The sequence below is a fragment of the Desulfosporosinus sp. Sb-LF genome (assembly GCF_004766055.1).
Classification (GTDB): Bacteria; Bacillota; Desulfitobacteriia; order Desulfitobacteriales; family Desulfitobacteriaceae; genus Desulfosporosinus.
In genome coordinates this window covers 1-57,671 of record NZ_SPQR01000008.1, presented here as the reverse complement: position 1 = coordinate 57,671, position 57,671 = coordinate 1, and the positions used below count along the sequence as shown (strand labels likewise).

Below are 57,671 nucleotides of genomic sequence, written 5' to 3'. Positions count from 1 at the left end.
CATGATCTCGCACTAAACGCCCGAGTAAGGCTGTGGAGAACTGGCCACTCTGGGTTAAATTACTAACTACCAAAAAGACTTTAATTCCCATGGCATGGGCCTCATTAATCAGTTGCCGGCTTGGTCGTCCAACAAGGGTTCCGTTATTCTGAATGGATACTTGGAAGAGGGCTAATTGGTTTATAAGATTTCCGTATCGTTTAAGATAAGGATAACCCTTTGTTTGTTCATTTAAACCATTATAAAAGGCAAACACATTTAATGGCATTCTTATACCCCCTTTTAAGGCATCCTATGCAGGGATAGCCTAAGAGGTGTATGCTTACCATTTGGAGGTGAAATTCTGAAAATTTCTCTTATTTAGAATGACGTCGGCTAAAAACCATAAGCATTGCAGTTCGGCGCATAAGAATGATAATGAGCAGTGCGAAAACTACAAAAAGTACGACTAAAGCCCAAATCCATTGCCCCTTAGCCCCTAGAACCGCTGCCACTCCGAAGCATGCGCTAATCCCATACATTGAAAGCACTGCTTGTTTTTGGGTCAACCCAGCATCCAGTAGGCGATGGTGAAGATGCCCACGGTCTGCAGTTGCCATAGACTGGCCGCGTAATTTCCGGCGAATAATTGCAAATGTGAGGTCTGTGACCGGCATACCCATAACTAGGAGCGGAAAGACCAATCCCAGAATAGTTGCCGTTTTGAGAAGACCCATGATGGAAATTCCTCCGATGATGTACCCGAGAAACATACTTCCCGAATCTCCCATAAAAACACGCGCTGGCGGGAAATTGAAGAGTAGGAAGCCTAGAATCGCTCCAGCCAACGCTAGGGTAAGATGTGCAGCAGGAACTTGATCAATCCGATTTGCGGACCAAAACAACAAGATTGCCACAAAAAAACAAATTCCAGCAGCTAGGCCATCCAATCCATCGGATATATTAACAGTGTTCACCAAGCCAACCACCCAAAAAAGCGTTAATAACAGGCCAATCGCACTGAGTCCAAGCGTCCCAAAATTGACCTCTCCGATGATCGGCAGGGAGATAACATCCATGGAAAACCCAAAGGTCGGTATTAGCAGTATTGCAGCGGCAGCGATTTGCCAAACCAGCTTAACTAGAGGTCGAATTTCACAAATATCATCCCATATACCTACCAAAAATATAATAGTGCTTCCAATAAATAGGCCCCATATTGAATCATCCCATACTTGTGTGATCAAGGCAGCAAACCAAAACGCGACATACATTGCCAAACCACCGAGTCGGGGAATCGGCCGACTGTGAACATGGCGACCGCCCGGATAGGCAATCGCTCCCCACTTAATCGCTAGTTTCATAGAAATTGGCGTCGCAACCACCGCAATCATTAAGGCCATGATAAAGGTCAACCCATACGTCATGTTTGTCCCTCCACTATCCTTAGCCCCTTTCTATTCAAGCCCTTGGAAACCCCATTGTCGTAAAACTTCGTAAACAACAACTGCTACTGAATTTGATAAATTCAAGGACCGGGCTTCGGCACGCATCGGCAAGCGAAGGGTTGTGTCTGGATACCGCGTTAAAATTTCGGGTGCCAAACCTTTCGTTTCCTTTCCGAAAAGCAGGTATCCTCCAGGTTCGTACACAATATCAGTATGAGTTCGTCCACCTTTTGTGGTCGCTAAGTAACGGGTCCCTACCGGGTTCTTTTCCTCAAACTCGGCGAAGTTTTCATAAATTGTTATATCGAGAAGGTTCCAGTAATCCAAACCAGCACGTTTCAGTTGCTTGTCATCTATACTAAAACCCAATGGTTTTACCAAATGAAGTGATGCTCCAGTAACAGCACAAAGCCGAGCCACATTCCCCGTATTCGGCGGAATTTCCGGCTCAACCAAAACAATATTCAGCCGCTTGTTCAAAACCGATTCCCCTTTCAATGACACCCCGTACAGTTTCCACGACACCCTGGTGAACAACTTCCGCTTCCGGTCCCGCCGGAGATACCCAAACTTGCAAACCCAGAGATTTGTCTCATAAGCCCCGCGTGCCCACATCCAACACACGACAGCAACTTACCATTTTCCCCCATTTTACACAATTCGGTAGTCACGCCCCCACAGCTTGGACACCCAAATTCATACATTGGCATTAAAATACCTCCCAGCCATAAGTTTCTATCCCTAGAGTAGTAAAGACTATATCTTACTTTAAACTATTATAACCTGAAATTATGGCAAACCCAACCTAAAATAATGAAACATGTTTCCAAAACAGATATTCTGTATACTTTTAGGAAAACCCTAGATGTTCCTTCTTCTTTTTGGTAAAGTTAATACCATCTTCAAAGGAGGAATTATCATGGCACAAAACTTAACTCAGAAAATACTTGCTTCACACCTTGTTTCCGGGGACTTGAAACATGGGAACGAAATAGCTCTCCGAATTGATCAGACATTAACCCAGGACGCAACAGGAACCATGGCTTACTTGCAATTTGAAGCTATGAACCTTTCCAGAGTCCAAACCGAGTGCTCGGTTAGTTATATAGATCATAACACGCTCCAGAGCGGATTTGAAAATGCCGATGATCACGCTTTTTTGCAAAGTGCAGCAGCACGGTTTGGGGCGCATTTTTCTCGTCCGGGAAACGGAATTTGTCACCAAGTCCATCTAGAACGTTTCGCCAAACCCGGGAAAACCTTGCTTGGATCTGACAGTCATACTCCAACAGCTGGTGGGATGGGAATGCTTGCTATGGGTGCTGGAGGGCTTGATGTTGCCGTGGCGATGGGTGGAGGACCCTTTTATCTTCCCAGCCCCAAAGTCCTTCGTGTTTGGCTCACCGGGAAACTCTCAGACTGGGTTTCCGCTAAAGATATTATCTTAGAAATTCTTCGTACCCTCACGGTAAAAGGGGGTGTCGGGAAAATAATCGAGTACGCCGGACCGGGAGTAAAAACTCTTACAGTCCCTGAGAGGGCAACTATCACAAATATGGGCGCAGAATTAGGAGCGTCATCTTCGATATTCCCCAGCGATGAACAAACCCTGAAGTTCTTAGAAGCGCAAGGAAGGGCTGAGGACTTTATCCCGCTCCTTGCCGACGACGATGCTACCTATGATGAAGAAATGAAAATCGATCTTTCCTTGCTTGTCCCGCTTGTTGCACAACCACATAGTCCAGACAACGTGGTTTCGGTCAGCGGACAACCGGTCACAGCCGTTCAGCAAGTGGCTATTGGAAGTTGTACGAATTCCTCATATCAAGATCTAATGCGTGTTAGTCAAATTCTTAAAGGAAAGCACGTTCATCCAAATATCAGCTTAGTAATTTCACCCGGGTCGCGTCAAGTCTTGAGTATGCTTTCTAATAATGGTGCCTTGACAGACCTCTTAGATAGTGGGGCACGGCTACTTGAATCAACCTGTGGTCCGTGTATTGGTATGGGGCAATCACCCGTCTCTAAAGGTGCCTCGGTCCGAACGTTTAACCGTAATTTTGTAGGCCGAAGTGGCACTCAAGATGCCTCCGTATTTTTAGCCAGTCCTGAAGTCGCTGCTGCCTGTGCCTTGACCGGATACTTAACTGATCCACGAACGTTAGGGATTCAACCTATCATAGAGTTTCCAGAACAATTTCGTATCGATGACAGCATGATTATACCGCCCGGGGATCCTACTACCCCAATTCGACGCGGTCCCAACATTCAGCCACTTCCTCTTGCACCTGCACTAGAAAACAATCTTGTCTTACCCATCATCCTTAAACTTGGGGACAATGTGACGACCGACGATATCATGCCAGCAGGCTCCAAGATCCTCCCACTCCGTTCGAATATCCCGGCAATTTCCGAATACGCCTTTCACAAGATTGACGCACAATTCGCAGCCCGGGCCAAAGTCTTGAAGCAAAGCATTATAGTGGCGGGCCATAATTACGGTCAAGGCTCAAGTCGTGAACACGCCGCCCTTGCCCCCATGTATTTGGGGCTGCGCGTAGTGTTGACTCAGAGTTTTGCTCGCATCCACCGGGCCAATCTGATCAATTTTGGGATTCTTCCGCTCACCTTTGTCCATGAGGAAGACCTTGAACGCCTGATTTCAGAAATGACTCTTAACTTTTCTGACCTTCATCAGGCCATCCAAACTTCTGAGCCTTTTGCTCTCACCATTGATAATGACTCTAATCCAATTTGGGTCAAGCATGATCTCACGGAACGCCAAGCCAAAATCCTCCTGGCCGGTGGCCTTCTCAATGCCACGAAAGCAGCGCTTGATCCTTCGCAAGTATCTTGATCTGTTATATAGAAGAATGGTATAATTGTTTTTATTATTAATTTGTTTGTTCTGATTTTATAAAAAGAGGTGTGTCAAATGCTCACTGAAGAAGACCATAAACTCCTCAAAATTATTTCCGAAGACTCTCGCTTAACACCCGAGGAATTATCCATTCAAACGGGCTTGAAACCAAAATACATCGCCAAACGTATCAGAGATTGGGAAAAGGAAAAAGTCATTGTCCGCTACCAACCTATGATTAACTGGGACCGAACTGGAGAAGAAAAAGTAACCGCCCTTATTGAAGTTCGGGTCTTGCCACAGCGGGGCTATGGCTTTGACAAAATCGCCAAACGGTTACAGAAATTTTCCGAGATAAAATCGTTATTTCTTATGTCAGGTGGGTATGACCTATCCCTACTCATCGAAGGTAAAACGATGCAAGATGTCGCCCTTTTTGTGGCTGAAAAGCTTGCCCCTCTCGAGCATATTCAGAGCACAGCGACTCACTTTGTGCTCCGCCGCTACAAACAAGACGGGGTCGAGCTTTTAGGAGAGGAAGAGACGATTCAACGTCTCGTGGTTTCCCCATGAATCGTTATCTTGCACCCCATGTCGCCAATCTCCCTCCCTCTGGAATTCGAAAATTTTTCGACCTTGTAGCAACCATGAAAGATGTTATTTCGTTGGGAGTCGGAGAACCTGACTTTGTAACCCCTTGGACTGTGCGTGAAAGTGGCATCTTTTCTTTAGAGCAAGGACAGACTATGTATACCAGTAACGCGGGTCTCCTTGAGTTGCGCGAAGAGCTTTCATACCATTTGGATATGTCCCTGGGACTTTCCTACGATCCGGGACACGAAATTCTCATCACCACTGGAGCGAGCGAAGCAGTGGACCTTGTGATGCGAGCCGTGCTCTCACCGGGGGATGTTGTCTTAGTTCCTGATCCATCCTACGTGTCCTATGCCCCTTGTGCCACAATGGCCGGGGCCAGTGTTAGTTACGTTCCGACCCACGCTAAGGAAGACTTTCGTTTACGGGTAGAAGACTTGGCCAAGGCCTATACGCCTAAAGCCAAGCTCTTAGTTCTATCCTACCCAAATAATCCGACTGGTGCGATCATGAATCGTGAGGATCTTCTCCCTATCGCGGACTTTGTGACTGAACATGATCTTCTCGTCTTAGCTGATGATATTTATTCAGATCTTACCTATGGCGGAACTCATGTCTCGTTTGCTAGTTTGCCCGGCATGCATGACCGCACTCTCTTTGTCAGTGGTTTTTCAAAATCCTACGCCATGACTGGATGGAGAATCGGGTATGTTGCCGGACATAAAGACCTTATCGGTGGGATGACACGTATTCATCAATACACCATGCTCTGCGCTCCCATCACGGGACAAATCGCGGCCTTAGAAGCGTTACGTTCTGCCTCTGAAGCCAAAAACGAAATGGTTACGGCTTATGATCGGCGACGCCGTCTAATGGTTCATGGTTTTCGGCAAATGGGCCTCGACTGTTTCGAACCCTTAGGGGCTTTCTATGTTTTCCCGGACATATCTAAAACAAATTTGTCCTCTGAAGAGTTTGCCGAAGAACTTTTAAAGGCAGAAAATGTAGCCGTCGTTCCAGGAACCGCCTTCGGGCCCTCCGGAGAAGGACATATTCGCTGTTCTTACGCCTATTCATTGGAACAACTTCAGGAAGCACTCAAACGCATCGCGCATTTTGTTCAGTCAAGATTAGGTTAACTTTAAAAAGCCTGATTGATCAGACCTTTAGGGACTGATCAATCAGGCTTTTTTGACAACCACGCAAGTCAAGTACTATTATGAGTGAGGCAAGGAGACTGTTCACTGCCTCACTTTCTTGCAATGAATTCAAATTTTTTCGGCTAAAGCTGATAGTGCGATTGCCGACGATGTCAAAGTTTCAATGGTCGCTCCAATTTCCTCAACAGCAGCAGAGACTTCCTGTGTATTACCACCTACCTGTTCTAACTCCACTGTCATCTTACCGACAAGGCCTTGTATGCTACCGATAATTTTTCGTATATCTTTTGCCGAGGTGGCACTTGATATTGCCATCGCCCGAATTTCCGAGGCTACCACAGCAAATCCTCTCCCAACCTCACCCGCTCTAGAAGCCTCGATCGAAGCGTTAAGTCCAAGAACTTTTGTATCGCTAGCCACGGAATTTATGTATTCTACAACTTCTTCCATTTGTAATGCTTTTTCATTAACTTCTTGGGATTGTATCGTAAGGGCTTGTCCGCCATCTGCAAGAGCTTGAGCTGAAGCAGCAATATTCTCCATAGCAGCTGAAACTTGCTCCAAAGATTCTGAAAGTTCTTTGGCCAAGGAAGGCAATTTTTCTAGGGCATATTCCCTTTCATTTGAACCTGTCGTGGCAATTCCACCGATTATGACACCATTTTCTCTAATCGGATATGCTATTCCAGTGTAAGCGACTCCTAAGACTTCAGCCCCAACCATTTTTTCCACCTTTTCACCGGTTCGAAGGCATTGATACGACGTAGTCGTAGCCGGTAATATGTCGCCAGCTTTGAAAGGCAGATTGATAACGGAACCCATTTTAATATGAATATATTTCTCAAGATCAAATAAGAAAACCGATGTTTTCCCAAAATCAGTTTCAAAAATCACATCAACCATTTGTACATAATCTTCTATCATCGCAATTCCTCCTAACAATTATTTGGCATAGACTATCTTGAATATCGGCTTATCCAATGTCAGCGGAACTCAACCAAGTTAAAACGTCATCGGAAAAAAGTCTTTCAATATTTATTACTGGAATAATATTCTCATTTGTTTTAATGATTTCTTTAATTGTGCCTTGATGTATAATACTAGGGACTTTTTCAATGGAGTTGCATTCGAGAATTTCAACGACATCATCGACCCATAGTCCTATTTTCTCAGTCTCTTTGGTCGACTCAAAAATCATGATTCTGGGCTCCCCTTCATCAGTGGGTGCTATTACAAATTTCTTTCTCAAATCCACAATGGTAACAACTCCATCACGTACTTTTGCAATCCCCTGAACGAATTCCGGTGCACCCAAAAGTTCTATAACTTTCACGGGCTTGATGATCTCTCGAACAGAACTCATTTCCACAGCATAGTCTTGCAACCCCAATTTAAACTGGATGAATTGTTTCATTTCGTCCATTCATATTACTCCTTTCTTTTTTTACTCCCCCACAAATTAAAATGCCATGCTCTTATGAAAAGCATGGCAAATTCGTTGGCAACCTGGCAATCGTTAGGTATACCTCTACGACCCATAGCTTTGCGTCCTTAGCTTTCACTAAGTTTGCCATTTTTCTAAATTTTCAGATTAAATACTTAATTCTTTTTATTTTATTATATCACAATCATTTCTTTATTAGTGCACATTTTTCAAGTTTTTTAAATGGAATTTTATTTACTATTCTCTAATCCTTCTAAATACAAAGCAATGATGGGCGGAACTATTTTATTCTTTTCATGTTCTGCTAACCATACTTTATCACCTCGGTCTAGCCCATTCCGTAAGGCTAAAAAGGCATTTCTCTGAAGAATTCCTTTTCCACGCCAACCTGCTGCAGTTCCTTTAAAACGTTGGTGAAACTCTCCTTTCGTTAAATTAAGAGTTTCCCGCAGGTCAACACCACGTCGTAGTGAAGATGGAGCTGAGGAAGAGGTCGCTTGTTGTTCCTCAGCCAGCCGCTTTTGATTATGTGGGCATACTTCCTGGCAGGTGTCACATCCAAAAACCCGTAACCCAAGGCCCCTGCGTTCCTTCTGAGTAAGCACCTCTTTGCTCTGTGTGAGATAGGAAATGCAGTGTTTTGCCGCAAATGGTTCTTTTCCGATGATCTGCGCCGGACATGCTTCAACACATCTTTGGCAGCTTCCGCATTGGTTGATCATTGGATAGTCCGGTTTGATCTCTCGATCCAGTAAAAGTAAAGCCAGTGTGACAAACGAACCATATCCTGGAATAATGAGCTGTTGGTTTTGCCCAATCCATCCAATCCCTGCCCGAAACGCGAAGGCACGCTCAATTAAAGGTCCTGTATCCACTTGACTGTGGAAGCTTCCCGTCCACCCATTGACAACCATTATATTGATAAGTTGTTTTATCTTATTTTGAAGGACCTGATGATAGTCCTCTCCAACCGCCGAACGAGCAATGATACCCTCTCCTTCCAAAGGAGGAGTTGTAAGAGGAAGTGGATAGGCAACGGCAACGACTGTCTTGCAGTATTCCCAAACCACTCGAGGATCAATTCGTTGCCTGATCTCCTTGATCTCAAAGGGAGTTGCCACCTCTTTTTCGAAACGTGTTTCTAACAAGGGTGCGAGGTCCTCGATCGATTCCGCGGTAGTAAACCCTACAGAGGCAAAGCCCAACTCGCTCCCCCATCGTTTAATGTTTGTCTTCCAACTTATTTGTTCATTAGGTTTCAATGAAGATCCTCCCCGAATACTCTCACAGCGTTCGTGTGACGTTATACCCTCGTAAATCTTGTTTAATTTTTCGAAACTGGCCTTCTAAGACAAGAAAAGCTTCAATAACTTCGGGATCGAAGTGTGTACCCCGTCCCTCAATAATGATATTTCGGCTTTTCTCATGGGAAAAGGCGGGCTTATAACAACGTTCTGAAGTTAATGCATCATACACATCTGCTAAGGCCATAATTCTGGCACTAAGGGGAATAGACTTACCCTTAAGATTTTGTGGATACCCTGAACCATCCCATTTCTCATGATGACTTAGGGTAATCTCCATCGCCATAGTGATAAAAGCATTCTCTGGATAATGTTCTAGCATGGTTTGCAAGGTTTTTGAGCCAACGACAGTATGGGTTTTCATGATTCCGAACTCTTCTGGAGTTAATTTACCAGGTTTAAGCAAAATTTTATCGGAGATGGCTACTTTACCAATGTCATGCAGCGAAGAGGCAAAGTAAATATTATCCACAAAGGAGTTATCAATTTCCGTATCCACTGCACACTGTACGCGAAGCTGCTCAGTGAGGATGCTACAGAACACTCGGGTACGTTCGATATGCTGTCCTGTTTCATCATCCCGTACTTCTGCTAACTTGGAGAATGCCAGAATTGTAGCCAGTTGTGTTTTAAACAGTGCGTCCTTAGTGACGAGTATTTCCTTAATTTGTTCATCCACTAAACTTTGTAGATTATGATTATGGATGGCCAAAGATTTACGAAGTCTACGCAAATTAAGGTGTGTCTTAACCCTAGCATGTATCTCTTCAAATTGGAACGGCTTCGTAACATAATCAACGCCACCGCTCTGAAAGGCCTTAATCTTGTCTGTAACTTCGTTCATAGCGCTAAGAAATATGATCGGAATATCGGCCAATTTTTGATCTGCTTTGAACTGTTCGCAAACCTCGAATCCATTCAAACCAGGCATGTTGATATCCAGGAGAATCAAGTCCGGCGGTTTCTTGGCTGCGGCTTTTAGAGCCATTGCACCATCGAGAAAAGCAGAGATTCGGTAGCCTTCTTCTCCTAACATAGTTTCTAAGAGTTTTAAATTCTGGGGAGTATCGTCAACAATCATGATAAACGACGAATTGTTTATCAAATTATTCATTTTAGACTCCCTCTCCTTAAGATTTCCTTAATGCCCCTATAATCATAATTGTTAGCGAGTTCGCGTAATTTTTGACCAAGAATTGGGCTATGCCGCATTACTTCTAGATTAATTAGTTCCTTAAGAACGATACTTTCGCCAAGTTCGACCGCTTCCACAATACTGGTAACCACCTGAGGAGGAACCTGGGCAACCAAACGATGGGACTCCTCCAAGGCCTTGGCATCTGAGCGTTCTCCCGAGGCATCTTCATAAATATAATCCACGCCTAGGATACGCTGAAGTTCGCCAAGGATTTCATTAACTTTAAATGGTTTACGAATAAATCCATCTGCTCCAGAATAAAGAGCCTCCTGTCGATCATTTTCTAAGGCGCTAGCTGTGATCATGATTACCCTTATATGCTTACCTTCTAGGGTGGATTTCAGTATACGAGTAGCTTTAAATCCATCCATCTCTGGCATACGGGCATCCATCAAAATTACCTCTGGTTTCCAATATTTGATTAATGAGAGTGCCTCTCTGCCATCGCCAGCCTCCAGAACAGTAAACCCTACCTCCTCGAGAAGTCGCCTTAATAAAGTGCGATTTGTAATAATATCGTCTACCACCATGATCTTTGGTGAAGATTTACCCGACTTAAGTCCAATGACCGCTCTCTGCCGACTGGTCTTCTTATCAAGAGTTTCGAAACTTGAATTTTGAACGGTTAATGTAAATCTGAATTTACTTCCTTCGCCCAATCGACTTGTGACTGTTAAATCTCCACCCATTAAACGTGCATAATAGCGACTTATGGGCATACCAAGGCCTGTGCTACTACCCTGGCGTTTCCCGCTTTGCGTCTGTTCAAAAGCCTCAAAGACTTTCCCGATCTCCTCAGGGGCTATACCGCAGCCCGTGTCTTCCACCTCAATAATTAGGAATAGTTGATCCTCTTTCCGGCTATTAGTGCTAAGCACTCGAATATCGATTCCACCCTTTTCCGTGAACTTAATTGCGTTACCAATAATATTGATGAGTACTTGACGAACCTTTTTACCGTCGGTACAAATATATCTGGCAATTGAGCTTTGTATATTTACTTTTAAAAGTAAATCTTTTTGTAGTATCAGTACCATAAACATTCTGGCACAATCATCCAATAGATCGGTCAGGGAGAAATCCTCAAGATTCAGGACCACTCTCCCTGACTCGATTTTTGACATCTCCAAGATATCGTTAATCAAGGTAAGGAGGTGTTCTCCACTCTGATTAATGATTTTAATATAGTCCCTTTGATCAGCGTTTAAAGACAGACTACGTTGCATTAATTGGGTATAACCAAGAATAGCATTCATCGGCGTGCGAATTTCATGGCTCATGTTTGCCAAAAAGGTAGTTTTTGCTTGATTTGCGGCCTCAGCTGCCGATTTGGACATCTCCATTTGCTGGATCATCCGTCTCTGCTGAGTGATATCCTCTTTCACGGCAATGTAATTCGTCACCTTACCTGTTGCATCAAAAACAGGGGAAATGGAGGAAGATTCCCAAAATAACTCACCACTTTTCTTCTTGTTGCAAATTTCACCTGACCATTGTGTGCCATTGTCTAATGTCGCCCACATATTTATATAGTACTCGTCTGCGTGCTGGCCTGACTTAAAGATTCGGGGGTTTTGTCCCAAAAGTTCATCAATAGAATAACCAGTGACATCAGCCACATGTGAATTAACGTACACAATGTTTTTATACCTATTAGTCATGACAACACTGATTGGGCTACTATCTATTGCTTGTGAGAGCATCTCTAGGCGCCGGGTCGACTCCTCCAGCTTCTTAGAATGAAGCAGTAAGTCTCGGTTAGCCTGTTCTAGTTCTGCAGTTCGCATAGTAACGCGTTGTTCCAATTCTTCATTGAGGGCCTTAATCTTAACTTCACTTTCTCGCAAAGCCTCTTCCACATGCTTATTTTCAGTAAGGTCAGTAATTGTGGATAGCATACATGGTTCTTCCAATTGAATTAATTCCGTAGAAATCCGACAGACCAAACGTTTATTCCCTTTGGCGTTGAAACGAAAATCGTAATTATTAAGTTTTCCCTCTACTGCGGTCGTCTTGATAATGTGCTCACGATCCCGTAGATCGGCATAAATTCCCAGATCCAATGCTCTTTGTCCGATTACTTCCTGCTGACTGAAACCGCTTAACTTAACAAATGCCTTGTTTAATTCAATAATGTGTCTATCGCTCAAACGAGTTATGAGCATGGCCGCAGGACTAGACTGGAATACCTTGGAAAACTTTTCTTCCGACTTTTTGAGTGTTTCTTCGACTTTGAAACGTTCTGCAATCTTCCAAACGGAAACCATCATTAAATTGAGCTGCCGTGCGTCAGCATCAGTGTAATCTTGGTCTTTATTAGCAACACCGATCACTGCATCTATTCGTTCATCTGTTATCACAGGTAGAGTCATAAAGCGAAAGAGTGGCGCATGTCCTGGGGGATAACCTTTCTTCAATGGATTGTATGCTTGAAAATCATTGATTAAAATTGCGCTACGCTGTCTCACCACTTCTCCCCAGATCCCTGTCTTGTCTAATTTAAAAATTGTAGCAGGTTCGTTGATCTTGCATTCTTTCATTGCCTCAGAGGACCAGGCATGCAGTGCAAATTCCTTACTTTCCTCATCATAAAAATAAATATAACCCAAGCGACTATTAGATAAGGCAATTGCTTCATTCAGAGATGAGTCCAATAATTCCTTCAACGAAGATGTTTTTTGCTGGCTAAGTTTAATGACACTGTTTAATCTTTTCTCCTCGATTCGAGCGGCCTCTTCGCATCTCCTTAACGCCTCTTCAGTCTGTATATTATTGTTATTCATAGTCTCATCACATCGCAATTCTTCAAAAATGTGATACTTGGGACATCTAACTAAAATACTCTAGACAAAATTATGGGTAAAACCGTACTTTTCGTTGCAAATTATAATATTAATTCTTATCAAATCACTTCTATAAATAATTATTTGATTCCTGCTAAATTGATACCCATTCTTAAACGAATTTTATAACTTTTCATTATCTCGAAAGATGCAGAAAATAAAAAACCCAACATTCGTTGGATTTTTATTTTCTGCACCTTAATAAATAACTCTTTCATTGTTCAGACATTTAAATCGTAACGGGCATTCTTATTTCGATGCTCTGAAAAATGCGTAGGTCATTGGGTCCCCTTCTTGAAGGATCTCTCCAGCAGTTACATCCGCGAGAAATAACGTATGTGTTCCTGAATCAAGTTGCCCGGTGACCGTTGCTTCCATGGTCACAAGTACATCATCCAGTAATAGGACTCCTGATTCGCCACGATGGACTGCTAAACCCTCAAACTTATTGACATCTCGACCTGATCGATATCCAAACCCACGTGCGTAGTCTTGACCCGTTTGGCTCAACACTGAAACTCCAAATTTTCCACTCTTCTGGATTAATTCATGGGTAAAATTCTTCTTGTTGATTCCTATAGCCACTTTCGCTGGATCTGAGGTGATTTGGAAACAAGTATTAGCACATTGACCATTGTCCCGACCTTCGGCCTGCGCGGTGATAATGTAAAGGCCGTACGAAATCCGGTAAAGTGCCTGACGTATGGCTGTTTCTTTATCTGGCTGAGCGATTACAGGTTTCGCGGCCGATTTAGCTTCAGGGGACGCCTTTGCTTCGTCTACCGGAGAAATTAGTTCAAACATACTAGCATCTACGCCACAAATCGGACAAATTTCCGGTGGATTTTCGCCATTATGGATGTATCCACATACAGTACAGCGCCATTGTTTTTCCATTAATAAACAACCCCTCTCATTATAATAATTATAACTTTATAATTTATTTAGGTCAAGTTTTATATTCCTTAAAACCCATAATTTGTGCCAAAATTCCCTTTCCAAAATCACTGAATATTTTACAATGAGAATCAAGTCCCGATAAAACTCTATCTTTTGTTATTCAAAAAAAATGCATATTCCTGTTCAAGAAATTGAGTGTTTGTCAAACTATACTTTACACTCATCATGACTCGCTTACGTACCTGCTCCTTAAACCGACCGTACCGTTCCCCTTCAAGCCCTTTATTACGAACAAATTCTGTAAAGTAACGCCAATCAAGCTGATTAGCTTTTTCAGTTAAAAGAGCACAGGCATTTCTAATTTTCCCTTGAACCCGATCGAATCGTTCTACATTTTTTTCGGCGTCCTGCTTACCACCCAGAAAATCCGCTTTCCACAAAACGAGTAAATTTTCCACTCTTTGCGTGTTAAAATACTGCCCATCCCAGCCAATCTTCCAAGCAAAGAGTCGGGCTTTATCGCTAATCTTTGCTTGTTCCACTTCGCCTCTTAATTCATTCATAAAGGTCAGGGTCCCTAGCATATGATGCCCTACTAAAAAATGAAGTTCACGCTCTCCCCGACTTCCTCCGGGTAGAACCATCGCCCACCGAAAGCGAGGCAATAGTTCTCTGACAAGACGAGCACTTTCTTTCTCGTGTTGTAAAAAATGACGTTTTCCTTCTGGAACCCATTCAAAGTGGTTATTCGGTGTGGGTCTTGCTAATTTAATACGTTTTGCGACAATGGTCTCTGGGTAGTTATCTAATCTTCCTCCATGAACTTCTACGTCTTTGGTTGCCCACCGCTCCAGATTCTGCCCTATCAGCTTGAAGTCATCGATCTTGTACCCCTGAGGAGAAGGATAAATAGTTCCCCAAGCATAACATTCCCGACTCGCTGTTTCCCATTTTCCCATATCATGAAACAAGGCAGCTAATCGCAACAACACATGAGAAGGAGTATTTTTCACGACATGCCGGGTGTGTTCCCAGGCATCTTTTGTGTGGTAACGATTTTGAACCAATCCTTTCAATCTAGCCAGTTCCGGAATATACGTTTCAAAATACCCCAAGTCATCAAGAAGCCCCAAGGCTTTATCAACCTCATCCAAGATAAGAATTCGCCCCAGTTCTTCTGTAATCCGTTCCGCTGAGACCGTGCGAAGAAGCAGGATTTGTTCGATCGCTGCCAGCCAAGTCTCTCGCTCTATTTCAAAGTTGTAGCGGACAGCTAGCCGAATAAGGCGCAAAATCCTAATCGGGTCCTCATAAAATCGTTCCTTCGCATGCCCACACGCCTTCAGTTGCCTGTTATGCAAGTCTTTAAGACCGCCTAAAGGATCTTTGATCTCTCCGGTCCCAACCTCTTGATAAATCGCATTCAGCGTAAAATCCCTCCGCAGAGCATCTTTTTCAACCTCGCCATTGAACGTCACAATGTCGACTCGTTCGGTTCCCAGGAACAAACTAACTGTCTGCTGATGTGCACCGATCACGTGAGGCATGTACCCCCATTCCGACAATTGACGATCTATCTCCTGGATGGGAAGTGCTATGACCGCATCGACATCTTTCGAGGGAATCCCCAATTGCGCATCACGAACAGCCCCGCCGACAATATAGACTGGACTTAGCACACTAAGCCTTTTTAATATTTCCTGATGAAACAATGTACCGATCATAAAATCCCGCCGTTCCTTAGTACTTTTACAATTCTAGCTTTCCACTAAAACACTAAGCACTCCTAGACAGAGATATATTTCCCAGTAGAACCTAGTTTTACTCTAGTGTGTAGCCATCTCGAACAACAAGAAAAAAGGCGGAACCCTTGACGGCTACGCCTAAGTTTAGAAGAGCACTGAAATTTTCGGCCCGATGTTAACGTGCCATACGCTTTCAGGTCCACATTCTCCATCAAGATCTGAGCTGATCGGTCGATCCGTTTTAACCGTTAATTTGTCGGTTTGAAATTCAATAATTTTTTCAGCATTAGCTTTCTCTCCACGCAAAACTTTTAACAGAAGGCGGACGGTCTCAGGCCAACCTGCCGCGGGTACCATTAAAATATCCAGCTTCCCATCGGTTAGAGAAGCTCTTGGTACCAGTTTTCTGAGTCCTCCAACCGAAAGGCCGTTCACAGCCATAAACAAGACGACCTCTTCTAGATATTTCTGACCATCATGCTCGAATTCGACACGAAAAGGTCGAAAGGAAGGAAGAGTCTCAATTCCTTTTAGAAAGTACGCTAATTGCCCGAGCGTATTCTTGACGCGGGTATCTACTTTTTGAGAAACATCCGTCAAAAGCCCCGCACTTGCTACGTTAACAAAAAATCGATCATTGAGTTTACCTGTATCCATTTGAAAAACGTTTCCTTTAGCAATCACTTTACACGCTTCAGGAATACTTTTCGGCAATCGCAACGCGTAGGCTAAATCGTTTGCTGTACCCACGGGCAAAATACCCAGTGTGGGACGTTGCTCAGCCGGAATTTGCAACAATCCGTTCACCGCCTGATGAATACTGCCGTCTCCCCCAGCAATCACCAAACGATCTACATCCGTACTTTGAGACGCTACCTGCTCAATGTCTTCAGGTGAACATGCCCGATGCACGCATACTTCATGACCGCTTTCTTGAAAAATGCGGAGCACCGTATCTAGTTGCGTCGTTAACTTACGCCGACCAGCGTAAGGGTTATAAACCAATCGTAATCGTTTACTTTTCATGACTGTTCGTAATCGACTCCTCATCTAGCTTACGTTCTTTCAAAGAACCATTTCTCTGCAAAGGCAACTATTGCAAAGAGAGCACATTAGCGGTATCTTTATTTCTCATGAACTGCACAGGGTTCCTAGTGTCGAATGCCCAAGGATGGCATATGACTCTCTCAAGACTTCAGATTCTCTGGATTCAAAGCCTCAAGTTCTGGCAAGACAAAGCGTCCATCTTTCCGAATCAGCGTATCATCGAAGTAAATCTCACCACCGCCATAGTCTGATCTTTGAATACACACCAAATCCCAGTGGATCGCTGATTTATTACCATTATAACAATCATCATAACAAGATCCTGGGGTAAAGTGGAAACTTCCATCAATCTTTTCATCAAAAAGGGTATCTTTCATAGGAGTCTGAATAAAAGGATTAACCCCAATCGCAAATTCCCCTACATAGCGTGCTCCCTCATCCGTATTAAAGACTGACTCGATACGTTCTGTATCGTTGGCAGTCGCTTTGACAATCTTTCCATCCTTGAATTCTAATACGATATTATCATAGGTAAATCCTTGGTAAAGTGACGGTGTGTTATAACTAATTTGTCCATTGACCGATTCCTTCAGGGGTGCACTGAATACCTCCCCATCTGGTATATTGAGATGCCCGTCACACTTGATGGCTGGCATTCCTTTGATCGAGAATTGCAAGTCAGTGCCTGGTCCAACAATACGCACACGATCTGTCTTCTCCATCAGCTCTTTCAGCGGATCCATGGCCAGCGACATCTTAGAATAATCCAAGTTGCATACATCAAAGTAAAAGTCTTCAAATCCTTCAATACTTGTATTTGCTAACTGAGCCATAGCCGCATTGGGATATCTCAACACACACCAACGAGTATGCGCAACCCGTTGCTCCGAATGCACTGGTTTTTGATAGTGGGACGCATAAATCTTCATGTTTTCACTTGGAACGTCAGCCCACTCATTAACATTATCTCCTGCTCGAATTCCAATATAGGCCTGCATCTCTTTCATCCGCGCCAGATCCCAACGAGTCATGGCCTCCGCCTGCTCCACTGAGAATTCTTTTAATACTTCGCGTAGTAGGGTATGATTGATAGTAGACAAAAACGGCAAACCACCTGCCTGATAGGTATAACGAACAAGTGCCTGGGCAAGTGGAATTTCTGGTCCTATCACTTCAATGAGAATTTTCTCCCCGGCCTGAATGGCAAGCGAGTAATTGATTAAAGAGTTAGCGAGTTTTTCAATACGATTATCTTTCACTTTAGGGCCCCCTTACGATTTTCTCTCTAAATAAAATGACTTATTATAGATTCTCTTTCTAAAATATAATCTGCCGTTTTTACTATGATTTTATGAGTGCTCTATCATTGCATCACTAGGAGGAATTCATGAACACACAGCCTAATCTCTGGGAATACTGTCTACAATCGGAGGACTCAGGTCAGAAATATCTGTCTATCCTACTTCACAAATTTCATTTCTCGCTCAAATTATTACAACGTTTAAAACAAGGAGAACGCGTTTGGGTTAATGGAAAGTTCACTTATTTAACTACACGAGGTAAGGAAGGAGAAACGTTATCCATTCAGCTCTTTTCAGATGAAGAAGCTAACATTGTTGGAGAAGATCTTCCTCTCGACATTCTCTATGAAGACGAATACCTATTAGCTGTAAGTAAACCGGTGGGTCAAGTCGTTCATCCAACACATCGTTATCTCACGAATACTCTAGGCAATGCCGTCATCGGATATTGGGAACGCAACGGAGAACATCGCCTGTATCGTCCTATTCACCGGATTGACCGGAATACCTCTGGAGTCGTCATCATCGCTAAAAATCAGTTTGCCCATCAACAACTCGCTTGGCAATTGGAGCGCGGACACATCGTCAAACGGTACTTCGGATTCGTTGAAGGAGTTGTAAGCGATCAAGAAGGTATTATCGACGACCCCATTGGATTTGCCCCAGATAGTTTTATCAAACGCCAAGTCCAACCCGACGGAATGCCAGCTCGGACACATTTCCGTGTTCTCCATCGCTATCCCAACGCAACGTTTCTTGAATTTATCCTTGAAACAGGACGTACCCACCAAATCCGCGTACACTGCGAAAACTTTGGATACCCCTTGCTCGGGGATGATCTTTATGGAGGAGATACCACGCTTCTTAGCCGCCAAGCCCTACACTCCTCGGTTTATGCTTTCCTACATCCTGTAACTGGTCTTCCCTTGGTTATACGAGCACCCTTTCCTAAGGATCTTAGGGAATTAATTACCAAGTTAAAACAAGGTGCTACTAGTTTATAATCTCTTGAACTCTTCCGACTTGTCCATCGACAAGCCGGACTTTAATTCCTCTCGAATGATTCTGCGAGTTTGTCAAAATATCTTTGACAACTCCTCTCGTCAATTTCCCAGTTCTTTGATCGGCTTTCAAAACAATATCTACTGTGATTCCTGCATAAATATCTTTCCTAGACTGACCCTTCATTCGTAAAACTCCTTAATATATTCATTCCACATTCACTAACTTTGAATCTTCTATGTACGACCGTATAAAGTGATCCGCAAAATGATAGCATGTTCTTCCTGTTCGCGGAATAGATAAATTAATTATCCTTCTTAAGAAGATCTCTGATCTCCGTAAGCAGCTGAACTTCCACATTAGTGACAGGTGGAGCATCGGGTTCTTTTGGTTTCTTCCTATTTAAACTATTCATGGCCTTCACAATCAAGAAAATCGCACCCGCAATAATTAAAAAGTCAAAAACGCTCTGAATAAAATTACCAATATTTAAGGTAACAGCCTCTTTAACTACCTTTCCTGATCCATCTACTACGGCATCTTTAAGCCAAAGTTTAAGATCCGTGAATCTAATTCCTCCTACAATAAGACCAATTGGAGGCATAATTATATCCGCTACAAGAGAAGAAACAATTTTTCCAAAAGCACCACCGATGATGATACCTACTGCCAGATCCATCACATTTCCTCTTGTTGCAAATTCCTTAAATTCCTTCATAAAACTCATTACACAAGTCTCCTTTTTCCACTATCTTACCATATAAAAGCTATGTCGTTAAGCTTGAACAGTTCGCCGCGTATTCTAGGTCTGTTATACTTAGGAATCGGCATAGTTTTTGTTAACAATTAATGTACTTATGTTTTTTCGTTTTAAAGTTGCTAATTCCTTAAGAATTTGATAAATTCAAAGAGATTCGTGTATTTTAAAAACTCTCAACCTACTAATTTAAAATTAAAAGAAGGGTGGATTAACTGTGACAGACAGAATTTTTAAGCTCGATGAATTAGCACAGTTTGATGTGAACGTTCCACAAAAAGTAATGGTATACCAAACAGATAAGACCTTAGGTGCTATGTGGTGTTTAGAACCTGGTCAAGAAGTATTCCTGCATCAACATCCCAATGCAGACGATGTATGGATTTGCCTAGAAGGGGAGTCAGGTCTCTACTTTGCAGGGAATGACCAAGAAGTGGAAATCAAAAAGGGAATGGCGATTCTTGCCGAAGCTGGACAAACTCACGGCATGCGTAACACTGGAAAAGATCGCTTCATATTTGTAGGAATTGCCGGTCCAGTTCCAGTAGAAACAGTTAAACTATAATAAGTCCACCTCATTATTAGCTATTTTCAGGCAGGGCGCACAAGATTCTATTCTTGTGCGCCCTGCATTGCCCTAAAAACTACAAAAGATTTCGCGGTGCATACCGTCAAGCTCTTTCCAACTTCAGGCGAGTCGCACGTTTCTTCTTCGTGCGGAGCAAAACGATAGCCACAGTTATCCCGGTTAACACCAAACCGAACGCAGCGGCAATTCCTTTAGCCATAGATGTGAAGGGAATATTCAAGGATAGAAGACCAGACGACGTTACGTAACCTATTCCAAGAAAGAGGGAATGAACACCAGGGATAAACGCCACTTGATACATAATATGTCCTGCAAGGACTAACGGAGTTAATGCAAAAATTAACTTGACCCGTAGTGAAGCGGCTTTTGTTTTAAAGGGTTTAGCGATCAACCAAGCGAGCGTTCCCCCAAGTAAGGCAGAGGCCCAATAAAAAAGACTAAACCATAGTTTCCAAACAGTGGAAGGCCAAATTCCTTGGAGCGGTTCGAAGTAGTTAAGAGGAATTAAAATGGCCAACATCACCCCGATAAAGAAGGCATATCCCTGGTTAACTCGGACCAAATGCCATACCTCTCGCCCAGCGAACCTTAAATTAACTTGCACAGAACCATTCGGACAATTCCGCACACAGTTGAAGCATAATTTACAATCTAAATTATTATCTAAGTATGGCAGATGTTGAGACATTGGACAGCCTGGGACATTCCCTTTGCCGACATAGCAGTCAAAGGTCGTGCACTTATTCAGGCAAACGGTAGCATCCGCTCGGACCTCCAGCATCGAACCTATAGAGGCAGTCCCAATAAATCCCCCCAAAGGGCAAAAGTGCCGACACCAAGTATGTCGGGGATAGGTAATGCCAACTAAAATCGCAGTGACCTGAATAGAAATTAATAAAATAACCGTATAGCTGGGACTGGAACGCATGTTAGTAAACACTTCTATCCAAAAAATCAGGAGAAACAGAAAACTAATTATGAGAAAATCGTATTTCATAATAAACTTCGGAATTGGGCGGTTCTTATGAAACCTTTTTTGCACAAAATCCATAATCGAAGAAAACGGACAGACCGTACACCACAGTCTTCCTAAGAAAGGAGAAATAATAGCAAGTGCCGGCCACCACAAACCCCAAACTAAAGTGAAAATCTTGGTTCTAACTGCAATTTCGGGAGATAAAAGCAATAACAAGACAAGTGCGCTAAAACCAACAATCGTTACCCGACGTGTCCACGCGATAAATGCTCCATTCTTTAATACTTTTTCTACCTTAGGCCACGCTAGAAGGTTAATCGTATGGCCGCTTTTTTCTGATGTTGGACCAAAAAAGATCTGTTCTAGCCCAATTACATCCTGATCCGCAATATAGAAGGCCCTTTCGATGACTTGTATTAACTCCGAAACATTTCCTTGCTGGTAATGATGAGAGAGTAATAACTGGGTCGCTTCCTTATTCAGAGTGGGAACATTCCGATGGTTCTTCTGAGCTAGTTTCTCCAAAAATCCTTGCGCAAGGATTGGGATATCCCGTTTACGCTCACGCAAGGGTGTAATTTCGTAAGTATGGGCAAAACATTCCCGGAGTTCGGGAATGATAATTCGCCCTAAATCGTCAGGTTCCGCCGGTAAACTTCCGATGACAAAACATTTGTTTTTCTGAAGGTTTAAGGCTTGGGCTAATTTATGCTGGGTATGGGGAGAGATAAGGTTTATTTCCCGTATGAACAACGTTCCACCCTCAGCTATATCGAAGAGATTAGAGTTATACAAAACTGAGGAGTCCTTGGTATCCACGGACTCCTTGATTAAATCCCGCCACTGTTGATCGAAACGTTGTCCTTCTACAACAACAAAAGGAGCAGATTTGCCTGATTGGCGTTGATGTACGTACCAAGCCATCATTTGGCGACCGGTACCTCTTTCCCCCGTTAAAAGCAGGTGTCCCTCCGGGTGAGCAAGTTCCTCCAGTTTACGTTCGACTTCTTTCGTCGTGCGCAAACCTCCCCACAGCCCATAAAATTTATCCTTATACTGGGTTAGTTGTAGAGTAGACCGCAAAATTTCCTTATATTTAGCTTCTGATAATATCAGATTTGCCTCATTCAGCTCCCCAGTCAACTTTCCAATAAACGTAAGGTATAGTTTCGGCCATCGTAAGAGCATGCGTGCAAAGCTTTCGGCTTCCAGTGCTAATACCCAGCATTCTTCTTGGCAAACAATGGTTTTTTTAGCAGATTTACTGGTGAGTAACGAAAATTCGCCAAAGGTAGCTCCAGGACCCAAAGAATTGAGAAGCCACGAACGCCCTTCTTTTGCAACCGTAACGTCAGCCTTGCCTTTAATTAGGATATAAAAGAAATGTTGTTCTTGACCCTGCCGAATGATTTCTGAGCCCTTATCATACTTTTCCCATTCAAAATCACTGGCGAGTTCTGTTAATTCCGCGGCTGTTAAATCCGCTAGAAATTCTACGTTTGATAAACTGTAAACTTTATCGTCATTCATAAACCCTCCACGAGTCGAGTATCAAAATTTGAACGTTGAGAATACTCTCTTGCCTAAACTATAACGTACAAGGGCTGCTTTGCCAACATGCAAAATATTTCCACTATTTCATAGAGATCAAGTTAAGAAATACCCTCCGGTGCCCAAGAGTTATGCTTCTGTAACGCCTTGTATCATTTTATGCCCGAGTCAAAATTACTTAACATAAAATGCGCTGGTAAGAGAATGTCAAACTTCTCTACCAGCGTTTTAATTTATCGCACTAACTTTGGTACTACTTCTTGGGTTGTTTCGGATTGGTGCACGGTTATTGAGCGTCAGCAGTGATTGCTCGAATACCCCTCGTTACGAGCTTTATCACTTCGCTAAAGACCACGACACTAAACGTGAATCCAATCATCTTAAGCCACAAAGCTACTTCAAGCGGAACAGTTTTGAAGACGCTTCCTCCAAACTGTGTGACTAAGACCTGAATTAGGAATGTCAGAAACACGATCCCAACCATGGCCTTATTTTTTAGAATGTTGGCAAATATACTTGTCACTCCGAACTCTCTACTGTTGAACGCATTCCATAGCTGAAACAGCACAAACGAAGTGAACACGATCGTTGATTGTTGTGTTTCCGTACCTCCAAGAACTTGAGTTTTCATGATCAATAACAAGGCTGTAACAATGAACATACCGTTGGAAACAATCTTAAATAGCATGTCCTTCGTAACAATAGATGCATTTCTTTTAATGGGCTGTTTGTCAAGCAAATGCTCTCTCGGTGGTTCTAACCCCAACGTTAACGCCGGCGGTCCGTCCATGATAATGTTGACCCATAACAATTGTAAGGTGGTAAAGGGCATTTTGTACCCCATGACTTCCGCTAGTATAACAGTTAGAAAAGCTACGACGTTCACCGTTAGCTGAAACTGAATAAATCGTTGGAAGTTCTCATAAATTCCTCTTCCCCACTTAATCGCTTTAACAATCGTAGAAAAGGAGTCGTCTAATAGGACAATATCTGCCGCTTCCTTGGATACTTCAGTTCCCGCAATCCCCATTGCAACCCCGACATCCGCTGCTTTCAAGGCAGGTGCGTCATTAATACCATCACCCGTTACAACCACTGAATCATTTTTTTCCTTCAGGAGTTTTACAACTCTCATTTTAGCAGTAGGATTTGACCGTGCGATAACCACAATTCTATCGAGTTTACTCTTCAACTCTTGGTCACTCATGCTATCGATATCCGTAACTTCGAGCACTAAAGAGTCCTTCTTAACAATTCCGAGTTGATTGGCAATAGCTCTGGCTGTATTAATGTTGTCCCCTGTTAGAATTTTAACCGTAATACCAGCTTGTCGACATTGATCAATAGCTTCTTTCACATCCATTCGCAAAGGATCTTCGATCCCTACAAACCCTGTAAATACAAGACCTTTCTCCACGTTATAGATATCTTCCCATTGAGGCTCAGCACTAAAATCATCGAAGGCAAACGCAAGTACTCGCCTGGCATTGTCCTGTAGCTTCGTTATCGATTCTTCAATGGCATTCTTATGCTCCTGGGTCATCGGAATAATCGATCCTTCGAAAAGTAACCGATCACAAATATTCAACACTTTTTCAGGAGAACCCTTTGTATAGAGTCTATAGCCTTTCTCCATGGAATAAGCAGTTGACATCATTTTTCTTGCCGAAGTAAAATTGTATTCACATACAGGATCTCCAACCTTTTTTCGGTAATGAAGATAGTTGATCTTGTTCTTTTCCGCACAGACTAGCAGAGAGCATTCTGTGGGATTACCAAGAAATTCGAAACCATCGTCATATTTCGAGATATCCGCTGTCGAGTTGACACAGAAATTCTCCAGCATTTCATCACGGTGCAACTTATCGACTGGAACCAGCTTCCCATCACACCAAACGTCAACAACGGTCATCCTGTTTTCCGTCAACGTTCCTGTTTTATCAGAACATATGACATTCACAGAGCCTATGGTTTCACACGCAATAAGCTTGCGAACTAAGGCATTGTTCTTAGCCATTTTTTGCATATTGAAAGCTAAGGTAATGGCAACCATTGTTGGCAATCCTTCTGGAACAGCCGCAACAATCAGCGCCACGGACGTAATAAAGGCATCTTTTATCCCAGGAAGGGCCGCTCCGAGATTATTAAAGACAAGAATGCCAGCCCTATACATGTTGAACAACTCGAAAACAAAGATACCAGCTGCCACAATCGATCCAATAATAGAAATTCGTTTGCCAAGATCAGCTAACTTTTGTTGAAGCGGGGTTTGAGATGTGGTTTCTTCTTTGAGTTCATTCGCTATTTTACCCATTTCAGTCGCATCGCCAATGCCAGTTACAATAGCTATGACCCTTCCTTCAATTACCATGGTTCCAGAGTAAAGCATATTCTTTCGTTCTGCCAAGGGGCAATCATCTCGTTCGATTTTGTTGGATCGTTTGGAAACAGCTTCAGCTTCTCCCGTAAGCATGGATTCGTCAATCTCCAGATTGGAAGAATGCACGATCCTCGCGTCAGCAGGAACCTTATCCCCCGTTTCCAAATGTATAATATCCCCCAGTGTCAGGTCGCTTTGTGCTACATAAACAATTTGGCGATCTCTCACCACTTTAACCTGAACATCATCACTTAACTTTGATAATGCTTCAAAGGCTTTATCCGACTTACCCTCTTGAATAACAGCAATCGATGTGGCAATTAAGACAGCCACAAAAATCCCGATGCCATCTGGAATATGACCCATTGCCAATGATATCAACCCAGAAATCAAAAGAATGACAATCAGAGGTTCTTTTAAGTTGTCGAATATCTTTACTAAAATGCTTTCTTTTTCTTTGGGGGTAAAGCTGTTTTTCCCATAGCGAAGGGTTCTGGCTTCAACTTCAGAGGTAGCTAATCCCATCTCTTCGTTGCTAGTTAATTCCGCAATAACTTCATTGGCCTCTTTCTGAAAAAAATCCACGTATATAATCCTCCTTTAAAATTCCACTTGCTAGAACTCCATTAATTCATAACTTTTTAATCGAAGATAACCACTCCTTACGACATATTGAACCTCAGGACTTGGCAATTACTCTAAGGATAGTAACAAAAAAGACCTTTGACACAGCCCAAACTAGGCCATGTCAAAAGTCTCGTTACCTCATAGGTTTACAAAGTCAGGTAAGTCTCCTTACCGGGTATGTTGCCTTTGTAATTCAACTACTCCCTCTTAACAAGAGTAAGTGTACTTCAATTTCGTGAACTTGTCAAACCTATACACCCTATAATAAATTTCCAGGTCTGAAAAGTTTGCCAAAACGATATGACGTGTGATGACCACAAGCATCTATTAGGACCTTTTGCTAGAGCATTAGGACTTTAGGTCTATTTTTTTCTCATGAAGAGAAGGGTACAATTAAACGGAAATTAAACTACGGAGGGATTCTTTTGCTCTGGCACAAAATTAATACCAAAAAACAAAATCTTATTATTATAGGTGGCACCTTATTATTATCAATTCTAGTCGTGGGAGTTAGCTACGCTATTCTACAAATTGTTTAGTAACCAATATCTGTACATAAAAACGGCCTTGAAAAAACCCGCTGCATTCAGCGGGTTTTTCTTTTTGATTGGTTTAATATAATTAGTGAAAATGTATTCAGCAGTTTTTATTTAAAGTATCTTTCTAAAAGACCTTTAAACGCAGACCCATGCCTTGCTTCATCCTTACACATTTCGTGGACAGTATCATGAATAGCATCATAATTTAATTGCTTAGCTTTGGTTGCAATATCTTTCTTACCCTGACATGCTCCAAATTCTGCCTCAACTCTTAATTGTAAGTTCTTTTTTGTATCAGCATACACGACATCACCGAGTAACTCCGCAAACTTAGCTGCATGGTCTGCTTCTTCAAAAGCTATCTTTTTATAAGCCTCAGCTATCTCCGGATAACCTTCTCGATCCGCTTGACGACTCATAGCCAGGTACATTCCAACTTCAGTACATTCCCCTGTAAAATTAGCTCTTAAGCCTTCAAGTATGTCAGAATCAACTCCCTGGGCAATACCGATTTTGTGCTCATCCGCCCACTGCATTACACCCTCCACTTTTTGTGAGAATTTTGCCTTTGGTGCCTTACATTGTGGGCAGTGTTCCGGCGCTTCATTTCCTTCATGAACATAACCGCATACTGAACATATAAATTTCATCGTAATAAATCCTCCTCAAATTTCATAAATTAATTTATGTCTTATTTTATAATCATTTTAAGTATAAATCAATACCTTTGTGAAAATTTCTTTTAGGCTAATTCTTTGACACTTTGAACTAAGGCACCTAGTAATCGATGAAAACCTATGGGATTTTGAGCCGGTACCCTATATTGCTTGTTGATCTCCACTTGCACCGCTGGAATTCTCAATTCACGTGCTATGTAATTAGCGATAGTATTAGGCCCAGAAGCAGGAAAATGGTCATGGGAGATTCTGCTCAACTCAAAGTCTCTAAAATGATGCTGAATCGTTTCTAGCACTCCAGCCTTACCTAGAAGGGTTTTCCCATTATTCGTGCCAAAATCCACATCGAATCCGCGTTCACGGGCTGCTCCATGAATGTCAAGGACGAACTTTACTTTTTCCCTATCACAAATCTCAGCGATTCTTTCCTTATATATGCAAGGGTTGTCAAAATTAGGATCTCCACCATAAAGCTTAGTCGTTGCGATAGCATGACAACCCGTTAGTTGGTTTAATAGGAATACGATAGAACCGGTGAATTGATCGGACATTTTTATTTTTTTTGTCTATAATGCCTTACAGCATGCGGGGCCGACACCAAAACTGGCAACTTCCCGAGGGAAAACCAAAAAGGATCTTCTTGCTTAGGATTCACTCTCTTGTCCGTCTTGTAAAAATAGACTTTTTCTATATTCACAGCTTCATCATTAATCCGAGCTCGATTAAACTCTGCGAGACTATCTTCTGGTTTGCCCAAAGTGTTGCACCCCGTCATCTATTTATTCACTCTTTTTATAGCCAGTGACGCTTACTTGGGCAATATGGTCTTTGTCTTCATTAAACACATCAACATTATAATGAGCAATTTTCTTAGAAACCGATACTTCTTTGGCTTCAGCGATTAAAGTCTTCCCTTTAGATGCTTTTAAAAAGGCAATATTAGCATTAATTCCCACAGTTACGTGTCCACTTGCATTAGCTGCGGCCGCAAAAGCGAAATCTGCTAACGTAAAGATTACTCCCCCTTGGATCATATCAACACCATTTAAGTGGTTCTTCGAAATATTCATTTTCGCTACAGCGTATCCTGGCTCCATTTTAACAAGCTCTATGCCAATAAAAGTAGCAAATCGATCGTTTTTAAGAAGTTTTATCAGTTTATCATCCATTAAATTCTCTATAGCCTCCTCTTCTTAAGATATACTTCTTAACACTGACAAAAGCAATAACAATCTACTCCATATCTAACAACTATTAATTCAATTATGCAGTCGTGGCCTCTGCTAAGGATCTAAAAATAGGTACCGGTTTTTTTAACCACAAGACATGATCCCTGGCTTCAAACGTATCTTATTTTTCATTTAACTCCCGGGCTTTATCCACCAGAGCCTGCAAAAGCTTAGAAATCACATTTCGAGTATAGTCATCCATCAACGTCCCATCCTGATCAAACTTAGTATTTGCATTCATTATAAATACTTCCGGTTTATTAAGCAGCAAGAGATTAAGTACAACACAAACCTGGCGCAAGTGATACTGAGCACGTACTCCTCCAAACATACTAGGGGAGGCACTCATGATTGCCAATGGCTTACCATACAATGGCAAATCCGTACCCCGAGAGGCCCAATCTAAGGCATTTTTTAATACGGGTGGTATTGAATAGTTGTACTCTGGTGTAGCAATTAGGAGTGCATCGGCCAAGGCTATTTTCCTTTTGAAATCTACCACCACTTGAGGAATCCCTTCAGCCTCCAAATCCTCATTAAAAAATGGGATAAGCGCGAGATCCACTATATCTAAGCTTGCGCCCTCAGGCACTAGGTCCCTCGCAGCTCGTAAAGACGCCTTGTTGTATGAATTGCGACGTAGGCTTCCTGTAAAAGCCAAGATATTAATCTTAGTATCCATTTAAAATCACCCTTCCAGAAATTATACAGATTCTTTTGTAATATTGTAACCTTTCCTTCCGATTTGTCCAAATTAAATATCTATGAAAGCTTACTAGCTCGCTCCAAAGCTCTCAGTTGTTCTCTGTGAGATAAACTGTAGACTATCCCCTCTACCCATATCCGCTTCAAACCCCACCGATTGTATCCTACGTTCTATGCAATATCGGCAATCTTCCGGACGATCCTCTACACAAATTTTGTTTTGGTAAAGTTCGTATTGTTTTCTTACGAAGGTGGGGGTGATAATCGGCATCAGAACGTTGGCACCTGCTTTCAAGGCCATCTCTCTGCCTTGCGGATGCAAAGTACCAAGGGCGGTCGTGGCCGGGATAAGGCTATCTGGAATAAGCAGGCGAGCCAGTGCAACCATCACCAACGTATCTTCAATCGTTCCACCTTTTTCCGCACCCAAAGGTGTCTCACTATGCGGAATAAAAGGTCCAATCCCAATCATGTCTGGACGAAGTTCCTTTAAATATTGTAAGTCTTCTGCCAAATCCGCAAACGTTTGCCCAGGAAGCCCCACCATAAACCCAGCGCCCACTTGATAGCCAAGACCTTTCAGGGCAGTTAAACAGGCCCGGCGGTTATCAAAGAGCATCGTCGGGTGTAACGTTTCATACAGTTCTTTCGAAGCTGTTTCATGGCGCATTAGAAAGCGATCTGCACCTGCGGCAAAGAGACTTTGATAGGTTTCCACTCTCCGCTCGCCAATGGATAGGGTAATGGCTACCTCTGGATAACGACTCTTGATCTCGCCAAGTAAAGCAACGAAAATCTCCTCTGTATACCAAAGATCTTCACCGCTTTGCAAGACAAACGTCCGATAGCCTAATTTATACCCTTCATCGCAGCAGGCTAAAATTTTTTCTGGTGTTAACCGGTAACGTTCCACCTTCGCATTGGAAGCCCGAATTCCGCAATACAAGCAATCCTGCCGGCAAATGTTCGAGAACTCGATGAGCCCTCTCAAGTAAACCTTATTCCCGTACTTATCCTGTTTCGTCTTTAGGGCATAATTATAGAGGACCTCCCTATCGGTGTGAGTTATGTTCTCTAAGAGATCTATGATTTCCTCTCTTGCAAGATTGTTCGTTTGATAGGCTTTCTCCAATAAATTATGCAGATTACTCATCTATCGCTCGCTCCCCTCCGTAGTGATCAACTAACCCCATCCAGTAAAGTTCATCGGTTGTCTATCCGCCAATAAAATTCCCTCATCTTAGGTTGGAGATAAGTGGGTTAAATCCCTTTTACAGTAGGTCTTCTTCCAAAGTCATTTTAGCAAGTGGAAATGGTTCGAGCGCTCTCGGGAGTAATCCCTGAACATAGGCAATGAGAATACCGTAGTTTACAATAGGTACATGATGGCATTTTGCACTTTTTACTTTGTTGAGCATCCCGGTTCTGTTCATCATACAAGCTCCACAGTGAACAATTAATGCGTATTTTTTTACGTCATCCGTAAAGCTGGACCCCGCGGAGAATTCAAACTCTATCTGTTTACCAGTTCTCTGCCGGATCCATCTGGGTATCTTCACACTGCCAATATCATCCGATTGCCTGTGATGGGTACACCCTTCTGCTATTAAAACCTTGTCTCCATCCTTTAGTGTTTCAATCGCTTTGGCACCCTTTACAAATTCTGTTAAATCTCCCTTTTGTCTGGCAAATAAGATTGAAAATGATGTCATTAATATGTCTTTGGGGGTATCTGCAGCGACCTTCAAAAAAACTTGCGAATCCGTTATTACCAGCTTTGGTTTTTTAACGAGATTACTTAAGGTTTCTCTGAGTTCGTATTCCTTGGTTACGATAGCCATAGCATCACTTTCCAGTACGTCTCGGATGGTTTGCTGTTGAGGAAGAATAAGCCTTCCCTTTGGAGCTGCCTTATCAATAGGCGTAACAAGCACAACAAAATCACCAGGATTAATTAAATCACCCAAAATTTTAAACTTATCTTGATCCTCTGGTATAACTGAGATGATGGCGTCTTTTAATTCTTTAATTCCCCGCCCTTTAAGAGCTGATATAGCGACGACTAGGGTATTTAATTCTTCTTGAAGACTAGTCACTATTTTTTCATGGTCTTCATTTTCAAAGGTATCCAGCTTATTTAAAACTACTATAATTGGCTTCTTCTTTTCTTTAAATTTAGTCATGACAAACCTATCGTCATCACTAATTCCTGCTTTAATATCTACTATGAGCAGTGCCACATCTGTTTTATCTAGAACCTCCAGAGTTTTATTGATCCTGAGCTGTCCTAACGCTCCCACATCGTCAATTCCCGCTGTATCTATGATTACACAGGGCCCTATCGGTAATAGTTCCATTGACTTAAAGACTGGGTCAGTCGTTGTGCCTTTCACTTCGGACACGATGGCTGTTTCCTGTCCTGTTATAGCATTAATTACGCTGGATTTCCCCGTATTCCTCTTTCCAAATAGCGCTAAATGCACTCTTACGCTTCTTGGCGCTTCATTTAAGCTCATCTAAATCCCTCCGCAAGTTCAACTTTTCCGACATTCCTGGTATTCCCGGTTTTGTGACTTCAAATGGATTCAATAGTTCATCAATCCTCATATCGGAAAAATCAGTTTCCTCTTTCACTATTTCCCTTATTGTCTTATGTTCGTTTAAAGCTTTTCTTGCAATGTGACCGGCTTGATCATACCCTAAATGATGAACTAAAGCTGCAACCAGTACTGCTGACGTTTCGAGAGTTTCTTGGCATTTTTCTTTATTGGCTATTATTCCTTCAATGCACTTCTCTCTAAAGATCGTGACTCCATTATTCAGAAGTTCTAGGGATTCCAACAAACATTCCGCGATGAGAGGGGTAAAGGCATTGAGCTCAAGCTGCCCTGAGGAAGCAGCCATTGTAATCGCATAATCATTTGCCATAACTCTCATGGCAACTTGGGCAATCATCTCTGGTATTACCGGGTTCACTTTTCCCGGCATAATTGTCGAACCGGCCTGCATCTGAGGGAGCTCTATTTCACCGAACCCTCCCTTAGGCCCTGAAGCTAATAATCTTAGGTCATTTGATATTTTCAACAAATTGGTACTGCAGGCTTTTAAAAGCCCTGAGACTTCTACGAAAACATCGTTATTTTGGGTTATATCCATGGGATAATCAGATCTAGCTAACCCTAGTCCTGTTAACTCCTGAATGGTATCTGTGATCATAAATATGTACTTGTGCGAGGCATTAACCCCAGTACCAAGGGCAGTACCCCCAAGATTAATTAGTCTTAATCGTTCTTCGACTTTGTAAACTCTCCATCGATCTCGTTCCATTGCCTTTGCATAAGCACCAAATCCCTGTCCAAGCATCATTGGCAACGCATCCATAAGCTCAGTCCTGCCAAGCTTGATCACATCACTGAATTCATTTTCCTTTCCCTGTAACGCTTCCTGAAGTTTCGCAAGGGAATCGCTTAATTTTCTGAGCAAATGAATTGCGGCAATTCTAAGTGCTGTTGGATAAACATCATTGGTCGATTGCGACATGTTCACATCATTTAGAGGATGTACAAGATCATAGTCACCTTTTGATCCACCTAATATCTCAATGGCCCTGTTAGCAATGACCTCATTCACATTCATATTAGTGGATGTACCTGCTCCTCCTTGAAAAGCACTTATCATAAATTCCTGATCAAATTTCCCTTGTATAACTTCCTCACTTGCCTGAATTATGGAATTTGCTTTATCCTCTGTCAGTTGTTTTAATCGTTTATTTACACTGGCCGCCGCCTTTTTAATTAAAGCAATTTCATAGATAAGCTTTAGATTGACACTTTTGGAACCTAAATTGAAGTTTTCTTGGGCTCTTCTTGAGTTAATTCCATAATAGTTCGCTTCCGGAATCTTCCTTTCTCCAATATGGTCCTTTTCTATTCTAAAGTTCATGTTATCTCCTCCGAGGAATTTCCTCCACACATTTAGACTGTAATTTTTGCCAAAGTACTAGTCAATTGCTCGTGGCGATTGACTAGTACAAAGAAGGCTGTTAGAAACGGAAATCTCGCTTTCCTTCTTTAATTTCGTTCAAATGCTCTATTGCAATTGCCCGAACCTTCTCATTTGGTATGCAGGGAATCTCATTTTCAATTACTGCCTCACCCTTTTTCTTGGTATCCGGCGAAGCATAATCCTCTAAATATTCTTTAAGTGTCATTAAAGCATTTGGCTGACAGCAGTTTGCAATCTGCCCTGCCTTTACAAGGCTCATAAAACGATCACCGGTACGCCCTTCACGATAGCAGGCGGTGCAGAAGCTCGGAATATAGCCCAATCCCAAGAGCCAGTTTACAATCTCATCCAATGTGCGGGTATCGTTTACTTCGAATTGCGCCGAGTTATCATCCGGTGCTTCCGGCTCAACATATCCACCAACACTGGTACTTGAGCCTCCGCTTATCTGGGATATGCCCAATTTTAACACATGTTCGCGGGTTGTTTGCGATTCTCGGGTGGAAATAATCATCCCCGTATAAGGGGTGGCAATACGAATAACAGCCACAATTTTTGCAAAAATATCATCTGAGATTGCATCCGAAAAACTTTTTGGGTCTATATCATCGGCGGGGCGGATGCGTGGAATGCTGATGGTATGTGGCCCCACACCCATTGCTGCTTCTAAATGCTCAGCATGCATGAGCAAACCGACAAAGTCATAACGGTACATATTTAAGCCGAACAAAACTCCAATTCCCACATCGTCAATACCGCCCTCCATGGCACGATCCATCGCTTCGGTATGATAGGCGTAGTCGTGCTTTGGCCCTGTGGGATGCAGCTCCTCATAGCTTTTTTTGTTATAGGTTTCCTGAAAAAGTATGTAAGTTCCAATATCCGCTTCCTTGAGCTTGCGATAATTTTCTACAGTTGTTGCAGCAATATTAACATTGACGCGGCGGATAGCTCCGTTTTTATGCTTAATACTATAAATGGTCTTCATACTTTCTAGAACATATTCAATTGGATTGTTCACAGGGTCTTCTCCTGTTTCTAAAGCTAAGCGTTTGTGTCCCATATCCTGCAAGGCGATAACCTCTCGCACAATATCCTCCTGCGAAAGCTTTTTACGAGATATGGTTTTATTTTTATTGTGATAGGGACAGTACACGCAGCCGTTTACGCAGTAGTTTGAAAGATATAGTGGAGCAAACATGACAATACGGTTGCCATAAAGCTTTTGCTTAATCTCCTTAGCCAGTTTGAACATTTTTTCTTTTTCATCTTCCAGATCACATTCCAGCAGAACAGCAGCCTCGCGATGCGTTAAGCCCTTACAGTCTTTTGCACGTTCTATCAGGCTATCAATCAGTTCTCGATTTCTTTTGTTTTCCTGTGCATAGGTAAGAGTGGCAAGAATTTCACCATCATCAATAAACTCCGTTGCATTTTTCGACTTACATTCATACATAGCCTAAAACTCCTTTTTAAAGATTAATATTAGTTATTTTTTTAACTTTCTTAGAGTGAAAGTTTGCTTAGAACCATGGTGTTAAAGGGAAAAGTTCTCTACCAATAGGCACATTGACATTAGAGAACACCTCGTTTCTTTCATATACATCAACTACCAGAATAAATTCATTCCTCTTATTTTTTGGTTAATGCTGATTTAACATTGACTCCTCGAATTTTTCCCAATTTTCCCGTCATTGCACTAATTTCATCTGAGCTCCCCTCAACGATCAATGAGATAATCGAGATGCCCCTTTCCTTGCGTGGGATTCCCATTCTTCCAACTATGATGCCTGCCATCTCATGTAAAGTTTCATTAACTTTACAGGCACTTTCGAATTCTTCAACCACAATGCCAATAACGCCTATCCTCTTATTCATGCTTGGTTTCCTCCAAAACAAAAAAGCCTCCTACAACTGTAAGAAGGCTACAATTAGCATTAATTTTGACCCTTCTCCTCTTGCTCAGAACAATCCTTACAATTGGGTAAAAGTTTTGTCGATCCACTATGCCAGAAACCTCCAGCACAACAGATAAATTCACTTTCCACTCTATATGAAGTTCTTCCAAAGGAAATAATATATCTGCAAGAAATCATCTCGTAAACCCGTGATGAACTGTAATCTTCATTCATAATGATATGGTTAATAATTCATGTACGATTAGGAACCACAAGCCAATAACCTTGTGGTTCCTATTAAATTTCAGAAGGAACTTTTACATCCATTGGGACCCATTTATAGGACTAGACTAGATTTTCTTTCGTGCTGTATAGCTTGTATGCAGCAATTGATGTGCCCTTTTTCCGTATGGTTCGCCCAAATAGTCTTTGTACAAGCCTTTAATAGCCAAATTTTCGTGTGACTTACGTAAGGGCTTGGCGCGATCTTCACGGTAAATTGCTTCTGCTCGGGCTTTAAGAATGTCCATGTTACCATGATGATAAGGTTGTCCGCCGCCCCCGATACAGCCACCTGGGCAGGCCATTATCTCAATCACGTCATAATTGATTTCCCCAGCTTGTATTTTCTCCAAAACAGCGCGGGCGTTACCTAGACCGTGAATGACTGCACTCTTGTAGTCCCGTCCAGCGATTGGAATAACCGCTTCCTTGATGCCATCCATTCCCCGAAGAGCCTCAAACTCCACTTTTTCCAGAGTTTCACCAGTTAGCACCTCGTACGCCGTCCGTAGAGCTGCTTCCAGAACTCCGCCAGTCGCTCCGAAAATGACAGCTGCACCGGTCGATTCCCCTAGGGGATGATCAAACTCCTGGTCTTTAAGGTGATCAAAATGAATACTGGCTTCCCGAATCATACGAGCAAGTTCGCGTGTGGTGATGACAATGTCCACATCTGCGGTTTCCGCACCTTGCGAAAGTTCCGGGCGGGCCGCTTCATACTTTTTAGCTACACAGGGCATTACGGAGACAACGGTAATAGTTTTTGGATCAATTCCCAAAGTTTTAGCATAATAGCTCTTGATTAAGACCCCCAACATCTCATGAGGGGATTTGCAGGTTGAAGGGATGTCTAATAGATCTGGGAATTGATGCTCAAAGAATTTGACCCAAGCGGGGCAACAACTTGTAAGTAGAGGTAGACGTCCACCATGTTGAATACGATGAACAAGCTCAGTTGCTTCCTCCATAATCGTCAAGTCAGCAGCAAAGTCCGTGTCAAATACGCGGTCAAAACCCAGTCGTCTGAGAGCGGCAACCATTTTCCCAGTAACAATCGTCCCAGGTTCTAAACCAAATCCTTCCCCCAGAGCAACCCGTACGGCTGGTGCTGTTTGTACGACGACAAATTGGTTCGGATCGTTGAGAGCTTTCCAGACTTTGTCGACTTGATCTAATTCTGTTAAAGCACCAGTAGGACATACTGCAATACATTGTCCGCAGAACGTACAAGCGGTTTTGCTAAGAGGTAAATCGAAGGCCGTTTTAACCACCGTTTCAAAACCACGCCCCACTGCAGAGTATACGCCGACTGTCTGTACTTCATTACACATCGTTTCACAGCGGCGGCAACGGATACATTTGTTAGGATCTCGAACAATGGAAGCACTCGATCTGTCGATTTCGAACTCTGATTCTTCCCCTTCATACGAGATATGGCGTACGCCCAATTCCGAGGCTAAAGACTGAAGATCACAGTCTTGATTTTTAGAACAGGTCAAACAGGATTTAGGGTGATCCGAAAGCAGGAGTTCAACCATAGCTCGTCTGGCCTGGATAGCACGAAGGGAATCAGTTTTAACGACCATGCCACTCGACACAGGAGTTGAACAGGAGGAAGCCAGATTGCGTCGACCCTCGACCTCGACCACACATACTCGGCAAGACGCTATATTATTATTGTAATGCATTTCATTAAGTTTTAGATAGCACAAGGTTGGAATGTCTATGTTTATAGTTCGAGCTGCTTCTAAGATGGACATTCCCTCCGGTACTGTAAGGGCTATGTCATTGATAGTTAGCTGTATATCCATACGGAGTCCTCCTTTAGGGGTATCTTAACGGCGGATAATTGCACCGACGACGCGGCATTGTTCCATGCATGCCCCACATTTCAGGCAGCGTTCTTGGTCGATGGTGTGACGCTTCTTGGATGCGCCCGTAATACAATTCATGGGGCATTTCTTGACACAAAGGGTACACCCTACACATTTATCTGTGATTTCATATTTCAACAAGTTCTTACATACACCGGCCGGACAGGTTTTATCGACAACATGCGCAAGATATTCTTCGCGGAAATATTTCAAGGTGGAAAGAATGGGATTCGGTGCACTTTGGCCAAGCCCACAAAGGGCCGTGTCCTTAATGATATTGCACAGTTTCTCCATATTGTCCAAATCCTCTAACGTTCCTTTGCCTTCTGTGATCTTGGTCAGGATCTCATAAAGACGTTTAGTACCAACTCGACAGGCAGTACAGCGACCACAGGATTCATCCATCGTAAATTCCAAGAAGAATCTAGCAATATTAACCATACAATCGTCTTCATCTAGGACAATGAGTCCCCCAGATCCCATCATGGAGCCAATAGATGCTAAGGACTCATAATCTATTGGGGTATCTAAAAACTTGGTCGGAATACATCCACCAGAGGGGCCTCCAGTTTGTGCTGCCTTAAACGTTTTATGGCCTTTGATCCCTCCGCCCATGTTAAAAATGATTTGCCGGAGAGTGGTCCCCATGGGAACTTCGACAAGCCCTACGCTGTTAACTTTACCAGCCAAAGCGAACACTTTAGTTCCTTTGCTTTTTTCAGTGCCTATTCCAGAAAACCAATCGGCTCCTTTTAGAATAATGGCAGGAATATTCGCCAACGTTTCTACATTGTTGACACAGGTAGGTTTACCCCACAATCCCTTTTGGGCAGGAAACGGAGGTTTAACTGTAGGTTCCCCGCGGGACCCTTCGATAGAATGAATCAGAGCGGTTTCTTCCCCACAGACGAAGGCCCCAGCTCCGTATTTAAGCTCAATGTCAAAGGAAAAATCACTGCCTAAAATGTTCTTCCCTAATAACCCATATTCACGGGCTTGGGCGATGGCGATTTTTAAACGATGAATGGCTGCTGGGTATTCTGCCCTGACATAGATAAATCCCTCGGAAGCCCCAATTGCTGAGCCAGCGATGAGCATTGCCTCTAAAACGCTATGAGGGTCACCTTCCAAAACAGAACGGTCCATGAAAGCACCCGGGTCCCCTTCATCCGCATTACAAATGATGTAGCGTTGGTCGGCCTCACTTTTACGTGTAAATTCCCATTTTGAGCCCGTCGGGAAACCAGCGCCGCCACGTCCTCTGAGTCCACTTACTTTTAGAGCATCAATGACATCTAAAGGAGTCATATCGAAAAGGACTTTCGCTAAGGCTTGATAACCATCTACCGCGAAATATTCAAGAATATTTTCAGGTGCAATATAACCCACATTACGGAGGGCAATGCGAAGTTGGCCATCATAGAAAGGGAGGTTGGTAGCGAAACGCTCCTTGGTATTCGGATCCATATATAGAAGGTGTTCTATTGTGTTTCCTTTTATAAAGTGTTCTTCAACAATCGTTGCTACATCTTCGGCGGAAACTTCACAATAGGTAATGTTGTCTGGGTGGATTTCGATCATTGGGCCCTTCTCGCAAAAACCAAAACAGCCAGGTTGGAAAACCTTAACCTGTTCGGATAATCCTCGCTGGTTCAGCTCTTCTTCCAGAACTTCTGCTATGCGGGGACTGCCTGAGGAGTGGCAACCAGGTCCCCCACAGACCATAACATGCCTTACCAGAGCTTTTTCCGTACTAACAGAATTAGTGGCTTGACGTGATCCCATAAGTTCAAGGCTTTGGGCTCTTAATGCATTCAAGGCATCGGTATTTTTGAGTTTCATAAAGCTTTTCCCTTCCTTCGGTGACGCTTCATACCATAGTCACATGTGCATTTAAGCTGATTTCTCCGAAGATTAACCCCAATCACACTTCTACTTCGTAAGTGGTAGATAAGCGGAGCTAAGTCCCTAGATAAGTTCAGCTAAACTCAATGGGTAGTTATACTAATTAGTTTCCTGTTATCCTGTTAACTTTACGGGCGATATTCAGCAAGGACTTCATTAATATTTTGTGCTTCTTGCATTCGTCCATGGACTTTGCCATCGACGATCATAACCGGGGCGAGCCCACATGCTCCCACACAGCGTAGAGTTTCCAAGGTGAATAGATTGTCTGGTGTAGTCTCTCCAGCTTTGATTTTTAACTGATTTTCTAGTTCATCTTTTAATTTATCCGCACCTCGCACAAAACAGGCTGTGCCCATGCATACGTTTACTACGTGTTCCCCTCTAGGTATCATTGTGAAAAACGAGTAGAAGCTCACAACACCATAGACTGTAGCTGAAGGTATATTAAGTTTCTGTGCAATATGCCACTGTACATTGTCGGGCAGATATCCATAAATTTCTTGAGCGTAATGTAAAACGCCAATAAGGTTTTCTTTTTTGTGAGTTAGATTGTCGATATAGTCATCCAGTTTTTGAGCAAACTCATTAGGCGAAGCGCTGTTACACATTGAAATCCTCCTTTAATTAAGAGCATTTATCTGGCTACTTTTACACCTCCCTTAATTGGCTTGAATTATTAGTTTGCGATTTGGCCTGAGGAAGACTAATGAATCTAGACTTAGTTTAGCCCTCATTACCCATCCTGTCGTGTTTATGAACATTAAATAAGTATTTTGTGAATAAAAAAAACAAATGAAACGTTTTATTAATTTAGAAAATTCTATTTAAGAGTTAAGTAACTTAAGTAAGTGTCTCTGTCTTATATTGTTCAAAACGAGAAAAAGACCCCATAGGGGCCTTTTATCACTTAGAACTGAATAAATAGCTTGACTGGTCGTCCAACCGTGCCGTATTTTTGTTCGGATTTTAACAACCCGCTATTCTCCAGAAATTCGAGGTAGCGTCGTACCGTGACCCTAGTAAGCTTAACTCCTTCTGCGACTTCCTCTGCTGAAAGGGGTCGGCGGGTCGCTTGCAAAAATTGTACTATCTGCCCTAGAGTGGCTTGATTTAAACCCTTAGGCAGCCCCCCCTCTCCAATGCATCCAGCGCTATCTAGCCTAGATAATTGCTTAGACTCAGGAACGACAACACGATCAATGCTTAACTCAGTCATCTCTCGGTCACATTCGATCGGCTCTATGGGCTGATTAATGTCATTTAACGTTGGGTCATACCTAGGATTACCCGAGTTTGCCCTGTTAATCTCCTCTGTAAGCGATTGGATTTGCTCTACCATTTGGTTAAAAGCATCCTCTAATTCCCCAATTTCCTTGGCCCCGGAAACTTTAACCGTTTGGGTGAGATTCCCCGCTGCTACGTCTCTTGTTCCTGCTACGATATTGTGCAAAGGGTAGATGATAACCTTTTGAAGGAAAAACATTGTAAGAAGAGCTACCGCGATCGTTAAAGATAGTCCTATTCCGGCCATGGTGATCAAAGATCTCGTAATAATTTCCAGCTCATAAGCATGGGAAATTCCTACATAAAAGATTCCAATAATCTTACCACTCTCTGCGCGTAATGGAACATAACCCGTTTGGTACCACTCGCCTACTACATTAGCCTGCCCTACATAGGTCTGTCCATCCTGCAATACTTTCTGAGCTACACTAGTCGAAACCTTAGTACCAATCGCCCGTTCGCCGTTTGAACCACGCACTGTTGTAGCTACCCGCGTCTCCCCGAGAAATAGAGTAACAGTGTCCCCCGTCAGATTGGATAAGTGGTCAACTAATTCATTATTGAGACTGATTTTATCGGGTCCTTTATATAGATTCCCGTTTTGCTCTGACCACGAGCCAGGAAATTTCTGATCAATAATTTCGCCACAGGTTGCTAAATCTGTTTGTACTTTAACAATTGCAGCTGCCACAGCGCGATCCTTCATGTAGAAGCCGAGAGTCACTAGGAAGCTAGCCGCTAGTAGGACAAGCGAACCTACTAGCAATACAAAAATCTGATGTTTAAGCGAACGCACAAGTGCACCTCTTTCGTGACTTTTATCCTATTTTGTATCAAAAAAGAACACTAATGAATAAATTCGCGAATTATGTGAAAATACCTTCTTTTTCTTTGAATAAAATATACAAGTTATTAAATGATTCTGATAAAGTTTCAATGAACAAGAAGAAAAAACCACCCCTGTGGAGTGGTTCTCTTCTGGTTCATTGAAATGAAACTTACATGGCAATCAATTTTCCATATATTCAATAAGTACTACTCTATACGAACTGCAGTACCAGAAGCGCTAACCATTAACATACTTCCACTTTGGCCGATGACTTCATAATCTAAGTCAATTCCCACGACAGCATTGGCTCCTAGCCGTGCGGCATGTTCTTCTAATTCACGCAAGGCAATTAGCCGAGCATCCTGTAATTTCTCCTCATAAGCTCCAGAACGACCGCCGATGACATCCGTAATGCTAGCAAAAAGATCACGCATAATATTAGCACCCATGATAGCTTCCCCAGTAATAATCCCCATATAAGCTGTAATTTTACGGCCCTCAATTGAAGGTGTGGTTGTCATAATCATATCCAATACCTCCCAGTTTTCACAATCTAAGATGATTATATCCGATATTCCATGTTTTTGCATTTGCTGCATTACAGCATTTTCTCCAAAAACGTTTTTATCCTCGGATGACGAGGATTTTCAAAGAACTCTTTCGGGCTACTGTCTTCCAAAATCTTACCATCATCCATAAAAATCACCCGGTCGGATATTTCTTTAGCAAACCCCATTTCATGGGTCACAATTAACATAGTCATATGCTCTTGAGCAAGTTTTTTGATGACATTCAATACTTCTCCCACTAACTCTGGGTCTAATGCTGATGTCGGTTCATCGAAAAGCATAATATCTGGGTTCATGGCTAGAGCACGAGCAATGGCCACCCGTTGTTTTTGCCCCCCGGATAATTTGGAGGGGAAGGCATCTTTCTTCTCCAGTAGCCCCACCTTTGCTAATTGCTTCTCGGCAATTTGACTTGCATCCGCTTTCGTCGCCTTATTTACGGAGATGGGCGCTTCCATCACATTGCCCAAAGCTGTCATATGGGGGAAAAGATTGAAGCTTTGGAACACCATACCCATTTTTCGATAGGTTGCCCTTACTTCTTGATGAGTGGCAGTAATCTTAGTTCCTACATCACCAGCTGCCTCTACAACGATCCCTTCTATTTCAACTATGCCCTGGTCAATCATCTCCAATTGATTCATACAGCGAAGCAACGTGCTCTTACCTGACCCGCTGGGACCAATAATGGCGACAATTTCCCCTTTTTTTACTTCTAGAGATACCCCTTTCAAAACATGGAGGCTGCCGAAATATTTATGAATATTGCTCATGCGTATCATCGTCATTGGTTTATCTCCATCTCCTATTCATAAATCGAATACATCTTCTCTAATTTCCCAAATAGTTTGACTAGAACAGAAGAAATAATTAAGTACAAAACAAATGCCACAATAAATGAGGTAATATCAAAATCCCTGGTGAAAATCTGGGTTGCAATACGTAATAAATCAGGCATACCAAGAACGGCCAGAAGGGCAGTATCCTTTACTAAGTTTACTGCTTCGCTGCATGTAGGGGGCAAAACACGTCTCACAGTTTGGGGAATGATTATTCGACGCATCGTCTGGGAATAAGTCATCCCCAATGCTTTGGCCGCTTCATATTGCCCCTTGTCGATAGATTCTATTCCACCTCGAAAAATCTCCGTCAAATATGCCCCATAATTTAGAGCATAGGTTATCGTCGCCGCGGCGAAAGGAGAAAGCCTAATGCCAATTACAGGTAAGCCATAAAACATAAAGAACAACTGGAGTAGCAATGGCGACCCCCGCCAAACCCATGTATATAAGAATAATATCTTTTTGATTATTTTTGAGTTGCTTACTTTGCCAATAGCTGCTATAAGCCCCAAGGGCAGAGCCAAAAACAAGGTAGCCACATAAATCTTCGCAGTTAACTTTAAACCCGATAAGATAAACGGAAGTATATTAAGAACATATTCCATATGATCCATTGTTTTATCTTGTCCCCTCACGTTCGCCTATAATTGTTCTGTTGTTTTCGTTATTCGTAGATCGAATATTTCTTTTCTAATTTGGTAAACGCTTGAACCAATATGGAGGAAACAATTAGATAGATAATAAAGGCTATAAAAAAGGCTGTAATTTTGAAATCGGTCGTAACCACTTCCTTGGCCGAGCGTAACAAATCACCCATACCAATAGCCGCCACCAGTGCCGTATCCTTAAAGGTGAGAAGGGCTTCACTGCAGGTGGCCGGCAACACCCGTCTGATCGTTTGGGGAATGATGATCCGTCGCATTGTTTGAACATAGGTCATTCCTAAAGCCTTGGCGGCTTCGTACTGCCCTTTGTCTATCGATTCAATCCCTGCCCGAATAATTTCTGCTTCATAAGCTCCTACATTCAATACAAATGCAATGACCACTGAAACCATTGGGGATAACTTGATGCCAAAGTGAGGTAAACCAAAATAAATAAAAAATAATTGAAGCAAAAGTGGTGTACCCCGCCAAATCCAGGTGTATAAAGATAAGATCCTTTTGAGAATTTGGGAGCCGGACACTTTGCCGATTGCTACTAAAATTGCCAAAGGAAAAATCAAAATGATTACAATCCCATAAATCGTCAGCGATAGCTGCAGGCCCTTAAGAAGAACGGGCAATATTGTCAGCACATAATCCATCGTTTTCTCTTATCCCCTTATGATAGTCTTGTATACTTTTAACTCAGGCAAGGTATTTTATGGTTTCCAAAAATAAGGAATAGGAAGTATTTTCTCAACTTCCTATACTTCCTATCCTTATTTTTATGGTTTGCTTACTTAATGATATCTGATCCAAACCATTGGTTACTGATTTTGGCGGCAGTTCCATCAGCTTTCATTTCTTTAAGTACTCGATTCAACTCTGTAAGGAAGGTCTTATCATTCTTACGTACTCCTACTCCAAACGGTTCTCTGCCGAAATCGCCTTCTTTTTCTGTTAAAATATAGTATTTATCCGTCGTTTTATCTGTGTTAATCAGATAACGGGCGTTCATTTCATTAGTTACCACTGCGTCGATACGACCAGCCTCCAAATCCATTAAGGCGACCGTTGGACTTTCAAACTTTCTGATCTCTTTAATTTGAGAAGACATCGAATCTTGTTTAACAGCCGGTTCCGCTGTACTCCCTAATTGAAGTCCAATGACTTTTCCTGCTAAATCTGCCTTAGTCTTTATCGTGGAGCCTGGCTTTACAACGATAATATTTCTATCTGCCATGTAACTATCTGTAAAACCAATTTCCTTCTGTCTTTCAGTAGTGATACCTAAGGCATTCCAAATGAGGTCGATATCCCCATTCTTCAAATTCATTAATACTCCATCCCATTGTACAGGCTTGAATACGACTTTTACTCCCAACCGCTTGGCAGCTTCTTTAGCTAAATCAATGTCAAAGCCAACGAGCTCTCCCTTTTTATCACGGAAGCCTGCTGGAGGATAATTATCGTCCAAACCGACGACAAGTTCTCCTTTATCCTTAATTTTCTTCCATGACGGATCCCCTGCCTGCTGCGAATCTGCAGTCGGCTGCGTGCTAGCCGTCTTCTGACCGCATCCAGCCCCCAGAAGGGCAACGGCAAAGATTGCCACAAATAATACCAACCATCTTTTTTTCATGTTTAACGTTCCTTCCTTTCACTGTGACAGTATAATCCAAACAACTTACATTAATTATTCATAATACAGAGTCAATAGAACACTCTTCAAATACCAAAGGCATCCCTCCAACTATGGATATCACCTGTTGTTCTTCTGAGTACATTAACATTAACTTTATCTCATCTTAACATTCAACATGTTCCCTTATAATTCCTTCTCATTTACAGGTATTATCTTCTAGCTTGCCTCCTCCTTGCGGATTTGATTTTGCTAATCTAGAAATAATGAGACAACCTAGGCTAAGCCAGGTTGTCTCATTATTTACACCCGATTTAGATATACTCAATTGATATTTGGTACAATATTTCGAAATTTTTCTTCTTGTACCATTCCAAAATTGATCAATCTATGCACCATGTTATGGATAAATCCAATAATATGTACTGAGGGGGGATTCGTATGTCAATTCAAAAAAGATCCATAGGCGAAACGGTCACCCGAAGAAATGGTGACGATCTCAGCTTCTTACCCCAAGGAACGGGTAACGAGGAATTAGATAAAGCAATAGAAATGGCAGGTTATTCATATGATCTGAAACAAGATATTTTCTATTCAACTATGAATCCTTGGCAAAGAAGCATTGGGTATTGTCGTCTTTATGATGAAGCGGCAGCGCCCTTGGGAATGATCATTGATTGTGAACCGATTTACTTTGAATATAACAAACGGAAATGGATGATCGGACTATGGAAAGGTCAGTATGATTTAGTCACTGGTGGCGAAATTGGAATCTATACAGGCGCGCTTGATCTAAAGATTCCTGATATTTTCAGTGGGACTTTTTATAATTGTTGTGGCGATGCTGATCTATTGCAAATGTCTTTCACTTTAAGAAAGAACGGTAAAACTCTGTTTACAAGAGAAGGCAAACACTGGTGGCTAACGGGTTTTAAACTAGGTGAGTTTTCAGAACCCTCAGAATTAGCAATGGATATAAAGATAACCTTTAATGATGAGATAATGCGCGATTCATTTGTGACTGGATTAAGAAGTGCAGGATATTTAAATAATGAATTTACAATAGATAGCAATAGCGTAAGTTTTGCATTTGATATTCCACACACACAGCAACCGATTACACGAACAACAGTTTCTGATCGGATCATTCAAAAGAATAATGAACAATTGTGTAAAATGTATCAAGATATTACGGGGCAATATGCTACTATACCAGATAAAGTAAAAGCAATTGAGGAACAGGCACCTGAGATCTATGAAAAAATCATGCATCTTGGAAGATCAAAGCAATCGTATGAGAAATATGCCATTATCATGGTTCTGCTAATTGTTATTGGAATAATTCTTACGTCATGTTTAATAGGCGATGACAAGCAATCTTTATGAAATAAAACAATCCCCACCTGCTTGTTCGCATGTGGGGATTGTTTTTCACTGATTAATTAACTTGCTAACTTATTGAAAGTGAGGTTGTTGAGGTGTCCATCCAGAATTTTGCTGGTTTTGTTGACCTTGAGCTTGAGCTTGCTTTTGTTGACCCTGAGCTTGCTGATTTTGTTGACTTTGACTCATGTTTTGAAGTCGCTGTTGAACCTGTTCAATAAAGTTGTTCATTTGATTTAGAACCTGAGTAGATTGAATATATCGATCAGCTTGACTCAGGGCTTGCATCCCTTGCTGGATACTTTGTTGTAATTGAGTAAATGCCTCTCCCTTATAATCAACTCATGTTCCCATAGCTTCAGCAAGTTATGTCAACCAATTTTTGCATCTTAAAATTTACGACTCAATAAACAAGTCTATCGGGAAAATAGTCTGAAAAGCTCCTTGTTTCGCCTTTATATAGAAACCCGTTGTCTTATAGACAAGAACTACGTTGCCTTTTAATGACACGTAGTTCAAATCTGCTTGCGTTCACTATATAGATTTATGGCGAGGCGCAAGACTCCATGTATCAGTACTTCTTTTACAATAGTTCGTTAGCGTACCGATCTCCGATATCTCTATTTCAACCTTATCATTTACGTCTAAGGATGAACCATAGCCTCCAGGCGTACCGGTTAAAATAACATCGCCCGGTAGCAAAGTTGTAATATGAGAAATGTAGCTCACAAGGTATTCGATTCCAAAGATTAAATCAGCGGTATTTCCCTTTTGTTTTTGTTGGCCATTTACTAAGGAAGTAATCGTTAAATTATGAGCATCAATTCCGCTGGCTATCCAGGGCCCTAATGGAAGAAACGTATCAAATGACTTTGAGCGAGCCCATAGCCCATCTGTTTTCTGTAGGTCCTTTGCTGTTACATCATTAGCAATCGTATATCCCCATATATATTTATGTGCGTCATCCTCAGACACAAGATGAGCTTTTTTTCCTATAACAATTGCTAACTCTGCTTCGAAGGCCAAATCCTCTGTCATTGGCCATTTTATGATACTTTCACCTGGGTTTAATAGGCTTGTTGAAGGTTTAATGAATAGAAGAGGTTCCACCGGCCACTTGGCTCCGGGTTCGAGAATTGTATCTTTGTAATTGAGTCCGACGCAAACTGCCTTTGTAGGGCTACATGGGGCTAATAGCTTCACTGAGGAAAGATCGTACTCTATTCCCGAAACTTCAAAATCTTGAAACTCTTCACCCATGAGTTTGCTAACTTTGTCTCCATTAACTAATCCATAATGAATCTTATTGTTATTGCTAAAACGTATATATCGATCCATAGACCTGCTCCTTAAACAGGGAGTAGGTGTCACAAAGGGATACCAGAGCAACACCTATCCCAGACTTGACCTATTTCTAATATTCCTAACCCTGAGTTTCGTCGTATACCTTTTTAGTTGGGTCAATTACAAGCCACAATAATGCCCCTGCAACAGATACAACGGATGCGACCAGAAACGGAGTTGCCCAATTACCCGTAGTTTGGACTATATAACCAAAAACTAAAGGGGAAACAAAACCACCAAGGTTCCCAAAGGTATTCATCAGTCCGGAAACAGTTCCCGCATGAGGACCAGCTATGTCTAAAGCGGAAGCCCAATATACTCCAATACCAAACTCCGAAGAAGCTAAAGCAAAGGATAACAGAATGACAGACATTACATTATTCTGAACAAGTGCTCCGGGTACCATAAAGAAAGCTAACGTAATGGAACCTACTAAAGGAATAATCCGACGAGCCCATTTGCTTCCGTTTGTTTTCTTAACTAGTTTATCCGAGAGCATTCCGCCAAGAGTATTTGCAACAGCTCCTGCAAGAAATGGAAGAGCTGCATAAAATCCCATCTTTAACAAGGGGAAATTACGTGCGTCTTTAAGATAGGTAGGGAACCAGTTGAAGTAAATATAAGTGACATAGATGAAGGCCATGTAGCTTAAGCACAATGCCCAGACACTTGGACTAGATAGGATTCTACCCCAAGGGGTTTTAGGTACAGCAATTGATTCCTTTTTACCATTTAAGATATAATCGATTTCTGCTTTGCTTGCAAAAGGGTGATTTTCCGGTCGATCACGGTAAATAATCCACCAACCGATAGCCCAAACGATACCTAAACCAGCACAGAGGATAAATGCCATACGCCAGCCACCCCAAGCGATAATCGCTGCTACAAGAGGAGGGGTAGCTGCCGAACCGATACGGGTAGCACTTTGCAGAAGACCTTGTGACAATCCACGCTCTTCAGGACGCAACCATCTGGAAAGAGCGGATTGAGCTACAGGGAAAGCCCCTGCTTCTCCGACTCCAAATCCAAACCGTATCAGCAAAAAAGAAGTATACCCTCTACCCAAAGTTGTTAAAGCTGTCCATACAGACCACCAAGCAACAAAGATCGGCAAGATGAACCTAGCTCCGAAACGATCACCAAACCATCCACCTGGCATCTGAAATATTGCGTAACTTAAAGTAAATGCACTAAAAATCGCGCCCATCTGAATTTTGTTCAATCCATATTCTGAAGAAATATAAGGAGCCGCAACAGAAATATTTACACGATCCATAAACGTAATAAAGTACATGAGCATAGCCATGCCTAAAATCAAATAACGTACATTAGTTCGTTTCATCCCTTGATCCCCCTTATTCTTATTTTGCCTCGAACAATTTACCCCAGCCTTTAACAACGCTAGGATCAAGTCCTACCATTTTTAGAGTTTTCCATACTGTTACAGCCGTACTATCATAAACAGTGATGCCATAATCTCTTTCAAGTTGTTCGATTTGCCAAGTTGATCTTAAGTTGGTGCAAATAATGCTGGTTCCGTCAGCAGGATCTACGCTTACTTCTTTACACATTTGATCAATTTGTTCCGGGGTTACTAAACTAAAGGAACGATTGACTGTCTGATTCAAACCACGAGCATTAATAACTTTGTATCCGCATTTTGCATACTGCTTAATGATAAGTTCATCGATTGTAGGGATATAAGGTGTAACCGTATGAAGGGTCTTAACTCCGTTTTCCTCGAAAGCATCCAACATTGCTAGCATAGAAGTTGTAGCAGGGATACCCGTTGCCTCAGTGATCTTTTCACATAACATTCTATCGAACTCGAAGCCCACCCAACCACCGGATGTACCATTCCACGCTATTGCATCAACATCTGCATGTGCAAGAAATTCTGCAGCACGAAGAAATGGGTCGAGATCGAACTGCGATAATGCATCCTTGTCTAAGGAAATTTTCGTTACCTCAAGGCGAGAATAGTGCATGGTGACTTGATTCTCAAGACCTGAAACCATTCTTGAACAAATTGGCTCAAGCGCAGTGTTTGAAGAGGGTGTTAGCATTCCGATCTTCTTCTGTTCTGCAGGATCAAACATGGTTTTTTGCATGACTAAATTCCTCCGTTTTTGATTTTAATTAAAGCAGCAGTGGACCGCGCGACTGTATATTGTCGACAATCTACATGTTATATTTATTCGCCATGATTTTAAAGATTCCTCTATTATTATTTGGGAATTTCGAACTTTTTAGCAATAATACAAAAATCAAATTAAGAATCAGATAGGTAGAAAAACATCTTCTAAATCATAAAGAGATCACTATGCAGGGCAAGGAATACTCCTTCCCTAGCAAGAAGGGACTAACCATGACGTTAGTCCCTTCTTGCTAGCACTTTACTGTATGGCTCTCTTAAGATAGTTTCCTTTACCCAGGGTACCCACGAATTTCCCTTGATGAACAATACGCTCTCCACGTAACAAAACGATGTCTACTTTCCCTTTGAGCTTAGTCTGTTCATAAGGAGTATAATCTGATTTTTGATATTGATTTTCCGAGGTGATGACGTGTTCGACTTCTGGATTGAAAAGAACAAGATCGGCATCACTTCCTGGAGCAATAGTTCCCTTCTGTGGATAGATCCCAAAAATCTTCGCTGGATTCGTCGAGACTAACTCAACAAACCTTGATAAATCCATCCCTCTTTCCATCCCATGATGGTAGATTAAGCCAAAGCGATGCTCTATTCCTGGTGCCCCATTGGGTATCTTCCGGAAATCCTCTTTCCCTAGTTGTTTGTGTGTCGAATAGTTAAACCCATTATGGTCGGAGGAGATAATATCGACTGCACCGTTCAATACACCTCTCCACAAACCTTTAAAATTCTCTAGATTCCGAAGAGGAGGAGATAGGACATATTTTGCACTTTCATGACCTTCTAAATTATATCTGTCTTCAGACAGAAGCAAATAATGTGGACAACTTTCGCCGAGGACATGAATCCCCCTAGCTTTTGCCTCTTGGACAAGCTCCAGTCCTTTTGCCGTACTAATATGAGCAATCAATGTTAGGCAACCAGTGAGTTCGGATAAAATGATTGCTCTGTTAATAGCCTCTACTTCCGTGTGCTCTGGGCGACTTTTGGCATGATAAATCGGAGAGATACTTCCTTGAGAAATGTACTGTTCCTGCAAGGCTGCAATAATCTCTTTATTTTCGGCATGAATACATGCAGTACATCCTAGCTTTTTGAATTCACTCATAAACCGAAAGAGGTCTTTATCCGTCATCGCTATGTCATTAGCCATGAACAGTTTGAACGAAGTGATTCCCTGCTCCACAAGAAGCTTCAGTTCATTGAAGGTCTTATCATTCGGTTGAGTAATAATGAGATGAAATCCATAATCGATGGCTGACTGCTTTGCTTTCTCCGACCAATGACTTACTGACTCCTCGAGAGAACGGCCGTTTTCTTGAAGCACGTAATCTAGTATCGTGGTAGTTCCTCCAACTGCCGCAGCTATAGAATCTGTATTATAGCCAGCCGAGATACTTCCATCGTTACAAGGAACCTCCATATGGATGTGAGCATCAATCCCTCCAGGGAAGATATATTTTCCCGTCGCATCGATGACCTCATCGGTTTGTACCTTTAGATTTCTGCCAATCGCGGCAATTTTTCCACCTTGAATGAGAATATCCCCTCGAAATTGGTCTGATGCAGTAACGATATGACCATTTTTTATCAACATACTTTTCATGATTGTACACTCCTGTAACCAGACTTCTTAGGAAATCTTATTCGTACGTGCGATTTAAGGCAGCCTGATACTGTTGTGAATAATACTTCCAGTCATTTTCAATGTGCTTTCGTATCACACCTTCTACAATGTAGGCATCTTTTCCCTTAAGAGCTTCTACGATTTCCTTGTGCTCATCGAGATAATCCCTTGGGCGGGAATACACTTTAAGTTCAGTATTCCTTGCTAAGATACTGAGGGATCGAATCTTATCGACGATTTCAGTAAGTCGTCGATTCCCACTGATGCGAATGATTTGATCATGAAACGCTGTATTTAAATCCACAACTTGCTTCGATTCCTTTTGATCATAGGCCACCTCAGCCTCGTTCACGAGTTGCTCTAGTTCCGCAATTTCTTCGTCTTTAATCTTCAGCGTAGCTAAAAAACCCGCATACGGTTCAGTTGCAATTCGGCATTGATAAACCTCTTCGATATCTTCTACTTCCATAGGATTTACCACTGTCCCATTCTCCATGGTAATGACTAGCCCATCTTGCTCTAACATGCGTAGGGCTTCTCGAATCGGGCTACGACTAACCCCTAATTCCTGCGATAATTTAAGTTCAAGTAAGCGTTCACCTGGTCGAAACTTACCAGTTAAGATTGACTCTCTCAAGATCTGATAAACTTGTAAATGGAAGGGCATATTTTTAATTACACTATCCAAAAAAATCACCTCTCGTTAACAATTTACTACCAATTATTTTAACCTTAAGGAAGTATGCCCCGTCTCTCGTCGACAGTCTACTTATTATTCGTCAAACGTTCTTTAAAATCCTGCAGAGAAATCATTATTTGATGGGACATTGATTACTTAAAGTACTTTAGTACTGAAAGAACAACAAGTGGCATAAATAAAGCGCCTTCCCTTCGTTAAATTCGACGTTGGAAGGCAATTTTTTGTTATCGTCCTCAGTTAAGAAGAAATTCATTAAATAAACCCGCGCATAAGCACGAGTTTATTTAATGAATTTAATCCAAGAGATATAAACGTTTGAGTAAAAGGAAATAGTTAGGAATTCTTTGCGATACTGTACCTTCTGTATAGTCCTGACTATGCTCTATACTAATTTATTAATCTACATCTTAGAAGAACTCTGAGACACCACCTGTTATACCCTGATTAAGGCAATATTATTTCTAAATCTGACAATTCCTGAGTCTCCGTTATAGGAAACCGTATAAAAAAAGCAGTACCAGAAATGACTAGTATCAAGGTCAACTGTTGCATTATGTGACTGAGCAATCCTATAGCAGGTTGCCATCCCTAAGCCAGTTCTCTAGCTTTTGTTGTGAAAAACGACACCTGCTTTCATTCAGCAGATGCTCACAAAAATAATCTGTACTCATCACTCTTCTCTGTCAACCTTTTGACCATTATGGATATATTTGGGTAAATTAGCTATCCTGTCTAAGGTTTACGATATAAAAAATAACTAAAACAAAAATACTATTATTTTAAAAAACAATTTGATTTCGACCCTTATACTTAGCTTGGTATAAGGATTTATCAGCTTCATCAATTAATTTATCGATTGATTCCTGATTATATTCTTTTAGTCCTCCACTGAGGGTAACTACAATTCCATCAGGAAATTCTGATTCTTGAATACTTTTTCGAATTCTTTCCGCTATGGTAAAACATTGCTTACTATTACTTTTCGGGAATATTACCAAAAACTCCTCACCGCCATATCTACCAACAATATCTACTTCTCTTACACTTTTTTTAATAATTTGTGCAACTTGTTTAAGAACCACATCTCCAACTAGGTGACCATGCATATCGTTTATTGCTTTAAAATGATCTATATCTAACATTAAAACGCTCAGACATTCATTATTTCTCATTACCCTGACAACTTCATATTTCAATTTTTCATATAATGCCTTCCGGTTAAAGACCTTCGTTAAATAGTCTATGTTCACTATTTCTAAAAGCTCTTTATTTTTTTCTTCTATTAGTAATTGCATTTCTTTTTCCACCGTAATATCAAAAACTATCCCTGCTACTAATAAAGGTTTGCCGTCTTCATTACGTTTTGTGACTTTACCCCTATCATAATACCATTTCCAGCTTCCGTCTTTAGCCTGTATTCTATATACCACTTCATAGACTGGAGTATGTCCATACAAATGCCGCCTCATATTTTCCATAACTCTTTCATAGTCTTCCGGATGGAGCTTTTCTGTAAAAAACTGAAAGCCTATTTTTCTTGGGATCTCATCTTTTCTGTATTTTAAAGCTAGAATTTTTTGATCATTGCATATAACATTATTACTTTTTACATCCCAATACCAATGGCCTAGATTCCCTACCCAGGGAAAGATCAACAATTCCTCTTGATTCTTTTCTTCCTTCAATGCATCTATGAGGTCTTCTAATTCTCTAATTTTATCAATTAGATTTTCCTTTGAAAGGTCATTATATTTATCCATTATTTTTACCTCTTTTTAACCCTAAAAATATATTTTCTTATATACCTTTGTTCCGAATAATTACAATTTATGTATTTAGTCAATAATGAGAAAATAGCTTCCCAATCTTTCTTCATATCCTTCACAATATTGGGGTCTAATTTCAATCTAAGTGCCATATCATTAGGTCTATGCCAACTATCTTGCCACAAGGGGGCTCTTACCTACGTTAAGCTTTGTTCCTCGGGGAAAAGTTCACTAAACTCTTTATCCTAAGCAAAAAACCATATAGCACAGGCAGTATAACTTGACCTAGGCTATATGGTAGATTAACTCTTCCGTCAAACCACATCCAATGTGGTAAACATCTTCATGTACTCAATAACTTTGAAAAGCAATTCTCAATTCACCCTCTCATTCCCTCTGATTTTAGCATAAATAGAGGTCTGAGAAACCCTTACGATAATAATAAAATCATTAGTTTGGCTGTGGTACAGGCTATAGTGCTGATGATTTACTCTATTGCTATGCAATTTTATTCAAAATCATACGCCAACCCATGACCAGCTGGCCCTGAATGGTCAACCATCGGTTTTTTAGGTTGGGATAATTGGCTACGTGAATTTTGCCGCTGGCATTGTTTGTTATTTGGATTACACCCATATAGGTCTTAAGCTGCTTGTATTCCCCCAGCAGCTCCTTGCGACTTTTCTTATTTCAATTTTCGTCCAAAAATCCAACTATACGGTTAATAAGGCTATTTCCATTCTATCATCACGACCGTCTTACTACCCAGAATAAGACCAGAGGCATTACCATTGTCCACTTATTTAGAGAATATTCCCATTTAATAAAGCAAAAATCCGCTAAGATTTTTTTCTAGCGGATTCAAGTTTACAATATGTGTCGAAGATGTTCTCACGGACAATTTTGGATGTAATTAGGATGTCACGTTTATAGCGAAGACATCATCCTGTCCGAATCAAGATCGTACTCAGACTGTGTTAATTGGGCTTTAACCTCAAGTTTGCTCGCTCGTTTTCCATCATTTGATTTCCTATCCACTTTTTTGCTGCATTCAATGTTTTCGATTTCAATAATTCCTTTCTCTCTATTATTCTTAACGTAAAAGAATAGAGAGCCGATTACTGCTAAAAAGATTGCCAAAACAAAATAAGCCGTTGCTAGAGATACATCAATAGTATTGTCATAAGTATTTACTGTTAAAGCGCTCATAATGACCAACGTTTTCGAATATCCTATTCCATAGAACAATAAAGATAAAAGATAACAAATAGCTGTTACGTTTGGCATATTTCACCTCCACATATTCAAGACGGCGATATTAAATGATCTTCATCTTTCCTTTTATAGTCGTCCAATTGGCAACGACAATCTGCGTTCTTTCTTCGTTTCTCGAGTTTTTTCTTAGCTATCTCACAGTATTCATACGAGTTAGTATTCTTTTTTAAGTGGGTCGCCCCAAAAAAATTTGTTGCGACTAATAATTGGGTTTCTTTGTTCTGGCACACTGGGCATCCATCGTACTTAATCGGTCACTGTTCATCAACGTAATACGTTTTTCGGTTGTAATCCAGCGCGAATTTCTTTCATTTTGATCGCTTAACAGTACACGCATTTGGTTCATTTACGAACTTCTGTTCTCATTATAACCACGTTCTGTGAAAATATCAATATGAAATATGCGCTCATTGCACATCATAGTGGAAAGAAATTATTTTCCCACATACTAGCCACTGCTAAAGCCGTATTATATTTGTTATTGCCCAAAGTGAAACTTCGTTCGTACGTTTGGTGTTGGTAGGCAAGGACGATAATTTTCTAGGCACTCATTGAATGAACTGCTGACCGCGTCGATTCCTCCTTGCAAATCCTTATATTTGAATTGCTTTAGCACAATTCTTCGTCTGCCTGTATATAATAAAGCTACCACCTGGATACAAAAAAGGCCCCACCTTTGCTGAGGAACGATTAGGCAATTTAGTATATTCTGCGTGGAACTCAATTTTTCATGTGAGATAAATTTACAAAACCCTCCAGATTACAAACCCAGTACCTGGATATATTAAATTGGCAGCAATGCAAAGGAATTGATATAGTTAAGTAAAAGTCGCAGATTATTATTTTTTCCTGACTGAAGTAGGGAAGGGAATTGTTCAAAATATTAATTTGCAACTCTATGTCAGTGAGATAAACTTCTTGAAGAAAATGAAACCACCAACTCACAAAAAGTAATACGTGCCATTAAAAAAGGGAGGAGCTTACAAAACAGCTCTTCCCTTTTTACAATAATGAGATATTGAATTCTGTTACACCACGCCATCGCCTTCTTTAATTAATAGTCTAGCCTTTTCAAAAATCGATTCATCAACAACGGTGCCCAGAATAATATCTCGGCCAGTTATAGGATTTTGACCGCCATCACTCATTCCAGTTGCACTTACATCCGTAGAAACTAAGATTCCAGTATCTTGACCAGCATTTATGCCTAAAGTTAATGTTGCTTGACTAGGTGTATCACCTGTTAATGGATTCATTAATTGATCTGCACTTCCAAGCGGATATTTATTAAAACGATCTACTTGAATATCACTCACGCCCAAGTCTTTTAGCTTCTCTTGTACTTTATTGGCTTCTTCTGGACTTTTAAAATACGCAAGAATGTTTTTGGTGGTTCCCTCTTTCGCTGGGTTACTAGAATTGTTTTCTACATTCATATGATATAACGTAACCTCCTGCTGTTAATAATCAATTTCGTCAGATAAATTTCGTTTGAAATAAGGAACATTTAGTTACATATTCTTAAGAACACAAGTTAACCATAAAAACAAATAGAATTCAGTTCAAATTACATTAATAATCCACATTTAAGGCCATATTGGAATTTCTTAAGTCCATTTGGATTTGATGTTGCTTGTAACCCCTTAGAAACTCTATAGCTATAGTAAATAGCAAAGAGTAATCTATTAATAATTTTATCCGTAGATACAATTATTATACTTAGTTAAATAACACCAAAACATTCCAGCTTAATGACCCTCTTATTGGATATAATAAATTTAGATTGGTTGATGAGCTTCTTGAAGAAATAAAGCCACAGCTTACAAGAAGCTCCCTTCTCAATTTGTACTATCAAAAAGGGTGAGCTTATCTGCTAATCCTCACACATGCTTTACGAATATTAGCTCTACCGTTCTCGATGAGGGCCAAGTTAAAAATTGATATATAATACCAAACATTATTTCTCCAAATTTGGAAATACTGTTTTGGTAATATTTAAAAATTAAGGAGGCGTTCTTTTTGAGCACTAATGATGAAACAAAAAGAAAAGTTTTAGCAGATAAACATCCCCAAATGGAACAACATTTTCAAGAGATAAAGAAACAGGCTTATGAACCTCAAATAGAAAGATTGGGGCAAACTGATAAAGAACAAAACCAACGAACCCAATAGTCTATTAGAAACAAAAAATGGGGGAGTCTAAGCTCCCCTTTCAAAAAACACTAACTTCCATAAGTTACATAAAATTCAAAAGACTATATCATTAGAGATAGTCTTTTTGCTTGTTTACCTGGCGATAACCAACGTTCCCTGGGGCCTGCGCCCCAAGTATTCTTGGCCCTGAAACGAAAGGCGAATGAGCCTTTCGCCACACTGCGACTTACAATGCACTCTCCGGCAGTGGATCCTTAACTTCCGTGTTCGGTATACGAAAGTCGGGCGAGACTTTCGCCACACGGCAACCCATAACGAAAACTCCAGCCGTGTGACGAAAGGCGGACGAGACTTTCGCCACATTGCGACTTGTAACGCATTCTCCAGCAATGTGGATCCGAACGGGTGGAACCCCGACCCCATAGAAATTTAAATGCTTAAAAATCGTTCGTTCTAACACAAAAAGACTACCTCGTTAGAGATAGTCTTTTTGCTGTTTACCTGGCGATGACCTACGTTCCCAGGGGCCTGCGCCCCAAGTATTCTTGGCCCTAAAGGTCTTAACTTCCGTGTTCGGTATGGGAACGGGTGGAACCCCTTCGGCATGATCACCAGATGTCTGAGATTTCATCATT

At 41.6% G+C, this 57,671-nt stretch carries 52 protein-coding genes, 1 rRNA gene, 1 pseudogene and 1 riboswitch (1 of these 55 running past the window's edge); of the genes and pseudogenes, 8 read left to right on the top strand and 46 right to left on the bottom strand.

What is annotated here, in order from left to right:
- The 4 genes from E4K68_RS13155 to E4K68_RS21100 form a co-directional block, all read right to left on the bottom strand.
- A protein-coding gene (locus E4K68_RS13155) for a glycosyl hydrolase family 18 protein (protein ID WP_135379402.1) crosses the window boundary here: on the bottom strand, nucleotides 1-268 show its 5' portion. The gene continues 683 nt to the left of window position 1, outside the view; only the first 268 of its 951 coding nucleotides appear in the window; the start codon lies at nucleotides 266-268; the stop codon falls past the left edge of the window.
- An 88-nt stretch (nucleotides 269-356) separates the two neighbouring features.
- Nucleotides 357-1,406, bottom strand: a complete 1,050-nt coding sequence (locus tag E4K68_RS13150) for an MraY family glycosyltransferase (RefSeq protein ID WP_135379401.1) — start codon at nucleotides 1,404-1,406, stop codon at nucleotides 357-359.
- Nucleotides 1,407-1,436: 30 nt separating this feature from the next.
- Nucleotides 1,437-1,907 (bottom strand): tRNA (cytidine(34)-2'-O)-methyltransferase, encoded by a 471-nt coding sequence (locus tag E4K68_RS13145; RefSeq protein ID WP_243450359.1) that lies wholly within the window; start codon nucleotides 1,905-1,907, stop codon nucleotides 1,437-1,439.
- 14 nt (nucleotides 1,908-1,921) lie between these two features.
- A complete protein-coding gene (locus E4K68_RS21100; RefSeq protein WP_135379399.1) occupies nucleotides 1,922-2,137 on the bottom strand; it encodes an FmdB family zinc ribbon protein in 216 nt (71 codons plus the stop codon).
- Between the two features lie 209 nt (nucleotides 2,138-2,346).
- Here E4K68_RS21100 and E4K68_RS13135 point away from each other — a divergent pair, with 209 nt between their 5' ends.
- The 3 genes from E4K68_RS13135 to E4K68_RS13125 all read left to right on the top strand — a co-directional run bounded on the left by E4K68_RS13135 (nucleotide 2,347) and on the right by E4K68_RS13125 (nucleotide 6,020).
- Nucleotides 2,347-4,284: an aconitate hydratase gene (locus E4K68_RS13135; protein ID WP_135379398.1), complete on the top strand. Its 1,938-nt coding sequence runs from the start codon at nucleotides 2,347-2,349 to the stop codon at nucleotides 4,282-4,284.
- A gap of 78 nt (nucleotides 4,285-4,362) precedes the next feature.
- The gene (locus tag E4K68_RS13130) at nucleotides 4,363-4,860 is read left to right on the top strand and encodes an Lrp/AsnC family transcriptional regulator (protein WP_135379397.1); all 498 of its coding nucleotides are present in this window, start codon (nucleotides 4,363-4,365) and stop codon (nucleotides 4,858-4,860) included.
- Entirely contained in the window at nucleotides 4,857-6,020 is a 1,164-nt protein-coding gene (locus E4K68_RS13125) for an aminotransferase class I/II-fold pyridoxal phosphate-dependent enzyme (RefSeq protein WP_135379396.1), read from the top strand. The genes E4K68_RS13130 and E4K68_RS13125 overlap by 4 nt, the downstream gene beginning before the upstream one ends.
- Before the next feature lie 129 nt (nucleotides 6,021-6,149).
- Here the strand turns inward: E4K68_RS13125 and E4K68_RS13120 are convergent, their stop codons facing one another.
- The 9 genes from E4K68_RS13120 to E4K68_RS13080 all read right to left on the bottom strand — a co-directional run bounded on the left by E4K68_RS13120 (nucleotide 6,150) and on the right by E4K68_RS13080 (nucleotide 17,781).
- Nucleotides 6,150-6,965 (bottom strand): methyl-accepting chemotaxis protein, encoded by an 816-nt coding sequence (locus E4K68_RS13120; RefSeq protein WP_135379395.1) that lies wholly within the window; start codon nucleotides 6,963-6,965, stop codon nucleotides 6,150-6,152.
- 49 nt (nucleotides 6,966-7,014) lie between these two features.
- Nucleotides 7,015-7,464, bottom strand: coding sequence for a chemotaxis protein CheW (locus E4K68_RS13115; protein WP_135379394.1), 450 nt, complete (start codon nucleotides 7,462-7,464; stop codon nucleotides 7,015-7,017).
- Between the two features lie 74 nt (nucleotides 7,465-7,538).
- Nucleotides 7,539-7,623: riboswitch (cyclic di-GMP riboswitch) on the bottom strand.
- 92 nt (nucleotides 7,624-7,715) lie between these two features.
- The gene (gene queG / locus E4K68_RS13110; protein ID WP_135379393.1) at nucleotides 7,716-8,747 is read right to left on the bottom strand and encodes a tRNA epoxyqueuosine(34) reductase QueG; all 1,032 of its coding nucleotides are present in this window, start codon (nucleotides 8,745-8,747) and stop codon (nucleotides 7,716-7,718) included.
- 22 nt (nucleotides 8,748-8,769) lie between these two features.
- Entirely contained in the window at nucleotides 8,770-9,903 is a 1,134-nt protein-coding gene (locus tag E4K68_RS13105; protein ID WP_135379392.1) for an HD domain-containing phosphohydrolase, read from the bottom strand.
- Nucleotides 9,900-12,770, bottom strand: a complete 2,871-nt coding sequence (locus E4K68_RS13100; RefSeq protein ID WP_135379391.1) for a PAS domain S-box protein — start codon at nucleotides 12,768-12,770, stop codon at nucleotides 9,900-9,902. The genes E4K68_RS13105 and E4K68_RS13100 overlap by 4 nt, the downstream gene beginning before the upstream one ends.
- A gap of 309 nt (nucleotides 12,771-13,079) precedes the next feature.
- Nucleotides 13,080-13,727 carry a flavin reductase gene (locus E4K68_RS13095; RefSeq protein ID WP_135379390.1) on the bottom strand — a complete coding sequence of 216 codons (648 nt, stop codon included), beginning with the start codon at nucleotides 13,725-13,727 and terminating at the stop codon, nucleotides 13,080-13,082.
- Nucleotides 13,728-13,876: 149 nt separating this feature from the next.
- On the bottom strand, nucleotides 13,877-15,454 hold the full coding sequence (locus E4K68_RS13090) for a CCA tRNA nucleotidyltransferase (RefSeq protein WP_135379389.1): 1,578 nt from the start codon (nucleotides 15,452-15,454) through the stop codon (nucleotides 13,877-13,879).
- A 165-nt stretch (nucleotides 15,455-15,619) separates the two neighbouring features.
- Nucleotides 15,620-16,501: a YegS/Rv2252/BmrU family lipid kinase gene (locus tag E4K68_RS13085; RefSeq protein ID WP_135379388.1), complete on the bottom strand. Its 882-nt coding sequence runs from the start codon at nucleotides 16,499-16,501 to the stop codon at nucleotides 15,620-15,622.
- Nucleotides 16,502-16,662: 161 nt separating this feature from the next.
- Nucleotides 16,663-17,781, bottom strand: a complete 1,119-nt coding sequence (locus tag E4K68_RS13080; RefSeq protein WP_135379387.1) for an aminopeptidase — start codon at nucleotides 17,779-17,781, stop codon at nucleotides 16,663-16,665.
- Between the two features lie 128 nt (nucleotides 17,782-17,909).
- Between E4K68_RS13080 and E4K68_RS13075 the strand changes: the two genes are divergently transcribed.
- Nucleotides 17,910-18,827, top strand: a complete 918-nt coding sequence (locus E4K68_RS13075; RefSeq protein WP_135379386.1) for an RluA family pseudouridine synthase — start codon at nucleotides 17,910-17,912, stop codon at nucleotides 18,825-18,827.
- Here the strand turns inward: E4K68_RS13075 and E4K68_RS13070 are convergent.
- Entirely contained in the window at nucleotides 18,817-19,011 is a 195-nt protein-coding gene (locus E4K68_RS13070) for a YwbE family protein (protein ID WP_135379385.1), read from the bottom strand. The two genes, E4K68_RS13075 and E4K68_RS13070, sit on opposite strands and share 11 nt — an antisense overlap.
- A 118-nt stretch (nucleotides 19,012-19,129) precedes the next feature.
- Nucleotides 19,130-19,552 (bottom strand): large-conductance mechanosensitive channel protein MscL, encoded by a 423-nt coding sequence (gene mscL, locus E4K68_RS13065; protein WP_135379384.1) that lies wholly within the window; start codon nucleotides 19,550-19,552, stop codon nucleotides 19,130-19,132.
- A 247-nt stretch (nucleotides 19,553-19,799) separates the two neighbouring features.
- Here mscL and E4K68_RS13060 point away from each other — a divergent pair, with 247 nt between their 5' ends.
- Nucleotides 19,800-20,147: a cupin domain-containing protein gene (locus E4K68_RS13060; RefSeq protein ID WP_135379383.1), complete on the top strand. Its 348-nt coding sequence runs from the start codon at nucleotides 19,800-19,802 to the stop codon at nucleotides 20,145-20,147.
- 106 nt (nucleotides 20,148-20,253) lie between these two features.
- Here E4K68_RS13060 and E4K68_RS13055 read toward each other — a convergent pair whose 3' ends face one another.
- The 20 genes and pseudogenes from E4K68_RS13055 to E4K68_RS12960 all read right to left on the bottom strand — a co-directional run bounded on the left by E4K68_RS13055 (nucleotide 20,254) and on the right by E4K68_RS12960 (nucleotide 44,632).
- Nucleotides 20,254-22,677 carry a cyclic nucleotide-binding domain-containing protein gene (locus E4K68_RS13055; protein ID WP_135379382.1) on the bottom strand — a complete coding sequence of 808 codons (2,424 nt, stop codon included), beginning with the start codon at nucleotides 22,675-22,677 and terminating at the stop codon, nucleotides 20,254-20,256.
- 307 nt (nucleotides 22,678-22,984) lie between these two features.
- On the bottom strand, nucleotides 22,985-25,663 hold the full coding sequence (locus E4K68_RS13050; protein WP_135379381.1) for a calcium-translocating P-type ATPase, PMCA-type: 2,679 nt from the start codon (nucleotides 25,661-25,663) through the stop codon (nucleotides 22,985-22,987).
- 688 nt (nucleotides 25,664-26,351) lie between these two features.
- Nucleotides 26,352-26,894, bottom strand: coding sequence for an NADH peroxidase (locus E4K68_RS13045; protein ID WP_135379380.1), 543 nt, complete (start codon nucleotides 26,892-26,894; stop codon nucleotides 26,352-26,354).
- Nucleotides 26,895-26,986: 92 nt separating this feature from the next.
- Nucleotides 26,987-27,696: pseudogene (locus tag E4K68_RS13040) on the bottom strand (hypothetical protein).
- A gap of 4 nt (nucleotides 27,697-27,700) precedes the next feature.
- Nucleotides 27,701-28,090, bottom strand: a complete 390-nt coding sequence (locus E4K68_RS13035) for a PaaI family thioesterase (protein WP_135379379.1) — start codon at nucleotides 28,088-28,090, stop codon at nucleotides 27,701-27,703.
- A 181-nt stretch (nucleotides 28,091-28,271) separates the two neighbouring features.
- Entirely contained in the window at nucleotides 28,272-28,832 is a 561-nt protein-coding gene (locus E4K68_RS13030; protein ID WP_135379378.1) for an NAD(P)H-dependent oxidoreductase, read from the bottom strand.
- A gap of 93 nt (nucleotides 28,833-28,925) precedes the next feature.
- Complete coding sequence (gene hydE / locus E4K68_RS13025; protein ID WP_199241765.1) at nucleotides 28,926-30,008, bottom strand: [FeFe] hydrogenase H-cluster radical SAM maturase HydE; 1,083 nt, start codon at nucleotides 30,006-30,008, stop codon at nucleotides 28,926-28,928.
- Between the two features lie 118 nt (nucleotides 30,009-30,126).
- Nucleotides 30,127-31,371 (bottom strand): [FeFe] hydrogenase H-cluster maturation GTPase HydF, encoded by a 1,245-nt coding sequence (gene hydF / locus E4K68_RS13020; protein ID WP_135379377.1) that lies wholly within the window; start codon nucleotides 31,369-31,371, stop codon nucleotides 30,127-30,129.
- Nucleotides 31,358-32,797 (bottom strand): aspartate ammonia-lyase, encoded by a 1,440-nt coding sequence (locus tag E4K68_RS13015; RefSeq protein ID WP_135379376.1) that lies wholly within the window; start codon nucleotides 32,795-32,797, stop codon nucleotides 31,358-31,360. The genes hydF and E4K68_RS13015 overlap by 14 nt, the downstream gene beginning before the upstream one ends.
- 100 nt (nucleotides 32,798-32,897) lie before the next feature.
- Nucleotides 32,898-34,316 carry a [FeFe] hydrogenase H-cluster radical SAM maturase HydG gene (gene hydG, locus E4K68_RS13010; RefSeq protein ID WP_135379375.1) on the bottom strand — a complete coding sequence of 473 codons (1,419 nt, stop codon included), beginning with the start codon at nucleotides 34,314-34,316 and terminating at the stop codon, nucleotides 32,898-32,900.
- 176 nt (nucleotides 34,317-34,492) lie between these two features.
- The gene (locus tag E4K68_RS13005; RefSeq protein WP_135379374.1) at nucleotides 34,493-34,738 is read right to left on the bottom strand and encodes a TM1266 family iron-only hydrogenase system putative regulator; all 246 of its coding nucleotides are present in this window, start codon (nucleotides 34,736-34,738) and stop codon (nucleotides 34,493-34,495) included.
- Nucleotides 34,739-35,108: 370 nt separating this feature from the next.
- Nucleotides 35,109-36,851 (bottom strand): NADH-dependent [FeFe] hydrogenase, group A6, encoded by a 1,743-nt coding sequence (locus E4K68_RS13000; protein ID WP_135379373.1) that lies wholly within the window; start codon nucleotides 36,849-36,851, stop codon nucleotides 35,109-35,111.
- A gap of 24 nt (nucleotides 36,852-36,875) precedes the next feature.
- A complete protein-coding gene (locus E4K68_RS12995; RefSeq protein WP_135379372.1) occupies nucleotides 36,876-38,756 on the bottom strand; it encodes an NADH-quinone oxidoreductase subunit NuoF in 1,881 nt (626 codons plus the stop codon).
- A gap of 191 nt (nucleotides 38,757-38,947) precedes the next feature.
- Entirely contained in the window at nucleotides 38,948-39,430 is a 483-nt protein-coding gene (locus E4K68_RS12990) for an NAD(P)H-dependent oxidoreductase subunit E (RefSeq protein WP_135379371.1), read from the bottom strand.
- 299 nt (nucleotides 39,431-39,729) lie between these two features.
- Entirely contained in the window at nucleotides 39,730-40,902 is a 1,173-nt protein-coding gene (locus tag E4K68_RS12985) for a cache domain-containing protein (protein ID WP_135379370.1), read from the bottom strand.
- Nucleotides 40,903-41,141: 239 nt separating this feature from the next.
- A complete protein-coding gene (locus tag E4K68_RS12980; RefSeq protein WP_135379369.1) occupies nucleotides 41,142-41,462 on the bottom strand; it encodes a heavy metal-binding domain-containing protein in 321 nt (106 codons plus the stop codon).
- Nucleotides 41,463-41,533: 71 nt separating this feature from the next.
- Nucleotides 41,534-42,292 (bottom strand): amino acid ABC transporter ATP-binding protein, encoded by a 759-nt coding sequence (locus E4K68_RS12975; RefSeq protein ID WP_135379368.1) that lies wholly within the window; start codon nucleotides 42,290-42,292, stop codon nucleotides 41,534-41,536.
- Between the two features lie 17 nt (nucleotides 42,293-42,309).
- On the bottom strand, nucleotides 42,310-42,960 hold the full coding sequence (locus tag E4K68_RS12970; RefSeq protein ID WP_135379367.1) for an amino acid ABC transporter permease: 651 nt from the start codon (nucleotides 42,958-42,960) through the stop codon (nucleotides 42,310-42,312).
- A 50-nt stretch (nucleotides 42,961-43,010) separates the two neighbouring features.
- Nucleotides 43,011-43,652, bottom strand: coding sequence for an amino acid ABC transporter permease (locus E4K68_RS12965; protein ID WP_135379366.1), 642 nt, complete (start codon nucleotides 43,650-43,652; stop codon nucleotides 43,011-43,013).
- A gap of 134 nt (nucleotides 43,653-43,786) precedes the next feature.
- Nucleotides 43,787-44,632 carry an amino acid ABC transporter substrate-binding protein gene (locus tag E4K68_RS12960; protein ID WP_135379365.1) on the bottom strand — a complete coding sequence of 282 codons (846 nt, stop codon included), beginning with the start codon at nucleotides 44,630-44,632 and terminating at the stop codon, nucleotides 43,787-43,789.
- A 441-nt stretch (nucleotides 44,633-45,073) separates the two neighbouring features.
- Between E4K68_RS12960 and E4K68_RS12955 the strand changes: the two genes are divergently transcribed.
- Both E4K68_RS12955 and E4K68_RS21455 read left to right on the top strand, forming a co-directional pair.
- A complete protein-coding gene (locus tag E4K68_RS12955; RefSeq protein ID WP_135379364.1) occupies nucleotides 45,074-46,018 on the top strand; it encodes a DUF4474 domain-containing protein in 945 nt (314 codons plus the stop codon).
- Between the two features lie 92 nt (nucleotides 46,019-46,110).
- A complete protein-coding gene (locus E4K68_RS21455; RefSeq protein ID WP_282432988.1) occupies nucleotides 46,111-46,236 on the top strand; it encodes a hypothetical protein in 126 nt (41 codons plus the stop codon).
- Between the two features lie 313 nt (nucleotides 46,237-46,549).
- On the opposite strand, the gene E4K68_RS12945 is transcribed toward E4K68_RS21455, so the two are convergent.
- The 9 genes from E4K68_RS12945 to E4K68_RS12910 all read right to left on the bottom strand — a co-directional run bounded on the left by E4K68_RS12945 (nucleotide 46,550) and on the right by E4K68_RS12910 (nucleotide 56,318).
- A complete protein-coding gene (locus E4K68_RS12945) occupies nucleotides 46,550-47,353 on the bottom strand; it encodes a fumarylacetoacetate hydrolase family protein (RefSeq protein WP_135379363.1) in 804 nt (267 codons plus the stop codon).
- A gap of 85 nt (nucleotides 47,354-47,438) precedes the next feature.
- The gene (locus tag E4K68_RS12940; protein ID WP_135379362.1) at nucleotides 47,439-48,701 is read right to left on the bottom strand and encodes an MFS transporter; all 1,263 of its coding nucleotides are present in this window, start codon (nucleotides 48,699-48,701) and stop codon (nucleotides 47,439-47,441) included.
- A gap of 19 nt (nucleotides 48,702-48,720) precedes the next feature.
- Nucleotides 48,721-49,470, bottom strand: coding sequence for an aspartate/glutamate racemase family protein (locus E4K68_RS12935; protein WP_135379361.1), 750 nt, complete (start codon nucleotides 49,468-49,470; stop codon nucleotides 48,721-48,723).
- 285 nt (nucleotides 49,471-49,755) lie between these two features.
- A complete protein-coding gene (hydA, locus tag E4K68_RS12930) occupies nucleotides 49,756-51,120 on the bottom strand; it encodes a dihydropyrimidinase (protein ID WP_135379360.1) in 1,365 nt (454 codons plus the stop codon).
- 37 nt (nucleotides 51,121-51,157) lie between these two features.
- The gene (locus tag E4K68_RS12925) at nucleotides 51,158-51,829 is read right to left on the bottom strand and encodes a GntR family transcriptional regulator (protein WP_135379359.1); all 672 of its coding nucleotides are present in this window, start codon (nucleotides 51,827-51,829) and stop codon (nucleotides 51,158-51,160) included.
- Nucleotides 51,830-52,620: 791 nt separating this feature from the next.
- Nucleotides 52,621-53,601, bottom strand: coding sequence for a sensor domain-containing diguanylate cyclase (locus E4K68_RS12920; RefSeq protein ID WP_135379358.1), 981 nt, complete (start codon nucleotides 53,599-53,601; stop codon nucleotides 52,621-52,623).
- A gap of 933 nt (nucleotides 53,602-54,534) precedes the next feature.
- Nucleotides 54,535-54,894, bottom strand: coding sequence for a hypothetical protein (locus tag E4K68_RS20665; protein WP_199241764.1), 360 nt, complete (start codon nucleotides 54,892-54,894; stop codon nucleotides 54,535-54,537).
- A gap of 187 nt (nucleotides 54,895-55,081) precedes the next feature.
- On the bottom strand, nucleotides 55,082-55,228 hold the full coding sequence (locus E4K68_RS20390) for a hypothetical protein (protein WP_158291416.1): 147 nt from the start codon (nucleotides 55,226-55,228) through the stop codon (nucleotides 55,082-55,084).
- Between the two features lie 682 nt (nucleotides 55,229-55,910).
- A complete protein-coding gene (locus tag E4K68_RS12910) occupies nucleotides 55,911-56,318 on the bottom strand; it encodes a hypothetical protein (protein WP_135379357.1) in 408 nt (135 codons plus the stop codon).
- A gap of 583 nt (nucleotides 56,319-56,901) precedes the next feature.
- On the opposite strand from E4K68_RS12910, the gene E4K68_RS20660 reads away from it, so the two are divergent.
- The gene (locus E4K68_RS20660) at nucleotides 56,902-57,054 is read left to right on the top strand and encodes a hypothetical protein (protein WP_199241763.1); all 153 of its coding nucleotides are present in this window, start codon (nucleotides 56,902-56,904) and stop codon (nucleotides 57,052-57,054) included.
- Between the two features lie 208 nt (nucleotides 57,055-57,262).
- Here the strand turns inward: E4K68_RS20660 and E4K68_RS12905 are convergent, their stop codons facing one another.
- Together E4K68_RS12905 and rrf are read right to left on the bottom strand one after the other, a co-directional pair.
- Nucleotides 57,263-57,496, bottom strand: a complete 234-nt coding sequence (locus E4K68_RS12905) for a hypothetical protein (RefSeq protein WP_135379356.1) — start codon at nucleotides 57,494-57,496, stop codon at nucleotides 57,263-57,265.
- 39 nt (nucleotides 57,497-57,535) lie between these two features.
- Nucleotides 57,536-57,652, bottom strand: a 5S ribosomal RNA gene (gene rrf, locus E4K68_RS12900).
- Between the last annotated feature and the right edge of the window lie 19 nt (nucleotides 57,653-57,671).

Excerpts from the sequence above, each read along its gene's own strand:
- mscL (WP_135379384.1), bottom strand. The coding sequence starts at position 19,552 with ATGAGTTTTATGAAGGAATTTAAGGAATTTGCAACAAGAGGAAATGTG.
- E4K68_RS12940 (WP_135379362.1), bottom strand. The coding sequence starts at position 48,701 with ATGAAACGAACTAATGTACGTTATTTGATTTTAGGCATGGCTATGCTC.
- hydF (WP_135379377.1), bottom strand. The coding sequence starts at position 31,371 with ATGAGCTTAAATGAAGCGCCAAGAAGCGTAAGAGTGCATTTAGCGCTA.
- E4K68_RS12955 (WP_135379364.1), top strand. The coding sequence starts at position 45,074 with ATGTCAATTCAAAAAAGATCCATAGGCGAAACGGTCACCCGAAGAAAT.
- E4K68_RS13115 (WP_135379394.1), bottom strand. The coding sequence starts at position 7,464 with ATGGACGAAATGAAACAATTCATCCAGTTTAAATTGGGGTTGCAAGAC.
- E4K68_RS12975 (WP_135379368.1), bottom strand. The coding sequence starts at position 42,292 with ATGACGATGATACGCATGAGCAATATTCATAAATATTTCGGCAGCCTC.
- E4K68_RS20390 (WP_158291416.1), bottom strand. The coding sequence starts at position 55,228 with ATGAACCAAATGCGTGTACTGTTAAGCGATCAAAATGAAAGAAATTCG.
- E4K68_RS13125 (WP_135379396.1), top strand. The coding sequence starts at position 4,857 with ATGAATCGTTATCTTGCACCCCATGTCGCCAATCTCCCTCCCTCTGGA.
- E4K68_RS21100 (WP_135379399.1), bottom strand. The coding sequence starts at position 2,137 with ATGCCAATGTATGAATTTGGGTGTCCAAGCTGTGGGGGCGTGACTACC.
- E4K68_RS12910 (WP_135379357.1), bottom strand. The coding sequence starts at position 56,318 with ATGAATGTAGAAAACAATTCTAGTAACCCAGCGAAAGAGGGAACCACC.
- E4K68_RS20665 (WP_199241764.1), bottom strand. The coding sequence starts at position 54,894 with ATGCCAAACGTAACAGCTATTTGTTATCTTTTATCTTTATTGTTCTAT.
- E4K68_RS13095 (WP_135379390.1), bottom strand. The coding sequence starts at position 13,727 with ATGGAAAAACAATGGCGCTGTACTGTATGTGGATACATCCATAATGGC.
- E4K68_RS13005 (WP_135379374.1), bottom strand. The coding sequence starts at position 34,738 with ATGAATAAGAGGATAGGCGTTATTGGCATTGTGGTTGAAGAATTCGAA.
- hydE (WP_199241765.1), bottom strand. The coding sequence starts at position 30,008 with ATGAGTAATCTGCATAATTTATTGGAGAAAGCCTATCAAACGAACAAT.
- hydA (WP_135379360.1), bottom strand. The coding sequence starts at position 51,120 with ATGAAAAGTATGTTGATAAAAAATGGTCATATCGTTACTGCATCAGAC.
- E4K68_RS13090 (WP_135379389.1), bottom strand. The coding sequence starts at position 15,454 with ATGATCGGTACATTGTTTCATCAGGAAATATTAAAAAGGCTTAGTGTG.
- E4K68_RS12980 (WP_135379369.1), bottom strand. The coding sequence starts at position 41,462 with ATGATTATGACAACCACACCTTCAATTGAGGGCCGTAAAATTACAGCT.
- E4K68_RS13000 (WP_135379373.1), bottom strand. The coding sequence starts at position 36,851 with ATGGATATACAGCTAACTATCAATGACATAGCCCTTACAGTACCGGAG.
- E4K68_RS13130 (WP_135379397.1), top strand. The coding sequence starts at position 4,363 with ATGCTCACTGAAGAAGACCATAAACTCCTCAAAATTATTTCCGAAGAC.
- E4K68_RS13135 (WP_135379398.1), top strand. The coding sequence starts at position 2,347 with ATGGCACAAAACTTAACTCAGAAAATACTTGCTTCACACCTTGTTTCC.
- E4K68_RS13150 (WP_135379401.1), bottom strand. The coding sequence starts at position 1,406 with ATGACGTATGGGTTGACCTTTATCATGGCCTTAATGATTGCGGTGGTT.
- E4K68_RS13120 (WP_135379395.1), bottom strand. The coding sequence starts at position 6,965 with ATGATAGAAGATTATGTACAAATGGTTGATGTGATTTTTGAAACTGAT.
- E4K68_RS13055 (WP_135379382.1), bottom strand. The coding sequence starts at position 22,677 with ATGAATGACGATAAAGTTTACAGTTTATCAAACGTAGAATTTCTAGCG.
- E4K68_RS13045 (WP_135379380.1), bottom strand. The coding sequence starts at position 26,894 with ATGAAATTTATATGTTCAGTATGCGGTTATGTTCATGAAGGAAATGAA.
- E4K68_RS13015 (WP_135379376.1), bottom strand. The coding sequence starts at position 32,797 with ATGAACTTTAGAATAGAAAAGGACCATATTGGAGAAAGGAAGATTCCG.
- E4K68_RS12920 (WP_135379358.1), bottom strand. The coding sequence starts at position 53,601 with ATGGATAAATATAATGACCTTTCAAAGGAAAATCTAATTGATAAAATT.
- E4K68_RS12970 (WP_135379367.1), bottom strand. The coding sequence starts at position 42,960 with ATGGATCATATGGAATATGTTCTTAATATACTTCCGTTTATCTTATCG.
- E4K68_RS12995 (WP_135379372.1), bottom strand. The coding sequence starts at position 38,756 with ATGAAACTCAAAAATACCGATGCCTTGAATGCATTAAGAGCCCAAAGC.
- E4K68_RS12960 (WP_135379365.1), bottom strand. The coding sequence starts at position 44,632 with ATGAAAAAAAGATGGTTGGTATTATTTGTGGCAATCTTTGCCGTTGCC.
- hydG (WP_135379375.1), bottom strand. The coding sequence starts at position 34,316 with ATGTATGAATGTAAGTCGAAAAATGCAACGGAGTTTATTGATGATGGT.
- E4K68_RS13100 (WP_135379391.1), bottom strand. The coding sequence starts at position 12,770 with ATGAATAACAATAATATACAGACTGAAGAGGCGTTAAGGAGATGCGAA.
- E4K68_RS13070 (WP_135379385.1), bottom strand. The coding sequence starts at position 19,011 with ATGAAGGGTCAGTCTAGGAAAGATATTTATGCAGGAATCACAGTAGAT.
- E4K68_RS13035 (WP_135379379.1), bottom strand. The coding sequence starts at position 28,090 with ATGGATGATAAACTGATAAAACTTCTTAAAAACGATCGATTTGCTACT.
- E4K68_RS13075 (WP_135379386.1), top strand. The coding sequence starts at position 17,910 with ATGAACACACAGCCTAATCTCTGGGAATACTGTCTACAATCGGAGGAC.
- E4K68_RS12945 (WP_135379363.1), bottom strand. The coding sequence starts at position 47,353 with ATGGATCGATATATACGTTTTAGCAATAACAATAAGATTCATTATGGA.
- E4K68_RS12935 (WP_135379361.1), bottom strand. The coding sequence starts at position 49,470 with ATGCAAAAAACCATGTTTGATCCTGCAGAACAGAAGAAGATCGGAATG.
- E4K68_RS12990 (WP_135379371.1), bottom strand. The coding sequence starts at position 39,430 with ATGTGTAACAGCGCTTCGCCTAATGAGTTTGCTCAAAAACTGGATGAC.
- E4K68_RS13030 (WP_135379378.1), bottom strand. The coding sequence starts at position 28,832 with ATGGATACTAAGATTAATATCTTGGCTTTTACAGGAAGCCTACGTCGC.
- E4K68_RS12965 (WP_135379366.1), bottom strand. The coding sequence starts at position 43,652 with ATGGATTATGTGCTGACAATATTGCCCGTTCTTCTTAAGGGCCTGCAG.
- E4K68_RS13105 (WP_135379392.1), bottom strand. The coding sequence starts at position 9,903 with ATGAATAATTTGATAAACAATTCGTCGTTTATCATGATTGTTGACGAT.
- E4K68_RS13085 (WP_135379388.1), bottom strand. The coding sequence starts at position 16,501 with ATGAAAAGTAAACGATTACGATTGGTTTATAACCCTTACGCTGGTCGG.